The sequence below is a fragment of the Campylobacter concisus genome (assembly GCF_002913945.1).
Classification (GTDB): domain Bacteria; phylum Campylobacterota; class Campylobacteria; order Campylobacterales; family Campylobacteraceae; genus Campylobacter_A; species Campylobacter_A concisus_P.
On sequence record NZ_POZK01000034.1, the window covers coordinates 1 to 49,472 of the forward strand.

The 49,472-nt window shown below is 37.6% G+C and carries 54 protein-coding genes and 1 pseudogene; 28 read left to right on the forward strand and 27 right to left on the reverse strand.

Going from position 1 to position 49,472, the window contains the following annotated elements; all coding sequences use genetic code 11:
• Window positions 1–43: 43 nt before the first annotated feature.
• From CYP64_RS07330 to CYP64_RS07355, 6 genes and pseudogenes are all read left to right on the forward strand, one after another.
• Window positions 44–973: a sugar transferase gene (locus tag CYP64_RS07330; RefSeq protein WP_103649246.1), complete on the forward strand. Its 930-nt coding sequence runs from the start codon at window positions 44–46 to the stop codon at window positions 971–973.
• Window positions 970–1,467 (forward strand): D-glycero-alpha-D-manno-heptose-1,7-bisphosphate 7-phosphatase, encoded by a 498-nt coding sequence (locus tag CYP64_RS07335; RefSeq protein WP_103649247.1) that lies wholly within the window; start codon window positions 970–972, stop codon window positions 1,465–1,467. The genes CYP64_RS07330 and CYP64_RS07335 overlap by 4 nt, the downstream gene beginning before the upstream one ends.
• A pseudogene (rfaD, locus tag CYP64_RS07340) lies at window positions 1,464–2,446 on the forward strand (ADP-glyceromanno-heptose 6-epimerase). The gene CYP64_RS07335 and the pseudogene rfaD overlap by 4 nt, the downstream one beginning before the upstream one ends.
• On the forward strand, window positions 2,439–3,818 hold the full coding sequence (gene rfaE2, locus CYP64_RS07345; RefSeq protein ID WP_103649248.1) for a D-glycero-beta-D-manno-heptose 1-phosphate adenylyltransferase: 1,380 nt from the start codon (window positions 2,439–2,441) through the stop codon (window positions 3,816–3,818). The pseudogene rfaD and the gene rfaE2 overlap by 8 nt, the downstream one beginning before the upstream one ends.
• On the forward strand, window positions 3,811–4,377 hold the full coding sequence (gmhA, locus tag CYP64_RS07350) for a D-sedoheptulose 7-phosphate isomerase (protein ID WP_103649249.1): 567 nt from the start codon (window positions 3,811–3,813) through the stop codon (window positions 4,375–4,377). The genes rfaE2 and gmhA overlap by 8 nt, the downstream gene beginning before the upstream one ends.
• A gap of 12 nt (window positions 4,378–4,389) precedes the next feature.
• Window positions 4,390–5,610: a Wzz/FepE/Etk N-terminal domain-containing protein gene (locus CYP64_RS07355; RefSeq protein ID WP_103649250.1), complete on the forward strand. Its 1,221-nt coding sequence runs from the start codon at window positions 4,390–4,392 to the stop codon at window positions 5,608–5,610.
• 15 nt (window positions 5,611–5,625) lie between these two features.
• Here CYP64_RS07355 and CYP64_RS07360 read toward each other — a convergent pair whose 3' ends face one another.
• From CYP64_RS07360 to CYP64_RS07375, 4 genes are all read right to left on the reverse strand, one after another.
• Window positions 5,626–6,486 (reverse strand): cysteine ABC transporter substrate-binding protein, encoded by an 861-nt coding sequence (locus CYP64_RS07360; protein ID WP_021091264.1) that lies wholly within the window; start codon window positions 6,484–6,486, stop codon window positions 5,626–5,628.
• 92 nt (window positions 6,487–6,578) lie between these two features.
• Window positions 6,579–7,316, reverse strand: coding sequence for an amino acid ABC transporter ATP-binding protein (locus CYP64_RS07365; RefSeq protein ID WP_103649251.1), 738 nt, complete (start codon window positions 7,314–7,316; stop codon window positions 6,579–6,581).
• Between the two features lies 1 nt (window position 7,317).
• Window positions 7,318–7,986 (reverse strand): amino acid ABC transporter permease, encoded by a 669-nt coding sequence (locus CYP64_RS07370; protein ID WP_103619005.1) that lies wholly within the window; start codon window positions 7,984–7,986, stop codon window positions 7,318–7,320.
• Window positions 7,973–8,626 (reverse strand): amino acid ABC transporter permease, encoded by a 654-nt coding sequence (locus CYP64_RS07375; protein ID WP_103649252.1) that lies wholly within the window; start codon window positions 8,624–8,626, stop codon window positions 7,973–7,975. The genes CYP64_RS07370 and CYP64_RS07375 overlap by 14 nt, the downstream gene beginning before the upstream one ends.
• Before the next feature lie 109 nt (window positions 8,627–8,735).
• On the opposite strand from CYP64_RS07375, the gene CYP64_RS07380 reads away from it, so the two are divergent.
• From CYP64_RS07380 to CYP64_RS07395, 4 genes are read left to right on the forward strand one after another with little or no spacing between them, the layout of a single operon-like run.
• A complete protein-coding gene (locus tag CYP64_RS07380; RefSeq protein ID WP_009293649.1) occupies window positions 8,736–8,981 on the forward strand; it encodes a CBU_0592 family membrane protein in 246 nt (81 codons plus the stop codon).
• Window positions 8,978–9,946 carry an agmatine deiminase family protein gene (locus tag CYP64_RS07385; RefSeq protein ID WP_103649253.1) on the forward strand — a complete coding sequence of 323 codons (969 nt, stop codon included), beginning with the start codon at window positions 8,978–8,980 and terminating at the stop codon, window positions 9,944–9,946. The genes CYP64_RS07380 and CYP64_RS07385 overlap by 4 nt, the downstream gene beginning before the upstream one ends.
• A gap of 2 nt (window positions 9,947–9,948) precedes the next feature.
• Window positions 9,949–10,908, forward strand: coding sequence for a cation diffusion facilitator family transporter (locus tag CYP64_RS07390; RefSeq protein WP_103649254.1), 960 nt, complete (start codon window positions 9,949–9,951; stop codon window positions 10,906–10,908).
• Window positions 10,877–11,749 (forward strand): carbon-nitrogen hydrolase, encoded by an 873-nt coding sequence (locus tag CYP64_RS07395; RefSeq protein ID WP_103649255.1) that lies wholly within the window; start codon window positions 10,877–10,879, stop codon window positions 11,747–11,749. Before CYP64_RS07390 ends, CYP64_RS07395 begins: the two co-directional genes overlap by 32 nt.
• 26 nt (window positions 11,750–11,775) lie before the next feature.
• On the opposite strand, the gene CYP64_RS07400 is transcribed toward CYP64_RS07395, so the two are convergent.
• The 4 genes from CYP64_RS07400 to CYP64_RS07415 are packed head-to-tail and all read right to left on the reverse strand — an operon-like array spanning window position 11,776 to window position 14,988.
• A complete protein-coding gene (locus CYP64_RS07400) occupies window positions 11,776–12,441 on the reverse strand; it encodes a phosphate ABC transporter ATP-binding protein (protein ID WP_103649256.1) in 666 nt (221 codons plus the stop codon).
• Window positions 12,410–13,267, reverse strand: a complete 858-nt coding sequence (locus CYP64_RS07405) for a PstA family ABC transporter permease (protein ID WP_103649257.1) — start codon at window positions 13,265–13,267, stop codon at window positions 12,410–12,412. Before CYP64_RS07405 ends, CYP64_RS07400 begins: the two co-directional genes overlap by 32 nt.
• Window positions 13,254–14,111, reverse strand: coding sequence for a PstC family ABC transporter permease (locus CYP64_RS07410; protein ID WP_103649258.1), 858 nt, complete (start codon window positions 14,109–14,111; stop codon window positions 13,254–13,256). Before CYP64_RS07410 ends, CYP64_RS07405 begins: the two co-directional genes overlap by 14 nt.
• Window positions 14,112–14,115: 4 nt before the next feature.
• Window positions 14,116–14,988, reverse strand: coding sequence for a phosphate ABC transporter substrate-binding protein (locus CYP64_RS07415; protein ID WP_103649259.1), 873 nt, complete (start codon window positions 14,986–14,988; stop codon window positions 14,116–14,118).
• A 314-nt stretch (window positions 14,989–15,302) separates the two neighbouring features.
• Here CYP64_RS07415 and CYP64_RS07420 point away from each other — a divergent pair, with 314 nt between their 5' ends.
• Both CYP64_RS07420 and CYP64_RS07425 read left to right on the forward strand, forming a co-directional pair.
• Window positions 15,303–16,244, forward strand: a complete 942-nt coding sequence (locus tag CYP64_RS07420; protein WP_103559235.1) for a TAXI family TRAP transporter solute-binding subunit — start codon at window positions 15,303–15,305, stop codon at window positions 16,242–16,244.
• Window positions 16,245–16,332: 88 nt separating this feature from the next.
• Window positions 16,333–18,399, forward strand: a complete 2,067-nt coding sequence (locus CYP64_RS07425; protein WP_103649260.1) for a TRAP transporter permease — start codon at window positions 16,333–16,335, stop codon at window positions 18,397–18,399.
• Window positions 18,400–18,538: 139 nt separating this feature from the next.
• Here the strand turns inward: CYP64_RS07425 and CYP64_RS07430 are convergent, their stop codons facing one another.
• The 3 genes from CYP64_RS07430 to CYP64_RS07440 all read right to left on the reverse strand — a co-directional run bounded on the left by CYP64_RS07430 (window position 18,539) and on the right by CYP64_RS07440 (window position 21,056).
• Window positions 18,539–19,024 (reverse strand): tetratricopeptide repeat protein, encoded by a 486-nt coding sequence (locus CYP64_RS07430; protein WP_103649261.1) that lies wholly within the window; start codon window positions 19,022–19,024, stop codon window positions 18,539–18,541.
• 74 nt (window positions 19,025–19,098) lie between these two features.
• Window positions 19,099–19,761, reverse strand: a complete 663-nt coding sequence (locus CYP64_RS07435) for a M48 family metallopeptidase (protein WP_258032985.1) — start codon at window positions 19,759–19,761, stop codon at window positions 19,099–19,101.
• On the reverse strand, window positions 19,737–21,056 hold the full coding sequence (locus CYP64_RS07440) for an MATE family efflux transporter (RefSeq protein ID WP_103649263.1): 1,320 nt from the start codon (window positions 21,054–21,056) through the stop codon (window positions 19,737–19,739). Before CYP64_RS07440 ends, CYP64_RS07435 begins: the two co-directional genes overlap by 25 nt.
• A 103-nt stretch (window positions 21,057–21,159) precedes the next feature.
• Here CYP64_RS07440 and abc-f point away from each other — a divergent pair, with 103 nt between their 5' ends.
• From abc-f to CYP64_RS07465, 5 genes are all read left to right on the forward strand, one after another.
• A complete protein-coding gene (gene abc-f, locus CYP64_RS07445) occupies window positions 21,160–23,091 on the forward strand; it encodes a ribosomal protection-like ABC-F family protein (protein WP_103649264.1) in 1,932 nt (643 codons plus the stop codon).
• 1 nt (window position 23,092) lies between these two features.
• Complete coding sequence (locus CYP64_RS10050) at window positions 23,093–23,281, forward strand: hypothetical protein (RefSeq protein ID WP_181001708.1); 189 nt, start codon at window positions 23,093–23,095, stop codon at window positions 23,279–23,281.
• Window positions 23,282–23,607: 326 nt separating this feature from the next.
• On the forward strand, window positions 23,608–25,119 hold the full coding sequence (locus CYP64_RS07455; protein WP_103649265.1) for a DKNYY domain-containing protein: 1,512 nt from the start codon (window positions 23,608–23,610) through the stop codon (window positions 25,117–25,119).
• On the forward strand, window positions 25,119–26,564 hold the full coding sequence (locus CYP64_RS07460) for a DKNYY domain-containing protein (RefSeq protein WP_103649266.1): 1,446 nt from the start codon (window positions 25,119–25,121) through the stop codon (window positions 26,562–26,564). Before CYP64_RS07455 ends, CYP64_RS07460 begins: the two co-directional genes overlap by 1 nt.
• Before the next feature lie 127 nt (window positions 26,565–26,691).
• Window positions 26,692–28,632 (forward strand): BCCT family transporter, encoded by a 1,941-nt coding sequence (locus CYP64_RS07465; protein ID WP_103649267.1) that lies wholly within the window; start codon window positions 26,692–26,694, stop codon window positions 28,630–28,632.
• Window positions 28,633–28,989: 357 nt separating this feature from the next.
• Here the strand turns inward: CYP64_RS07465 and modD are convergent, their stop codons facing one another.
• From modD to CYP64_RS07515, 10 genes are all read right to left on the reverse strand, one after another.
• The gene (modD, locus tag CYP64_RS07470; RefSeq protein ID WP_103649268.1) at window positions 28,990–29,823 is read right to left on the reverse strand and encodes a ModD protein; all 834 of its coding nucleotides are present in this window, start codon (window positions 29,821–29,823) and stop codon (window positions 28,990–28,992) included.
• A gap of 1 nt (window position 29,824) precedes the next feature.
• Window positions 29,825–30,082 (reverse strand): helicase, encoded by a 258-nt coding sequence (locus tag CYP64_RS07475; protein ID WP_103649269.1) that lies wholly within the window; start codon window positions 30,080–30,082, stop codon window positions 29,825–29,827.
• A gap of 12 nt (window positions 30,083–30,094) precedes the next feature.
• A complete protein-coding gene (locus CYP64_RS07480) occupies window positions 30,095–31,558 on the reverse strand; it encodes an alanine/glycine:cation symporter family protein (protein WP_258032986.1) in 1,464 nt (487 codons plus the stop codon).
• A gap of 14 nt (window positions 31,559–31,572) precedes the next feature.
• Window positions 31,573–33,648, reverse strand: a complete 2,076-nt coding sequence (locus CYP64_RS07485; protein ID WP_103649271.1) for a heavy metal translocating P-type ATPase — start codon at window positions 33,646–33,648, stop codon at window positions 31,573–31,575.
• Window positions 33,632–33,955: an oxidoreductase gene (locus CYP64_RS07490; protein ID WP_103649272.1), complete on the reverse strand. Its 324-nt coding sequence runs from the start codon at window positions 33,953–33,955 to the stop codon at window positions 33,632–33,634. Before CYP64_RS07490 ends, CYP64_RS07485 begins: the two co-directional genes overlap by 17 nt.
• On the reverse strand, window positions 33,955–34,269 hold the full coding sequence (locus tag CYP64_RS07495) for a hypothetical protein (protein ID WP_103649273.1): 315 nt from the start codon (window positions 34,267–34,269) through the stop codon (window positions 33,955–33,957). Before CYP64_RS07495 ends, CYP64_RS07490 begins: the two co-directional genes overlap by 1 nt.
• A 9-nt stretch (window positions 34,270–34,278) precedes the next feature.
• Window positions 34,279–34,590, reverse strand: coding sequence for a hypothetical protein (locus CYP64_RS07500; protein ID WP_051288446.1), 312 nt, complete (start codon window positions 34,588–34,590; stop codon window positions 34,279–34,281).
• A 31-nt stretch (window positions 34,591–34,621) separates the two neighbouring features.
• Window positions 34,622–35,272 (reverse strand): ferritin-like domain-containing protein, encoded by a 651-nt coding sequence (locus CYP64_RS07505; RefSeq protein WP_103589311.1) that lies wholly within the window; start codon window positions 35,270–35,272, stop codon window positions 34,622–34,624.
• Window positions 35,265–35,588 carry an HMA2 domain-containing protein gene (locus CYP64_RS07510; protein WP_021091233.1) on the reverse strand — a complete coding sequence of 108 codons (324 nt, stop codon included), beginning with the start codon at window positions 35,586–35,588 and terminating at the stop codon, window positions 35,265–35,267. Before CYP64_RS07510 ends, CYP64_RS07505 begins: the two co-directional genes overlap by 8 nt.
• 101 nt (window positions 35,589–35,689) lie before the next feature.
• On the reverse strand, window positions 35,690–36,136 hold the full coding sequence (locus tag CYP64_RS07515) for a Fur family transcriptional regulator (protein WP_103625170.1): 447 nt from the start codon (window positions 36,134–36,136) through the stop codon (window positions 35,690–35,692).
• Window positions 36,137–36,286: 150 nt separating this feature from the next.
• On the opposite strand from CYP64_RS07515, the gene CYP64_RS07520 reads away from it, so the two are divergent.
• Entirely contained in the window at window positions 36,287–36,496 is a 210-nt protein-coding gene (locus CYP64_RS07520; RefSeq protein ID WP_002942234.1) for a hypothetical protein, read from the forward strand.
• A gap of 91 nt (window positions 36,497–36,587) precedes the next feature.
• On the opposite strand, the gene CYP64_RS07525 is transcribed toward CYP64_RS07520, so the two are convergent.
• Entirely contained in the window at window positions 36,588–37,250 is a 663-nt protein-coding gene (locus CYP64_RS07525) for a lipid-binding SYLF domain-containing protein (protein ID WP_103649274.1), read from the reverse strand.
• Between the two features lie 117 nt (window positions 37,251–37,367).
• Here CYP64_RS07525 and CYP64_RS07530 point away from each other — a divergent pair, with 117 nt between their 5' ends.
• Both CYP64_RS07530 and CYP64_RS07535 read left to right on the forward strand, forming a co-directional pair.
• A complete protein-coding gene (locus tag CYP64_RS07530; protein ID WP_103649275.1) occupies window positions 37,368–37,976 on the forward strand; it encodes a trimeric intracellular cation channel family protein in 609 nt (202 codons plus the stop codon).
• Complete coding sequence (locus CYP64_RS07535; protein WP_103649276.1) at window positions 37,973–38,959, forward strand: SAM-dependent methyltransferase; 987 nt, start codon at window positions 37,973–37,975, stop codon at window positions 38,957–38,959. Before CYP64_RS07530 ends, CYP64_RS07535 begins: the two co-directional genes overlap by 4 nt.
• Here the strand turns inward: CYP64_RS07535 and ybaK are convergent.
• Window positions 38,948–39,430 carry a Cys-tRNA(Pro) deacylase gene (gene ybaK / locus CYP64_RS07540; RefSeq protein ID WP_103649277.1) on the reverse strand — a complete coding sequence of 161 codons (483 nt, stop codon included), beginning with the start codon at window positions 39,428–39,430 and terminating at the stop codon, window positions 38,948–38,950. The genes CYP64_RS07535 and ybaK overlap by 12 nt on opposite strands.
• Window positions 39,431–39,487: 57 nt before the next feature.
• Here ybaK and fliL point away from each other — a divergent pair, with 57 nt between their 5' ends.
• The 3 genes from fliL (at window position 39,488) to CYP64_RS10355 (ending at window position 41,280) form a co-directional block, all read left to right on the forward strand.
• Complete coding sequence (gene fliL, locus CYP64_RS07545) at window positions 39,488–40,024, forward strand: flagellar basal body-associated protein FliL (RefSeq protein ID WP_103559249.1); 537 nt, start codon at window positions 39,488–39,490, stop codon at window positions 40,022–40,024.
• Window positions 40,021–40,365: a holo-ACP synthase gene (gene acpS / locus CYP64_RS07550; protein WP_103649278.1), complete on the forward strand. Its 345-nt coding sequence runs from the start codon at window positions 40,021–40,023 to the stop codon at window positions 40,363–40,365. Before fliL ends, acpS begins: the two co-directional genes overlap by 4 nt.
• Before the next feature lie 144 nt (window positions 40,366–40,509).
• On the forward strand, window positions 40,510–41,280 hold the full coding sequence (locus CYP64_RS10355) for a hypothetical protein (RefSeq protein WP_103649279.1): 771 nt from the start codon (window positions 40,510–40,512) through the stop codon (window positions 41,278–41,280).
• Between the two features lie 139 nt (window positions 41,281–41,419).
• On the opposite strand, the gene radA is transcribed toward CYP64_RS10355, so the two are convergent.
• Genes radA through CYP64_RS07575 form a run of 4 tightly spaced genes read right to left on the reverse strand, consistent with a single transcriptional unit; the run spans window position 41,420 to window position 44,588 of the window.
• Window positions 41,420–42,760 (reverse strand): DNA repair protein RadA, encoded by a 1,341-nt coding sequence (gene radA, locus CYP64_RS07560; RefSeq protein WP_103649280.1) that lies wholly within the window; start codon window positions 42,758–42,760, stop codon window positions 41,420–41,422.
• A complete protein-coding gene (locus CYP64_RS07565; protein WP_103649281.1) occupies window positions 42,735–43,097 on the reverse strand; it encodes a VanZ family protein in 363 nt (120 codons plus the stop codon). Before CYP64_RS07565 ends, radA begins: the two co-directional genes overlap by 26 nt.
• A complete protein-coding gene (gene ftsY, locus CYP64_RS07570; RefSeq protein ID WP_103649282.1) occupies window positions 43,090–43,956 on the reverse strand; it encodes a signal recognition particle-docking protein FtsY in 867 nt (288 codons plus the stop codon). Before ftsY ends, CYP64_RS07565 begins: the two co-directional genes overlap by 8 nt.
• Window positions 43,956–44,588, reverse strand: coding sequence for a TlpA family protein disulfide reductase (locus CYP64_RS07575; RefSeq protein WP_054196779.1), 633 nt, complete (start codon window positions 44,586–44,588; stop codon window positions 43,956–43,958). Before CYP64_RS07575 ends, ftsY begins: the two co-directional genes overlap by 1 nt.
• Before the next feature lie 49 nt (window positions 44,589–44,637).
• Between CYP64_RS07575 and CYP64_RS07580 the strand changes: the two genes are divergently transcribed.
• From CYP64_RS07580 to CYP64_RS07600, 5 genes are read left to right on the forward strand one after another with little or no spacing between them, the layout of a single operon-like run.
• The gene (locus CYP64_RS07580; protein ID WP_103649283.1) at window positions 44,638–45,282 is read left to right on the forward strand and encodes a 5-formyltetrahydrofolate cyclo-ligase; all 645 of its coding nucleotides are present in this window, start codon (window positions 44,638–44,640) and stop codon (window positions 45,280–45,282) included.
• Window positions 45,203–46,756: a ribonuclease Y gene (rny, locus tag CYP64_RS07585; protein ID WP_103649284.1), complete on the forward strand. Its 1,554-nt coding sequence runs from the start codon at window positions 45,203–45,205 to the stop codon at window positions 46,754–46,756. The genes CYP64_RS07580 and rny overlap by 80 nt, the downstream gene beginning before the upstream one ends.
• A gap of 9 nt (window positions 46,757–46,765) precedes the next feature.
• The gene (locus CYP64_RS07590) at window positions 46,766–47,362 is read left to right on the forward strand and encodes a lipid-binding SYLF domain-containing protein (protein ID WP_054196777.1); all 597 of its coding nucleotides are present in this window, start codon (window positions 46,766–46,768) and stop codon (window positions 47,360–47,362) included.
• A complete protein-coding gene (locus CYP64_RS07595; RefSeq protein WP_021091280.1) occupies window positions 47,362–47,928 on the forward strand; it encodes a DedA family protein in 567 nt (188 codons plus the stop codon). Before CYP64_RS07590 ends, CYP64_RS07595 begins: the two co-directional genes overlap by 1 nt.
• Window positions 47,925–49,265: a DUF945 family protein gene (locus CYP64_RS07600; protein WP_103649285.1), complete on the forward strand. Its 1,341-nt coding sequence runs from the start codon at window positions 47,925–47,927 to the stop codon at window positions 49,263–49,265. Before CYP64_RS07595 ends, CYP64_RS07600 begins: the two co-directional genes overlap by 4 nt.
• Window positions 49,266–49,472 lie beyond the last annotated feature (207 nt).

A 49,472-nucleotide genomic window follows, 5' to 3' on the forward strand; every position in this document is an offset into this window, starting at 1 on the left:
CAAAGATGATGTGATAACATATATCTCTATCAAAGGATAGCTTATGCTCGTTATAGGTAAAAAGTATAATTTCATAGATTTAGAATTGAAAGTATTGCAAAGAAAATTTAAGCATATAGATATTATTGATTATAGTGAAGAAAATTCTCGTGATATTCGTTTAGAGTTAGAGTCTCTTATAGAAAAAAATAGCTATAAATACCTAATAATAAATACCAGAGTCTATGTTGACCCTAAAATGATTAAATATCTTACTTTATTGCAGTTTCGTATTCAAAAAAAGCACATCAAGATCATAACAATTGAAAAATTTTTAGAAAAATTTCTATATAAATGCTATATGCCAGACGATGATAGAGATTTAAATTTTTTAAGCAATATTAGATCATATAATAGTCTTGAATATACCATAAAACGTACGATTGACTATATTGGTTGCATAGTTTTAATACTATCTCATTTTTTTATAAAATCGTATGTACAAAAAAAGATTGACAAAGAATCGCCTGGATCGCTGTACTTCACTCAAGACAGAGTTGGAATTAATACAAAAGTTTTTAAATGTTATAAATTCCGCACAATGCATGAGAATTCTTACCATAACCCATATACGAGCGAAAATGATGATAGAGTCTTTAAATTCGGTAATTTTATGCGAAAAACAAGAATAGATGAGATACCTCAATATAAAAATATCCTAAAAGGAGATATGCACCTAATCGGACCTAGGGCAGAATGGGATATACTCGTCAAAAACTATGAGAAAGAGATCCCATACTACAATGAACGGCATTTGGTTAGGCCTGGCATAACCGGCTGGGCACAAGTAAATTATCCTTATGGCTCTAGCACTGAGGATGCAAAGCAGAAATTGATGTATGATCTTTATTATATTAAATACTGGTCGATTTGGTTAGAAATTAGAATTATCTTTAAAACAATAGGTGTAATAATTGGACGAAAGGGAGCATGATTGGAAAAAGCTCTTTTTTAGATAGGAATGGTGCGATAAATATAGACAATGGCTATATTTATCGCATAGAAGATTTTAAATTTTGTGATGGTATATTTGAAGCCTTAAATGGTTTTTCAAAGCTTGGATATATTATTTTGGTTATTACAAATCAATCTGGTATAGCATGCGGGTATTATAATGAAGACGATTTTGCTCTTTTGACACAATATATGGTTGATAAATTTTTAAATTTTAATATGGAAATAAGAAAAGTATATTATTGCCTACATCTTGGGGATGAATGTGGGTGTCGCAAGCCAAAACCAGGAATGATTTTTAAAGCAAAAGAAGAATTTGATATAAATCTAGAAGAGTCAATACTAATAGGAGATAAAGATACAGACATACAAGCAGGTCAAAGAGCTGGTTTAAAATCATGTTTTTTATTGAGCCAGGATAATGGTTTTACAAGCGTACTTGATGTTTATAATAAGGCAAAGGAATATCTATGAGAATTGTTGTAACTGGTGGGGCTGGTTTTATAGGTTCAAATTTAGCAAAATATTTTCATTTAAATCATGATGTTTTGGTTGTTGACTCTTTTAGTGGTGAAAAAACTTTTACTAACGGTAATATTAAAAGCTTTGGTCATTTTAAAAATTTAATAGACTTTAAGGGAGATATTTATTGTGGAGATATTTGCGATAACAAAACAATACAAATTATTCGCGATTTCTCTCCAGATATAATTTTTCATGAGGCTGCGATTTCCGATACAACTGTTTCAGAGCAAAATGAGCTTATGAATGTAAATGTTAATACTTTTTATAGTCTTTTAATATTGCAAAAGATTTAAAGGCTAAACTTATTTATGCTAGCTCTGGTGCAACTTATGGAAATTTAAAATATGGGCAGCAATCAAAGGTTGGCAGTTCTATCTGCGAAAATCCAAAAAATATTTATGGGTTTAGTAAGCTTATGATGGATCGAATAGGTATGAGATTTTCCTTGCAAAATAATGTGCAAGTTGTAGGCTTGCGGTATTTTAATGTATATGGAACAAATGAATTTTTTAAGGGCAAAACTGCATCAATGGTGTTACAATTTGGACTTCAGATCCTTTCTGGAAAAGCTCCATGTTTATTTAATGGTAGTGATACAATTTTAAGAGATTTTGTATATATCAATGATGTGTTGCAGGCTAATGAAAAAGCAATGAATTCTAACGTCAGTGGTGTATTTAACGTTGGCACTGGAAAAGCCAGGAGCTTTCAAGATATTGCAGATATTTTGCAAAATGAACTTGGTGTAGATTTTGGTAATACCTATATACCAAATCCATTTACTTCCCAATATCAATTTTATACAGAAGCAGATATACAAGATACGTGTAGAATATTAAAATATAAGTCTAAATTTACTTTGGAAGATGGCGTACGAGATTATTTGCCAGAAATTAAAAGAATTTTTAAGGATGAGTTAAATGGTTAAAATTTTAGTTATTGGTGATTTGATGATAGATCACTATATATGGGGTAGATGCGACCGTATATCTCCTGAAGCCCCTGTTCAGGTTGTTGGTATAGAAAAAGAAACAAAAAGACTTGGAGGATGTGGCAATGTTATTTCTAACGCTATTGCGCTAGGAGCAAATGTTGGCGTAGTAAGCATTATAGGTAACGATAGTATTGGCGATGAGATCTTGGCTCTTTTAAAAGAAAGAGGTGCTAGTGTCGAGCTTATCGTAAGACAAGATGGACGTAAATCAAGTATAAAAAGTAGGATAATGGCTTCTCATCAGCAAATTTTACGTCTTGATAGCGAAACCGTTGGTGAGGTATATATTGATGAGCAAAATTTAGATAAACTTTCATCCATTATTGCAAAATATGATATTGTCTTACTCAGTGACTATGGGAAAGGTGTTCTTGGCAACACTTTAACGCAAGAAGTTATAAAAATTTCAAGAGAACTTGGCAAAAAGGTGTTGGTTGACCCTAAAGGAAAAGATTACTCTAAATATTCTGGGGCAACTCTTTTAACCCCTAATAAAAAAGAAGCCATTAGTGCCTTGGGATTAGAGATTAACAGTGAAGCTGATGTACAAATTGCTCTTGAGATGTTAAAGGATAATTTTAATTTGGATTACTCGCTTATTACACTTAGTGAAAATGGTATAGCTTTTTTTGATGATTGTATGAAAATTTTTCCTACTCATGCTAGAGATGTATTTGATGTAACGGGCGCCGGGGATTGTGTTTTGGCCACTCTTGGATATTGTCTGGCTTCTAATATGGATATTGAAGAATCTATTGAGAATGCAAATTTTGCTGCAGCTGTTGTTGTTGGAAAAGTTGGAAGCGCAGATGCTACATGGGATGAAATAAATAGCCTAAAAGGAATCAAAAATGGCTTTGAGCGTAAAATTATAACATTAAACCAAATGCTAAAAATAAACAGAGAAAATAAAACTATAGTATTTACAAATGGTTGTTTTGATATTTTACATTTAGGTCATATTAGCTATTTGCAAAAAGCCAAAGAGCTTGGGGATATTTTGATAATTGGATTAAATTCTGATGATAGTATAAATAGGATAAAAGGTAATGGGCGTCCTATAAACAAACAATATGATAGGGCGGCAATGCTTGCTGTGTTGGAATTTAGTGATTACATAGTTATCTTTGACGAAGACACGCCAATAGAACTAATTAAAGCTTTAAGACCTAATATTTTAGTAAAAGGAGCTGATTATACAGACAAAAAAGTTGTAGGAAGCGAGTATGCCAATAAGGTTGTACTTACAGATTTTGTTGATGGAAAAAGTACTACAAATATAATCAAAAGGATAAAAAATGCTTAATATGGTTGTTCGCGAATTTGAATCCCATCTAAATACAATAAAAGATTCTTTTGCTTTAGGCAAAGATCTTGAAATTGTTTGTGAAGAAGCCATAAAAACTTTAAAGGCCGGCGGTAAAATCATGCTTTGTGGTAATGGTGGAAGTGCTGGTGACGCACAGCACATTGCGGCAGAACTAACTGGCCGTTACAAATCTGAGCGACTACCTCTTGCTGGTATTGCATTGACTACAGATACCTCTGCTTTAACAGCTATTGGCAACGATTATGGATATGACGAGGTATTTGCTCGTCAGGTATTTGCTATTGGTAAAAAAGAAGATCTTATTATAGCTATTTCAACCAGCGGAAATAGTGTAAATATTATAAAGGCACTAGAGGCCGCAAAAAAAATTGGTATGAAAAGAATTGGTTTTAGTGGTAAAGGTGGCGGTTTAATGAACGAATCATGTGATTTAAATTTAATTGTTCCATCAAATGATACTGCACGTATTCAAGAGATGCATATACTATTCGGGCATATAATATGCCAAGCAATAGATGATAGTTTTGAAATTTAAAAAAGGAAATAAATGAACCAAGTAGATATTTCTAAGAACGGCGAAGTAGACTTATTTGAGCTGAGTAAAAAAATATGGAATTATAAAAAGCAAATTTGTATGATAACTGGTATTTTTACCTTATTGGCTGTGATATATGCTTTTATAAGTACAACTTTATATAAGGCTACGGCTTTAGTTGAGACGGGTTACTACAAGAATGATAACGGCGAAGAAATATTAATAGCAAATACCGCCGATAATGTACAAAAATTAACGATAAAGTATATCGACCTACTTAAAGATGTCGAAGGGCTTGACTATAAAGTAGAAAAGATATCAGAGGTAAAAAATAATAAAAAGTTTTTTGACATAGAGGTCGTCGCAAAGAGTAACGATACGGCCGTAAAACAGATAAATAAAATGGTAGAAGATTTGGCTAGCGAGCATCAAAATGCTATAAACGCATATATCGAATTAAAAAAGGTTCAGCTTGCAAACATAGAACGTCAGATAAATTTCTTAAAAAACAACGTCATAGTGGAAAAGCAACAGCAGATAGAATATATAAAATCAACGCAGATACCTCGTATGGATAGACAAATAGCATATATGAAAGACGCTACTATACCTGCTGCACGGCGTGAAATATCGGCAATAGACGATATAAGTATTCCGTCGGTGCGAAAGAATATAGAGTTAAATACGCAAAGATTAAAAAAATATGAAGCAGAGCTAGAAAAACTTCGCACCAATAAAAATATGGGTGCGTCTGAAAATATTATACTTCGCCAAATGATGGAACAAGGTCTTTATAATCAAATTTCGAATTTGGAGCAAAGTATAATAGCTTTTGAGCAGCAAAAGCAAGTATTATTAACAAAGTCTAAACCTGATGCGCAGAATAGATTAGATAGGTTAGTTAGCGTAGAGCTAGAAAATATGCAGGCGGAAAAAGATATCTTAGTTAATGATAAATTACCGTCCTTGCAAAGAGAATTAGTAAATTTACAAACCGAGGAATTAAATAAGCTTTTAGATCAAAGATCTCTCGTAGAGCTTGCATTAAAGCCCTATAATCACCAAAACACGCAGATAGTTTCCGATATAGTTATCTCAAATAATCCGGTCAAACCTAAAAAAACGATCATAATTGCGATCGCATTTTTATCTAGTTTGATGCTGTCTGTCTTCGGGGTTTTGGTTTACGATGCAATAAGAGATAGAGTTAATAAAGATAAACGGGAGGGTTAAATACCCTCCAAATTTTTATAGTTTGCCGCCTTCAACGACAAGTGATTCTGGATTTACACTATCGCCGTAGATCGGTTTTAGTGTAGCATCATAGTCTTTGTGGAAGAAATTTTCTTTTCCAAGCTCAATGATCTCATTATTTAGCCAGTCAAGTAAAACTTTGTTACCTTTTTTAACAGCTGGTGCTATCACGTCCACATCACCAAGTGCTTCAACGCCTACAACAAAGCCTGGAGTCTCTTTCGCCCAGGCAAAAAGTAGGGCATTATCATGTGCTAGTGCAGCACCTCTTTTATCAACCAAAGCTGCAAATGTTTCAGTATTTTGGTCGTATTTTGCAAGCTTAATGTCAGGATAATTTTTTGTAAAAAACGCGTCTGCGGTTGTACCCTTATTTACGATTAAGGTTTTGTCTTTTAGCTCATCGATGCTCTTTATCACTGCACCTTCAGGGCTTACGATGCCAAGTGAAACCTTCATGTATGGAAGCGCAAAATCAACAACTTGTGCGCGCTCAGGTGTTTTTGTAAAATTTGCAAGCGTGATATCTACTTTATCAGCTACTAAAACTTCAACTCTACCAGCAGCCTCTACTAGCTCAAATTTTACCTTGCTCTCATCGCCTAGTAGATCTTTTGCGATACGTTTTGCAAAGTAAATATCATAGCCTTGGTTTTTGCCGTCTTTATCGACATAGCCAAATGGTGGTTTGTCGCTGAAAACGCCAATTCTTACATATCCGCGCTCTTTGATCTTTGCGATCGCATCAGCTTCATTTGAAGCAGCTTTTGCCGTGTCGGCACCTTTGTCATTACCACAACCCGTTAGAAAGACGGTAGCGATTAATGCTAATAAGAAAAATTTAAATTTTCTCACTCTTTCTCCTTATAAAAAATTTAAATAAATAAGAGCGGGTTAATTCGCCCTAAACGCATTTTGAAAAAACGGCAAATTATCTCTTATTTTTTCTAAAACGAGAATAAATTTAGAAATTTCTTTGCGCGGTCGCTCTTTGGGTTGGTAAAAAATTCCTCCGGCTCGCTGATCTCCACGATCGCTCCATTGTCCATAAATACGATCTTGTTTGCAACCGCCCTTGCAAAGCTCATTTCATGTGTAACTATTAGCATCGTCATTCCATCTTTGGCTAAATTTAGTATAACATCAAGCACTTCTCTAACGATCTCTGGATCAAGCGCAGCCGTAACCTCGTCAAATAGCATAATTTCAGGGTTTAAACAAAGGCTTCTTACTATTGCTATGCGCTGCTTTTGACCGCCACTTAACTCCTTTGGGTAGGCAAATTTCTTATCAAGCAGTCCAACCTTGCTTAACCACATATCAGCGGTTTTTTCAGCCTCGGCCCTATCTCTTTTTTGCACCTTTAAAGGCCCAAGAAGGACGTTGTCTATTACATTCATATGATCAAAGAGCTCGTAGCTTTGAAAGACCATGCCGACTTTTTGGCGGATCCTTTGCCAATCATTAAATTTAGCATCAATCACTTCACCATCGATTATTATCTCACCGCTAGCGATGCTCTCAAGGCCGTTTATACATCTAAGAGTTGTGCTTTTGCCACAGCCTGATGGGCCAAGAAGCACGACCACTTCACCGCTTTTTACCTCTAAATTTATATCCTTTAAGGCGTGAAGCTCTCCATAAAATTTGTTTATTTTTTTAAGTTCTAATATGTTTTCGCTCATTTTAACTCCATTTTTCTTCTAGTTTTTTTGATAGTTTTGAGACTGGATAGCAGATCACAAAATATAAAAAGAATATGAGCGTGTATATCCAAAATGGTGCCATAGGATTTGTAAATACATTTCGCTCGATGATCTGCTGACCGACTTTGACCACCTCTACAACGCCAATTAGCACGACTATAGAGGTCGTTTTTATCATACGGCTTAGTAAATTTACAGCTCCAGGCACTAGCCTTCTTGTGGCAAGTGGGATGATGACGTGAGAGTAAATTTGAAATTTACTAAGCCCAAGTGAGGCGGCTGATTCAAATTGATGTTTTGGTATCGATGTTATCGCTCCACGCACGATGTCCATCATTTCAAAAATTCCCCACAAGCTAAAGACGATGAGTGAGGCTGTAAATGCTGAAATGTGGATATCAAACGCCTTGCTGACACCAAAATAAAATAAAAATAGCCAAACGATCTGAGGCATTATGCGAACGATTTCTAGGCAAATTTTTAAAATAAAATAGATAAATTTGTTTTTCATGCTCATAAGCACACCAAGCACTAAGCCACCGATTATAGAGATAAAGATAGAGATAAATGAAATTTCTGTGCTAACAACTAGACCATCAAAGAGTCTTAGTAAATTTTGCGTATCAAATAAAATACTAACTCCTTGCATTTCTCACCCTTTTTTCGATATAGCTAAGCACTAGCGAGACTGGCAAGATGATGATGAGATAGCTAATTACTAGCATAAAAAGTGCCTCGTCTGTCTTGTAATAAAGCCCGATGAGATCCTTTGCGACGTAAACTAGATCGGCAAGGGCTACGATACTAACGATGCTTGTCTCTTTTAGCAAAAAGATAATATTTGCACTAATGCTTGGTACCGCTACGCTAAATGCTTGAGGCAAGATAACATATCTTAAGAGCTGATTTTTGCTAAGTGCGATGCTAAGTCCTGCTTCTATCTGCGACTTTCTAACCGCCTCAAAACCAAGCCTAAAGCTCTCACTCATATAGCTACCACCAAGAAAGCTAAGCCCAGCGACCGCACAGGCAAAGCCGCTCATCGACACTCCAAGCTTTGGCAAGCCATAATATAAAAAGAAAAGCTGTATAAGAAGTGGCGTATTTCTTGAGAGCTCGACATAGCAGTCAATCACTTTTGATAGAAATTTTAGCTTGTAAAATTTCACAGCCATGCAAAAAATGCCTATCAAAATAGAAAAAACGATCCCTAAAAAGGCGATCTGGCAGGTGAGAAGCCCAGCTTTTACAAAAAGGGGGTAAAATTTCTCAATAAACTCAAAATCCATAAACTTTAATCCAATCTGAAAAATGGAGTTATTTTATCCCATAATCATAAATTTAAAACTAATTAGATATGATCACGCTTTAAATTTAAGCTTACAAAAAGGATAAAATTTGATCGATCTTTTTCAGATCATCGGCTTTTTAGGGATGATTTGCATCGTGATGGGCTACTTTTTACTCCAGATCGGCCGTCTAAATAGCCGCGATCTAGCCTACCAGATAATAAATTTAGTAGGTGCGGTGCTGCTTATAATCTCGCTTTTTGTGCACTTTAACCTCGGTTCATTTTTGATAGAGGTCTTTTGGATAATCATTACAATTTATGGAATTTATAAAATTTATAAGGAGAGAGCGTGAGAGCTTACGCAGAGTGGGAAGAGCAGGAGCTTTTGTTTTTATCGCTGCCACATAGTAAGAGCGACTGGGAGCCCTATTTAGAGGAGATTTTGGCTAGCTATGAGGAGCTAGTGGCTGCTATTACGCCCTATCAGAAGGTAGTACTCATTTGCCCAGATGAGGCAAATTTTGCTAGATTTAAGAAATTTAAAAATGTAGAGTTTGTTAAGCTTGATACTGATGATACTTGGATCAGAGACTACGGTATGATCGACGTTTGTGCTGGAGATGGTGTGAAGAGCTATGACTTTAAATTTAACGCTTGGGGCGGTAAATTTAAGAGCTCAAAAGATGATGCGATAAATTTGGAGCTAGCTAAAATTTACAAGACCAAGCTTGAGCCAGTTGATATGATACTAGAGGGCGGAAGCATCGAATTTAACGGAGATGGCATGCTTTTAACCACTTCAAAATGCTTGCTAAATGAAAATAGAAACAAATCGCTTAGCAAAGAGCAGATCGAAGAAAAACTAAAAAATTTATTTGGCTTAAAGCGTATCATCTGGCTTGAAAATGGCTTTATAAAAGGCGATGACACAGATAGCCACATCGACACTTTAGCGCGCTTTATCACACCTGATACTATCGCTTATGCGAGCTGCGAAGATGAGAGTGATGAGCACTTTGATGAGCTTAAAAAGATGGAGGACGAGCTTAAAAAAACTGGCTTTAAGCTGCTTGCTCTGCCACTACCAAAACCTAAATTTTATGATGGCAAAAGGCTTGGTTGCACTTATGCAAACTTCATCTTTATAAATGGTGCGCTAATCGTGCCAACATATAATGACGAAAACGATGAAAAGGTACTAAAATTACTTGCCAAGGCACTGCCAGATAGAAAGATCATCGGTGTAAATTCACTAGTTTTTGTCCGTCAAAATGGCTCGCTTCACTGCTCAAGCCAAAATAGATATAAAAGGTCTTAGTCTTGTCAAGTCCGTTTGATTATGAGTTTAACCGTATAAATAAGCAGGAGTGCACGCAGGGCGAAAATAAGGCTGTTATCGCAGCTGGAGCTTGCGCTTTTTTACTCGCACTTGTGAAATTTACAGCTGGGCTTTTTAGCGGCTCGGTCGCTGTGCTTGGCTCAGCGATTGACTCGATGCTTGATTTTATAGTCTCGCTTTTAAATTTATTTGCACTTAGAAAGTCAAGAAAGCAAGCCGATGAGAGATTTAACTTTGGCTATACAAAGCTAGAGGCCTTAGCAGCACTATTTGAGTGTGCCATCATCGTGGCTGCTGCTGGATATATATTTTATGAGAGCGTTAAGAAATTTAGCGAGCCAAATTTAGAGATAGACCTTGGCTTAAGCCTTGGCGTGATGGTATTTTCAGTCGTAGTGACGCTATGTTTGGTGCTATTTTTAAACCAAATTTCTAAAAAAAGTGGAAACCTTATCATAAAAGCAGACGCGCTGCACTATAAGATCGACCTTTTTAGCAACCTTGCTGTCATTATTTCTCTTCTTATCATTAAATTTAGCGGATTTGTGATGATAGATGCGATCTTTGGCATCGTGATAAGCGGCTACATCGCTCAAAGCGCTATAAATTTAGGTAAAGACGCTTTTGGTATCTTGTTAGATCATGCAGCAAGCCCTGAAGTCACAGATGAGATCATCAAGATGATAAAGGCAAAGCAGAGAATTTCTGATTTTCACTACCTAAACACAAGACAGAGCGCAAATACCATATTTTTAACGCTGCATTTAGTTTTTGACAAAGATATCTCGCTTTACGATGCGCACGAGGTGGCCGACTCGCTTGAAGCTGAGATAAGAGAGAAATTTAAAGATTATTCGTGGCAGATAACCACACATTTAGACCCATACAACGACAAAGAAGGAAAAAGAGATGAAAGTAGCATTACTTCAACAAGAATTTAAAGGGACAAAAGAGGCGACCATCGCAAAGACGCTTGAGCTAATAGCTGAGGCAAAAAAAGGCGGTGCCGATCTAGTCGTCTGCCAAGAGCTGCACCAGACGCAGTACTTTTGCCAAAGCGAGGATACAAATTTCTTTGATCATGCAAACGACTGGCAAGAGGACGTCGCTTTTTGGGGTAGGGTTGCAAAAGAAAATGGCGTGGTTTTAGTCACTTCGCTCTTTGAAAAGAGGGCTGACGGCCTTTATCACAACACCGCCTTTGTCTTTGAGCGTGACGGCAGCGTAGCTGGCAAATACCGAAAAATGCACATCCCTGATGACCCTGGATTTTACGAGAAATTTTACTTCACGCCTGGCGATATCGGCTTTGAGCCAGTTGAAACCAGCCTTGGCAAGCTTGGCGTTTTGGTCTGCTGGGATCAGTGGTATCCAGAGGCGGCAAGGCTCATGGCGCTAAAAGGGGCGAAAATTCTCATCTATCCAACTGCTATTGGCTGGTTTGAGGGCGATAGTGATGATGAAAAGTCAAGACAGCTTGAAGCGTGGGTGGCGGTGCAAAGAGGTCACAGTGTGGCAAATGGCCTGCCAGTTGTTGCAGTAAATCGTGTGGGCTTTGAAAAAGATGATAGCGGCGTAATGAATGGGATAAAATTTTGGGGAAATAGCTTTGTTTTTGGGCCACAAGGCGAGCAGCTTTTCCGCGCAAATAGCACAGATGAGCTTTGCAAGATCGTTGAAATAGACATGAAAAGAAGTGAAGAAGTGCGAAGAATTTGGCCATTTTTAAGAGACCGCAGGATAGATGCCTACGCAAATATCACAAAGAGGTTTATCGACTAAAATTAGGGCTAGAATTTTTAGCTCTTTTAAAATGCAAATTTCTTATCCACTATGCGAACTATCCTGCCACCAAGCCTTTTTGCCTGCTCTTCGTTGTGCGTGGTGATGATGATGGTGTATCTTTGCGACAAGCTTTTTAAAAGCTCCTCTATGATCAAGACATTTTTCATATCAAGCAATGAGCAAGGCTCGTCAAGCATGAGCACTTCAGGTTTTGTAGTTAGCATCCTTGCGATGCAAAGTCTTTGCTTTTGACCGCCAGAGAGCTTGTTAGCTGGCATATCTAGGTCGTTTATTTCGCCCAGTAAATTTACGCTTTTTAAGAGCTCCTCTACTCTTTTTTGCTTATCTTTTATGCTACCTTCATAAAATTCCATCGCATAGGTCAAATTTCTCTCGACACTAAAAGGAAAGAGCGTGGCGTCTTGAAAGAGTATGGCTAGCTTTCGTCTGAGCCAAATTTTGCCCTTATTTTTGATATTTTCGCCTTTAAATAGGATCTCTCCGCTATATCTACCGCCCTTTTGCTCCAAAAAGCCATTTAGCGCTGATAGAAATGTCGATTTACCACATCCTGAGCTGCCCATTAAGCAGATGATCTCGTTTTTGGCGACGCTTAAATTTAGATCTTTTAAAATTTCATTGTCTTGGTAAAAGATACTAAGATCTTTTATGTTTAAAATATCTGGCAATTTTCTCTCCTATATCAAATAAAACTACGGCTGAAAGCAGGTGCAAAATGATCAATATAAAAATGAGCACAAGCGCCGTGGCATAGGCATTTTGCGTTGCGACTGACTGGCTTAGGAGCATGTGCAGATGAAAAGGCAGTGCCATGACCGGCGAGAGTAGCCCTTCGGCCTTTGCCATGAAGACAACTCCAGTTAAAAGTAGTGGCGCAGTAGCCCCTATGGCGTAGCTACCAGCTAGTATCAAGATAGATATGATATTTTTTCTAATAGCTGGCAAAACCAGCTTTCTAGCCATGAAATTTTTATCAACGCCAAGTGCGAAGCTATCTCTTAATATCTTCTCATCGATCTGCGAGATCACCTTTTCTGTGCTAACTTCAACAAATGGAAAGACCATCAAAGCAAGCGTAATGCTAGCTGTTAGCAGGCTCTTTGGGATATCAAGACTAACGATAAAAAGCCCATAAACAAACATCCCAAGCAAGATAGAAGGTATTGAGGCCATCGTTTGGATGATAAATTTAAGCCCAAGCTTTATTGTGCTAGAAGTGCAGTAAATTTGCCTATAAATGGCGCAGCTAACGCCAAGGAGCGCAGAAAATATCATAGATAGTATCATCAGCAAAAATGAGCCTATGATAGCGTCTCTTATGCCACCACTCTCACCTAAATTTAAACCTTGCGGATTTTTAGTTAGAAAGTCTAAATTTATCTGAGAGATGCCATTTGCAAAGATGAAATAAAATATCCAAAATATCACCGCAACCACTATAAATACGCAAAGATAGGCGTAAAATTTGACTATAAAATCTTTAAAAGCGTTCATTGTTTTTCTCAAATTTAAAGATAAAAATATTTAGCAAAAATATAAAAACAAGTAGGACAAATCCGCTTGCAATAAGGGCGTGATAGTGTAGGCTACCAGCCTCGCTCATACCCATTTCAAGGGCTATTAGAGATGGTATGGTCTGAGCTTTTGAGAGTAGGTGCGGAAAAAGCGGGGTGTTGCCTATGACCATCATCACAGCCATCGTCTCGCCAGCTGCCCTTGAAAATGCTAGTATAAAGCCTGAAATGCTAGCTTTTATAGATTTCATAAAAATTATTTTTCTTATAAAATATCCTGTGCTTACGCCAAGCGCGTCTGAGTTTGTTTTAAAATTTTGCTTTAGCAGACCCACGCTTTGGAGCAAGTGCGAAGTAAAAAATGGCAGTATCATGACGCTAAGGATGAGGCTAGCTGCCAAGACTGACTCGCCAGCAGACATTTTTAGCCCTAACTCTAAAATTTTTACAACCGTGTAAAGCGCAAAAAATCCATAGATAATAGAGGGTATGCCGGCTAGTATTCGTATCATCCAGTCTAGCACATGCCTAAGCCAGGCGCTCGCAAAAAAGCATATAAATATAGTAACGCCAAGCGAGATAAAAAATGAAAATATGCAAGCTAGAAATGCAACTGCGAAATTTGCGACTAGGATATTAAAAAGTCCAAAACTAAAAGGTTCTGTGCTAACGTCCCAGTCGCCATTTAGTAAGAAGTCAAAGAGACTTACTTCTGCAAAAAAACTCGTGGAATTTAGCAGCAAAAACCCCACGAGTAAAAGCAAAAGCATGGCGGATAAAAGTGTGAAAGTATATACCCCGCCTTTAAAAATTTGTCCTGTCATTAGACTATTTTACTGGTATAAATCCCATTTTTTCTATAGTCTTTTGACCTTCGGCTGAATTTAGCACGTCAACAAAAATTTGCTCACTCCTGCTTAGATCGCCACTTTTTACGATGATGAGCGGACGAGAGATGTAGTATTTGCCATCAACTATATTTTTCACAGTTGGCTCCACGCCGTCAACATTTAGCGGTATTAGCTTGCCTTTGTTTTGGTTTGTGATACCAAAAGAAGCGTAGCCAATAGCGTTTTTATTTTCGATAATCTTTGAGATAAGCGCGCCCATCGAAGGTGATTGGATGACGTTTTTGCTAACTTTGACATCTTTCATGATCTTTTTTTGAAATACCTCGTGAGCACCGCCACCAAGATCTCTTGTAACTACGACTATTTCGTCATTTGGTAGGGATTTATCAAGATCGCTCCACTTTTTATACTCGCCTGAGAAAATTTTGACGATCTCATCTTTACTCAAATTTCCGCCCTTTAGCTTTATCACCTCATTTTCTGGATTTACAGCCACGCAAAGTGCATCTATACCAAGCGTATAGGCTTTCATATCCTTGATCTTTGCTTTTTCGCTATCTTTTATGTCGCGAGCTAGCATGCCAAAGTCAGCGACATGATCAAGCACAGCTTTTACGCCAGCGCCAGAGCCACCAGCTGAGACGAAAATAGTGATGTTTTTGTTTGGTAAAGCACTATCTACTTTATCCCAAGTCTCGTACTTTTCGATAAAGTCGGTTGAAATTTTAGCGATGACCGGAGCTAGAGTAGATGAGCCACTAAAGCTAACTTGCGTTTTTTCATCCGCACCAGAAGCGAAATTTAAAGATAAAAGTAGCATAGAAGCGGCCAACATAAGTGATTTTTTCATAAAAACCTCCAAAATTTGATTGTTATTAACATTTATAAAAGCTATTGATTAGTTGTAAATTTGCAACAGTTTTTCTAAAACTTAGAACTGCGGTGGATTATACAATAAAAAATGATATTTAAATAGCTGGTTTATCAAATTTATTTTGACTGATAAAGAAATATAAATTTAATCTTAAGAAAATATTTTTTTAAGTCTTGATTGTGTAGAATGGTTGCAACTTTGCCAAAACGGCATGAAAATATCATATCAAATAAGGTAAAAAGCTAAATTTATAGAATAAAATAGCCTTAAATTTCTTGAAAGGATCTTAGATGAAAACTACTTCTTTGGCACTTGCTGGCTTGCTTTTAGCAACAACTCTTTCAGCAAAAGAATTTATCAGTATCGGTACTGGTGGCATGACAGGTACTTATTATCCAATAGGTGGAGCGATTTGCCGTTTAGCAAACAAAAATACTAATGTAAAATGCTCAGTCCAATCAACTGGCGGCTCGGTTTACAACGTAAATAACGTCCTCAAAAAAGAGCTTACATTTGGCTTTGTTCAAAGTGATGTTGTTTATGATAAATATAACGGCACTGGAAAATTTGACGGAGCAAAAGATGAAAATTTACGCTCAGTAGTTGCGATCTATCCTGAGCTTCTTGCATTTGTTGTGGCAAAAGATAGTGGTCTAACAAGCGATCTTGCTTCATTTGCAGGTAAAAAATATAACGTCGGAAACCCAGGCAGTGGCAACGAAGTGAGTACACTTGAAGTCTTTAAAGCAAAAGGCTTTGACGTTTCAAAACTAGGATACCGCGGCGTTTTAACAGTTGGCGAATGCCCACACGCACTAAAAGATAAAAAGATAGATGGTTATAGCTTTGTTGTCGGCCACCCAACCGCAAACATCACTGATGCTGCGACATCTTTACCGATTGATATCCTAAATATCGAAGGCAGTGAGATCGATAACCTTCTTAAAGAAAAACCATACTTCGCAAAAGGTGTGATCCCAAAAGGCTCATATGATGGCGTCGATCACGATGTAAATACTATCGGTGTAAAAGCTGTTTTGGTAACCAATAAAGATACAAAGGACGAGGCTGTAAAAGCTGTGATAAAAGCTATTTTAGATAACTTTGATGAGTATAAAACTCTTCACCCAGCGCTAAAATCAGTAAACAAAGAAGATCTTGTTCAAGGTCTTTCAGCTCCGCTTCACCCAGCTGCAGAGGCTGCATTTAAAGAGGCCGGCATCTTAAAATAGTCTAAATTTCCAGAGGCTTTTGCCTCTGGATAAAATTTAAATATACAAATTCTTTTGAATTTATATATTTAAATTTTAAAGGAGAGAGATGAACGAAGTCAAAGACAACGAAGAACAATTTGTCGAAGTAAAAACAAGGGAGATAAATAGCAATTTTTACAACTATTTCATTGCGATCGTATGCTTTTCTTGGTCAGTTTTTCAGCTTTATATAGCTTATTTTCCGCTAAATACTAACATTTCGCGCTCAATTCACCTAGCCTTTGCGGTGGGTCTTGTATTTTTGCTTTATCCAGTCACTTTTCATAAAAAGGCACATTCTAGTTTGCCATTTTACGATCTGGTCTTTTGTGTAGTAGGCGTTGTTGCTGTGCTTTATCCAGCGGTTTATTTTTATGAACTAGCTGATAGGACTGGGGATTATATTACACAAGATATCGTAATATCGTTTCTAGCGATCATTGTCTTGCTTGAGGCTGGTAGGCGCGTAATGGGGCCAGCACTTCCAATTATTTGTATATTATTTTTGATATATGATCACTTTGGCCCTTATATGCCAGACATCATCGCTCATCAGGGTGCCAGCTTTGAAAAGATCGCAGGTCATATGTTTTTAACGACAGAGGGTATATTTGGTGTGCCTATCGGAGTTAGCGTTAGTTTTATCTATCTCTTTGTACTTTTTGGCTCGTTGCTTGAGAGGGCAGGAGCTGGGCAATATTTCATAAATTTAGCTTTCTCTCTTCTTGGCAAATATAGAGGCGGTCCAGCTAAGGCTTCAGTCATCGCAAGTGGCCTAACAGGCATGGTTTCAGGCAGCTCCACAGCAAATGTTGTAACAGTTGGCACATTTACCATACCACTTATGAAAAAAGCCGGTCTTTCACGCACAAAAGCCGGTGCTATCGAGGTTGCTGCTGGCGTAAATGGACAGCTTATGCCTCCTATCATGGGTGCAGCTGCCTTTATCATCGCTGAGTTTTTAGGCATGACATATACAAATGTTATGATGGCAGCGGTAATTCCAGCGTTTGCTTGCTATTTGTCACTATTTTTTATCGTTCATTTAGAGAGCGTCAAGCTTGGCTTAAAAGGTATAAATCAAAGCGAGTTTCACTCAAGATTTAAAATTTTTGTAAGTGGCCTTCACTATATAACTCCGATTTTGATTTTACTTTATACACTATTAATCGCAAAAGAATCAGCCATCGCTGCGGCGTTTAATGCGATTGGATTTTTATTTTTAATAATGATCTTTCAAGAGCCAGTTAAAAAGCTAGCAAGTGGCGAAAAAGTTGGAATAAATGATGTGTTAATAGGCTTTGAAGATATATTTTGGGCGATGGTTGCAGCCGCAAAAAGTATGACAACGATCGCCATTGCAACTGCACTTGCAGGTATTATCGTGGGTTCTATCTCTCTAACTGGACTTGGTCAAGTGCTTTCAGATTTAGTTGAGCTACTTGCTGGTGATAATATAGTTATGATATTGCTTCTTACTGCGATGATGTCACTTATACTAGGAATGGGCCTTCCAACGACGGCAAACTACATCGTAGTTTCAAGTCTTGTGGCACCTGTTATTTTATTTTTAGCGCATAAAAATGGCTTTTTGATCCCAGCCATTGCCGTACATCTTTTTGTCTTTTACTTTGGAATTTTAGCTGATGATACGCCACCAGTTGGCATCGCAGCTTATGCAGCAGCTGGTATCGCTAAAGCAAATCCTATAACTGTTGGCGTTCAAGGATTCTTTTACGACCTAAGAACGGCGATCTTGCCATTTGCCTTTTTCTTTAACAATAAACTTATGCTGATAGAAAGCGTAAACGAGGGCGATCCGCTTGACTCAAAAGGGATCGTTTGGATGAGCAATCCGCTTGAAATTTTACTTGTCTTTGGTATGGCGATCGTGGGAATGTTTGCTTTTTCAAGCTTACTTCAAGGCTACTATGTCACAAAACTTAGAATTTGGGAGCGTATTCTTTTGATCCCTGTTGTGCCACTAGCTCTTGTGCCAAATATATGTGCGAAATTTAATCTTATACCAAACGAATACACTGCTTATATCGTAGCTGCTGTGCTTTATGGATTTGTTTTTATGACTCAATGGGGCATTAAAGATAAACCACTTGATCAAATAAAAATAATCTAATCTTAGGCAAGAGCATTCTTGCCTAAATTTCTAATATAAATTTTTAGACTACCTTTATACTTTGGGTAATTTTTATTTAAAATAAGTATTTTTTGGATTTTTTTGTTTTAAGAAATTTTTAGGCTCGTAAGCCTAAAAATTATAGTTGTTTTGAGCGTCTTAGATCTCCTGCAAATTCGCAAGACATCTTATCGCCTAATTCGCAGCCTTTTACTAAAAATTCATAAGCTTTTTTAAATTCTTTAGCTTCTATCAAGATAGAACCTGCCATCTCGCAAGAATATCCATCATTCTTATCACAAGCTTTATTAAAAAGTTCTCTTGCTTTTTGCGGCTCAGTATTTAGATAAAGCCCACCAGCTGCCGAACAACCCTCTTTTTCACCGCTTTGGCAAGCTTTATTATAATACTCCAAAGCCTTGTCTAGATCCGGTGTTGCTGTTTTGCCTAGCTGATAAATGGCGCCAGTTTTTACGCATGATTTCGCATCATTTTCTGCACACCCTGCCTCAAATTTAGCTAAAGCTTCTTTGAAATTTGAGCTCCCATATGCCTTTAGTCCATCTTCAAAGTTACCTGCAAAAGCACAAGCAGCTAAGATTGAGATAAAAATCATTTTTTTCATTGAAATTCCCTTTTTTTGTGAATTAACATGCAATTTTAGCATATTAATTTTTACACTTACTTGATGAAAATAAATTACGCTCTTAAAATTCTTTCTTGCTCTTTATAATCAGGCATGATACGTTCTATAAATTTATAAAAGCTGCTTTGATGATGCGGATAGAGTAGGTGGGTAAGCTCGTGAAGCACTACATAGCGCACGGCTGAAAGTGGCTTTTCGATAAGCCTTATACTTAAGTTTATATAGCCTTTTTTGTGATTACAGCTGCCCCAGCGAGTTTTGCTGTTTCGTATGACGATGCGGTTAATTGGCCTATCGATGAAAGGCTCAAAATGGCTTACAAGCTCTAAAAATAGCTCTTTTGCTCTTGTTTTTTTAAAACGCTCAAGGCTTTTTAAATTTGGAGTAAAGACAAACTCGCCATCAAAAAATGGCTGTTTTATGCTTTCATCAAATTTGATCTTGTAAATTTCTCCAAGAAATTTTATTTCATCATCTTTTGGTAAATTTGCAAGTGCCTTTTTGTAGGAATTTTCAAGCCAAATTTTATGACTTTCTAAAAATGCCAGAGCCATCTTTTGTGTGCTGTAAAATGGCATAGAAAGCGTGATTTTAGCATCTTTGCCAACTCTTAGGCGCATGGCTCTTACATTTTTTTTAAAATTTATTAAGACGCTTAGCCCATAAAAGTCTAAAATTGCGCTTTTTTGCTTCAAACTAGGCGTTTTTCTTGCCATTTTTTGCTTCTCCAACGCCACGTATTTGCAAGGCCTCTTAGCCATTCATCAGCACAAAACCCTATCCAAACGCCGATAATCCCCCAACCAAGATAGATACCTAAAAAATATCCAAGTGGCAGTGAAAGCCCCCACATGAAGATAAGGCCAGTCGCAAGAGGAAATTTTGCGTCGCCGCTTGCACGAAGGGCATTTACGATGACAATGTTAAAGGTTCTGCCCGCTTCAAGAAATATCGAAAGTGTAAAAAGTGGCAGCATGATCGCACGTAAATTTTCGTTTAAATTTAGTGCGTCCATGATTTGATGCTTTAGTGCATAAGCTATAAGCACGACTACTAGCGTTATAAAAACTCCAAGCCTTAGCGCCCTAAATGTCCTTGTATAGGCCTCGTTAAACTCGCTTGCTCCAACTAAATGTCCTACAATGACCTCGTTTGCCACGCTAATGCTTGCTCCACAAAGCAAGATAAGAAGCGTGATCTGAAAGTAAATGGTCTGCACGCTAAGGCTAGCCTCGCCCATACTTGCCACAAAGCCAAAAGCGACCATGTATTGCGCCATCCAGAGTAAATTTTCGCCTGCGCTTGGAAGGCCGATTGAGAGAATTTTCTTTAAAATTTCAAATGGCACGACAAGTAGCTTTTTAAAATAAATTTTAACTTTTGCCTTTTGACTCAGCATATAAGCTAGCACAAAAATGCCTACTAGTCTACCAATAAGTGTTGAGATGGCAACTCCTTGTAGGCCTAAATTTGGTAGATTAAACCAGCCAAAAAGGGAGATAGCATTGCCTAAAATCGTAATTACGTTCATTAAAACTGAAGTTAGCATAACAGCAGTTGCTAGGTTATAAACACGAAGTACTGCAGCTAGCACCATGCCGATACCGTCAAAAAGTAAGGCAAAGCCAAGGATGTGAAGATATGAGAAGCTATCATTTATAAGCTCTTTTGGCACGTTTAGTAAATTTAAGATGTTGTAGCCAAAGACGTAGATGATGATAGCTGAAAAGATGCCAAAGAGCGTATTTGACGTGATGCTTGCATGTATGACGTTTGAAACAAGATCGTTCTTTTTAGCTCCCAGTGCTTGAGCTACGACGACTGAACAGCCAATACTTAGGAAGTTAAAAATGGTCATAAAAAGATCCATCACTTGATTACCAGCACCCATTGCACCAACTAGATGCACACTCACTTTTGTAACCATGTAGGTGTTGATAATGAGTGTAATGAAGTGTAAAAACATATCCAAAAATATCGGAACTACGAGTTTTCTCATAGATAAGTTCATTAAATTTTCCTTAATTATTTTAAAAATTTTGGCGATTATAGCCAAAATTAGGTTTTAGCTCCCTTTTGATATAATCGCGAGAAATTTAAAAAATGAGAGAAAAATGGCATTAATCGACCTGATAGACGTAAGTAAAAAATTTGGCGCAAATGAGATTTTAAACGCTGTAAATTTTAGTGTAAATGAAAATGAAAAGATAGCGATCATCGGTAAAAATGGCAGCGGTAAAAGCACGCTTATGAAGATCATCTCTGGCGAGGTGGCAGTAGATAGTGGTAGGCGCATAGTACAAAACTCAATAAGCGTCGAGATGTTAGCTCAAACTCCAAATTTTAACGCAACTTTTACCGTAAGGCAGGCACTAAATAACGAGCTAAAAGAGATATTTGACGCGATAAGCGAATATGAAAAGAGCGGCGTTTTACTAGCAAATGATCCTGAAAACAAAGAAATTTTAAAAGAGCAAGAGAGACTTTTAAAATTTATAGAGGCAAAGGACGGCTGGAATATCGAGCACAAGATCGAGCGAATTTTGCAAGAATTTAAGCTAAAAGAGTATGAAAATAGACCCATTTGCTCGCTAAGTGGTGGCGAGATCAGACGCGTGGCACTGGGTGCGCTCATCCTTAAAAAGCCTGATGTGCTGCTGCTTGATGAGCCGACAAACCACCTTGATGTTTACATGGTCAAATTTCTTGAAGATATGCTAAAGGGTTCAAATCAAAGTATAGTTTTTATAAGCCACGATAGGTATTTTATCGATACGCTCGCTACTAGGTGCGTTGAGGTCGAGGATGCAAACTTAAAAAATTTCGAGGGTGGATATGCAAACTATCTAACCAAAAAAGAGGAAATTTTAGCAAGCCTTGCAAAGTCGCATGAGACGCTACTAAAACAGCTAAAGGCTGAAGAGGAGTGGCTAAGGCGCGGCGTAAAAGCTAGGCTAAAGCGAAACGAGGGTAGAAAAGAGCGGGTGCTTGCTATGCGAGAAGAGGCCAAGAAAAATCCAGGCGTGATAAGGCGCGTGAGGCTTGAGCTGGAGCGTGCAAGTAAAAATTTCAACCAAACACAGAGCCAAAACCGCAAAAAAATGCTCTTTGAGTTTAAAAATTTGAGCAAAAGCATAGACGACAAGGTGCTTTTTGAGAAATTTGACGCAAGAGTTTTGCAAGGCGAGAGGATCGCCATAGTCGGACGAAACGGCAGCGGCAAAAGCACGCTACTTAAAATTTTGCTAGGACTTGAAAAGCCAAGTAGCGGCGAGATAAAAAGAGGCGAGGTGAGCATCGGCTACTTTGATCAAGCTAGAAATGTCCTTGATGATGACAAGAGCCTTATAGAAACATTTTGCCCAAATGGCGGCGATCACGTGCTGGTTCGTGGGCGAAATATGCACGTATATGGCTATCTTAAAAATTTCCTCTTTCCAAAGGAATTTCTAGATAAAAAGATAGGCGTTTTAAGTGGTGGCGAGAAAAACCGCGTCGCGCTTGCATTTCTTTTTACTAAAACTTACGATGTACTGGTACTTGACGAGCCGACAAACGACCTTGACATCGCAACTATCAATATCTTAGAAGACTACTTGCAAAGCTTTGAAGGGGCTATCTTGCTAGTTAGCCACGATAGATATTTTGTCGATAAGATGGCAAATAAGCTTTGGGCATTTGAGGGGACAAAGATAAATGTCTTGCACGAGGAGTATAGCGTCTATTTGGAACTTGAAGATGAGATGAAAGAGCTTGATAAATTTGAAAAAGAGCTCTCAAATAGCCAAAATGAAGCCAAACAAAAAAGCAAAACCGGCGTAAAGCTAAGCTACAAACAAACACAAATTTTAAATATATATCCAGATAAAATTTCAACCCTTGAAGCAAAAATTTCTGAGCTAAATGAAGGTTTAAGCGATCCAAAAATTTATCAAGAAGTAGGCCTAGCTAAGCTTTATGAAGAGCTTGAAAAGGCAAAAACTGAGCTTGAGTGCCTAGAAAATGAGTATTTTGAAGTTTTAGAGATCGCCGAGGAGCTAGAGTAGCTTGAAAAAGATCGGTAGGATAAGCGCGCTAAATACGAGAGTTGTTAGACAAAATTTAGCCACAAGCATGAGCCTTTTGATAGGTAAAGAGAGATTTAGTGGGGTGTTTTCACCAGAGATAGAAAAATATGAAGTAGGCGATCTAGTCGAGATAAAATATAAAAGAGTTGGATTTTTAAATAAGATATAGACCATTAGGCTAATCGCGACAAATAGAGAAAATTCGGACTTATATGAAAGGTTGAAAAATTTATTTTATATGATTATGATTATGTTTTTTTGCTTTTCTCTTTTTTTGTTGATGGTGATTTATTATGGGGTTTTGAAGAAATTTAGTATTATTGGAGCTATTTTGGCATTATATGTTGTTTGGCTATTAAATACAGTAGTTAGAGTAGTATATTATCAGTTTTTGATTTTTAGATATTTTATATTTGGATAGGTGTTTTGAAATTTAAATACATGAAAGGTTTGCGGCATGATGAGGTCGCTAAATTTGTTTAAAACGGAGCTAAAATGTTAAAAAAACATCCGCTAATCTCTGTAGTGATCGCCATTGTTGTGATATTTTTTGCTACCTACTTTTTTATCTTTGGGTTAGTTTCTATTTTAGATGACGACATTGGCGATAGTAAAGAGCTAAATAATAGCTTTTTTTACGTCAAAGATGACAAGGTCTATGCCATGGTACCAAGCGGCGGTAAATTTGAGCTAATAGGCGTGAGGGCCAGCAAATTTAGATACATTGACACCGGCAAATACGACAACAGAAACGTTGGCGCTAGCGATGAGGCGGTATATTGCGGTAACCTCGTGATGAGTGGGCTTGATCCAAATGGCGTTAGAGCGCTTGGCAACGGCTATTTTGGCGATGGCAAGATCACATATTTTTGTGATAGCGTAAGCGAGACAAACCTTGAAATATCCGCACTTAAAGAGTTTTGGGACATCTTCTCACATAAAATGTTTGATACGCCTAAAGCGCAAACTCATATCTATAAATTTAGACAGGTTGATAACGTAAATTTAGCAGCGATCTTGGGCTTTGGCTACGCAAGCGACGGAGTAAAGGTCTATCATGAGGGCAAAGAGCTAGATGGCGCAAATGCCAGCAAGATGCGATATATCGAGCAGATATCTGGCAGAAAGAGCATGCATTTCACGACTGACGGAGAAAATGTCTATTATGACAGCACAAAACTAGGGATCAAATTTAGCCCGCAAATGCGTGATATCGGCGAGATATGGCGCATTCACTATCTGTATGAGCCAAATTCTGGCATGGTCTATGCAAACGATCATGAATTTGACCCAAAATTTGCCCCATACGAGCCACTTTTTAACCTAAAAGATGAGCACTCCTATCATGCGCTCTTTCGTGGCAAAGGCGGTATCTATCACTGGGAGCGAAAGTGGCAGTGGTATAACAGCATAGATGAGGGCGAGTTTGTAAGAGACGGAGACGATCCGTTTAAAGGCGAGATAACGCCGCTATATGGCGACGTGGTGATAAGTGATGGCAAGACATATTTTTTAAAAACCTATGAAATTTGGCACAACACAAAAAATGACCACAGCCTAAGCTCACGCCACACGTCTATCGTAAGGCTCGATACAAAAGAGCAGTGGCGAAAGATAGGGCTTGTTAGAAACGATGGCTACGGAGCGGTCTATGCAAACGGCGATAAGACCTATTATTTTGATAACGTCGGCTACGGCTGGCATTTTAACAGCAGCGTTTATGATATAAACGACCTTGGCGTGGTTGAAATCCTCACTCGTCCTTATGACTCAAATGTTGAGAATTTAAAACTAGATGAGATAGTAAAAATGGTAGATCAAGGCGCTATGGTGCCAGCTGAGGGCGAGGTGGTGATCGATGCGATAAGCGACTTTGATGATTACTCACAAAAATATGCCTACTGGATATTTTTAGCCATCGCATTTGTGCTCTCGGTGGTTGGCGCTATTTTTAAAAATAAAAATCAAAAAAGCGAGCTTAAAAAAAGGGTGGATGACTATAGATAATGAGAAAAATTACTATTAGATTTGTTTATTTTTTAGTCATCTTGACGCTATTTTTTGTTTTGGTGATGCTTTATCTCTGGCATGAGGGCGAGTATCAAAGAAGCTTTGCAAACATCGATAGTAGTGAGTTTTACCGCTCACCAGAAGGTAAAATTTATGTTCAAATTTCAGGTAGTGGCAAGTATGAGCTAAAAGGCGTCGATGAGGCTAGTTTTAGGGTCTTGAAGCTAAAACACGCGTATGACTACTCAAACGTAGGGGCTGATAAAAATCATGTCTATTGCGCTAGAGAAATTTTGCCTGGTCTTGATCCAAAAAGTGCCAAAGTGCTTGGTAATGGCTATATAAGTGATAGCAAGATAAGCTATTATTGCGCTACTAGAAGTGAGAAAGAGTCAGGATTTAGCGAATTTGGCGCCATTATGAAAAGCCTTGCTCACACATTTATCAAAAGCTACGATGATAGCCCTTATTTTTACAGGACAAAAAGGGTCGAAAGCACAAATTTAGAGCCTATCTTTGACGCTGGTTTTGCAAGAGACGGCAGCACGCTTTACTACAAGGGCGAAAAGCTTGACGCAGATCCTAGCGAGCTAAGATACATCACGACAGAAAGTGGCGCTGCTAGCGGATATTACACAGATGGCAAAAGCTTATTTATGGGCTTTTATAGGCTTGATGCTGGCTACGGAGATGAGACGCGCCGGATATGCTACGATGCTAAGCACGATATAGAATATCTTTTTGAGCCAAAAAGTGGGGCTGTGTTTGCAAATGAGCATAAATTTAGCGCTCAAAATATGCCTTATATCGCCATTTATAGCGTGGATAACGTGCATTCGTTTTGGCCTCTTTTTGCCAGTAAAGATGGAATTTACTTTTGGGATGGCAGTAAAAACGAGCAGGCTAAAATTTCAGACTATCAGCTAAAAGGCGAGCTAAAAAGGCTCTATGCTGACGTTTTTGTAGATGAGAGCTCAGCCTATTTTTTACAGCAAGGCGAAGAGTGGCAGCGCTCAAAGCACGGCAGGCACTTAGTGGCGCAAACTGTCTCTTTATATAAATTTGCCCCAAGCAGCTCTTGGCGTGAGATAGGGCTGGTAAAAGATGGCGAGTATGGCGCAGTCTATGCAAATGGCGATAAGGTCTATTTTTTTAGCAGTATAAAGCCATTTTATGGCATAAAGCATAGCGTTTATGAGGTGGCTGATCTTAGCGTGATTGAAATTTTAACAAGGCCGTCTAAAGAGCTTAGCGCAAAAGATATCAGCCAGATGATAAAGCGCGGCGAGCTAGTGGAGGCAAGCGGCGAAGAGGTCGCAAGATCTAGGATAGAGTTTGACTCGCCAAAGATCATCTTGTATATCACATTTGGCATCGCTTTTTTCGTCATAGTGCTAACAACTCTTGCAAAACCAAAGAGAGATGAAAGAGACTTGAGATAAATTTCAAAGTGGCTATTTTTGGTGGTTGAAGCTTAAAATTTCATAAAAAATTTAAAGAGAAAATTTGACCTATTTACTCTTTTTTGTTAGTTTGAAAAGAAGCTGAAATTTACAAAAAGGAGGAAAAATGATCAAATTTCAAAGATCAAAATTTAACAATTCAGTATTTATCCCATCGCTTATTGTTATAGTTTTCATAACAGCATTTGCAGCGATATTTCCAAATTTCTCAAATGAATTTTTTAAGGGTATGCAAGATTATATCTCGGCAAAATTTGGCTGGTTTTACATCCTAGCCGTAGCCGTTATACTTCTTAGCGTCATCATCCTTGGCTTTAGCAAGCTTGGCGAGATCAAGCTAGGAGCCGATCACGTAAAGCCAGAACACAAAAATATCTCGTGGTTTTCTATGCTTTTTGCCGCTGGCATGGGCATAGGTCTAGTATTTTTTGGTGTGGCTGAGCCACTCATGCACTATCTAAACCCACCAGTTGGCGACCCGCAAAGCGTCGCTGCAGCAAAGCTTGCGATGAATATCACGTTCTTTCACTGGGGCATGGGCGCTTGGTCAGTTTATGCTATCGTGGCGCTAATACTTGCTTTTTTCTCGTATAGGCACGGCTTGCCACTCACGCTTAGATCAGCGTTTTATCCGATCATCGGAGATAAAATTTATGGCAAGATAGGTAGCGCCATCGATACATTTGCTGTCGTGGCGACCCTTTTTGGTGTGGCGACATCGCTAGGATATGGCGTGCTTCAGGTAAATGCTGGCCTTACGCACGTTTTTGGGCTGCCAACCATGCATATCACGCTTTTAATAGTGCTTTGTCTAGCTGCAACCATCTCAGCGGCAAGTGGCGTGGATAAGGGCATCAAAATCTTATCAAATGCAAATATCGCGCTAGCTATTTGTTTTATGTTTTTGATACTATTTTTGGGCGATACGACGCAGCTTTTAAAGTCGTTTGTGCAAAACAGCGGCGACTACGTCTCTACGCTCATTTCAAACACTTTTAACCTCTACGCCTACGAGAAGCAAAATGATAGCTGGCTTGGCGGCTGGACGCTGCTATACTGGTCTTGGTGGCTCTCATGGTCGCCGTTTGTGGGGCTATTTATCGCTAAAATTTCAAAAGGCAGGACGATAAGAGAATTTGTCATAGGCGTGCTTTTAGTGCCAACTGGCTTTACTTTTGCTTGGATGAGCTTCTTTGGCAACTCAGCGATCTCGCTCGTGCAAAATGGCTTTAGCCAGCTAGCAACGACCGTAAATTCTGACTCAGCCTCAGCACTATTTATGTTTTTAGAAAAATTTAGCTTCTCAGGCGTGCTAAGCGTGATCGCAGTCTTTATGATCGTCATATTTTTCGTTACTTCTGCTGACTCTGCAGCGATCGTTATGAACATGCTTTGCTCAAACGGCAAAGACGATACGCCAGTTTGGCAAAAGGTCTTTTGGGGCGTTGCAGTGGGCATCGTGGCGGCATTTTTGATGCTAGCTGGCGGACTTGCCTCACTTCAAGCGCTTACTATCACCACAGCACTGCCATTTGCGATCGTGCTACTTGGTGCTATTTACGGGCTATTTAAGGCGCTTCGCGTGGATGTAACCAAAAAAGAGACAAATAACTTTAGTAACATGCCTCTTAGCGATCTTTCAAAGCCGTGGCAAGAGCGCCTAAGTGCGATCATCACGCTTCCAGGCAAGAAAGATGGCAAGAAATTTTTAAACGAAGTCGTGATAAAAGCGTTTAACGAGCTAAAAGAGGAATTTGCTAAAAACGGCCTTGAAGCAAGGGTCACAAATGGCGAAAATTTTGTAAATCTAAACGTCGGTCTTGGCGATGAGATGGACTTTAGATATGGCGTCTATCTCACCAAAAGCCAGAGCCCAGACTACACCAGAGAGCTTGACGGCGATGATCTTTACTATAGGGCTGAAGTCTATCTAAAAGAGGGCGGTCAGGACTACGATGTGCTTGGCTGGAGCGAAGCTACGCTGATAAACGACGTCATCGAGCAATACCGCAAACACATGCAGTTTTTACATGTCGTTAGAGAGTAAATTTGAGTGAAATTTGCCTGGAATTTGAAAATTTCTAGGCAAATTCTAAATTTTACTCACTCGTTATCGTTTGTTACTGAATTTAAAAGCGTGATATACTTGTTTGTAAATTTTAAAATTTGATTGAGTTTTATGCACGTGGTATAAAGCAAGATATGAGTGTCCTTATTTTTTAGAGAAAACAAATTAGAAAATTTAACTTTATTAGTTTGTATTTTTGCTTGTAGCTATGAGATAAATTTGAAATAAAAAATGTTAATTTTTTGTTGCGTATCGTTCAAATTCCAGAGCCAAAATGCATTTTCTGTAAATTTTTAACTTTGATAGATGTTTTGCTGTATCGGTCATTGTAAAAATTTATAAAATCTCAAGTCTGGTGCTGATATCAGCAACGCCTTTTGAATACATCGCTGATGTTACTATTGCATCGGCATTTGCGTAATCTTTTACATTTGCTAAATTTATGCCGCCAGCTGCTATGATCATTGTATTTGGCGAAATTTCATCTCTTAAAGAGAGTACGTTTTTGATAAGCTCTTGGCTAAATTTATCACACTGAACAACGTCGCAGTTTGCTTTTAAAAGCTTGCTTGCTTCGTCTAAATTTTCAGCTTCAACGCAGATTTTTTTCTCAACCATTTTGGTTTTAAATTCTGGCAAAATAGATACAAATTCATCAAAATTTGCATAAGCTTTTATATGGTTTTTAAAAAATAAAATGCTATCGCTAAGCCCAAATCTATGCATTTTACCGCCACCTTCAAGTACTGCTTTTACGCAAAATTTCTTAGCAAATGGAAAGCTCTTTCTGGTTGCTAAAATTTCACATTTTTCATTGACGCACTTTGTGGCATTTGCCATTTTGTTTGTATAAGTTGCGATGGCGCTGGCATATTCTAGTGCGACTTGAGCTAACTTCCAAGCCTTATGCACATCTTCGTAGCTGCCATAAATTTTTATGATCACATCGCCAGCTTTGCAAATTTGAGAATTTTGCACAAAAATTTTACTCTCGCACCCAAGTAGCCTTGCAACACTTGCGGCTACATCAACGCAGCTAACACAAATTTCATCGCGTGAATAAATTTCAAGTGAGGCTTTTTTATCGATATTTTGAAGCGACGTAGTAAGATCAAAGTAAGGTATATCTTCGTTTATATAGCTTAGAATTTCTGCGTCGCTAAGTATCATTTTATGCCTTTTTTGCCTCATTTTTTGCTTTTATTATCATTTTTTTAAAGACTCCATTATCATAAAGTCCAGCATGATAAAGAGCAAAGCAAGTAAATGCAATGCCTGAAACTGTGTGTAGTTTTTTCATACCTCTGCCATTCATGCAAAGTGCCGTTAAGCAAACTGTCGCTAAAGTAACGCCCATACCGACCTTTGCTACCTTTCTGTGAGTATTTATGTCAAGTAGTTTGCCACTTATTTTTGTATCGTTTTTCAAATTCTTCTCCATTTAGTTTTTATTCCAGCAACTTGTATTTTTGATGCCAAGACTTTCTGGGTCAAATTCTGGATTTATCCCAGCTTTTCTTTGAGCTTCGTAGTCTTTGACTACTATTATCACTACTTTTGAAAGTAAGAATATAGCGATAATATTAATAGTTGCCATTGCAGCCATTGTGATATCAGCGATATTCCAAGCGAGCTTTAAATTCATCTGAGCACCAATAAATATCATAACGACAGCTGTTATCTTAAATAGCAATGTAAGCTTGTGGTTTTTGGTTAAAAATTTCATATTTGCCTGAGCGTAGTAGTAGTTGCCAATAAGCGAAGTGATGGCAAAAAGTACGACTGCAAGAGTGGTAAAATGAACTCCAAATTCACCAAAATACTCTTTCATAGCGGCTTGAACGAGAGGAAGTGCTGTTAGCACCTCACCACTTGATCCAGTTTGCTTCGTAAGATAGGCCTGTGAAAATAGCACGATCATACCAGAAGCGATACATATAGTCATGTCTATAAAGACTGCCATTGCTTGAACTAGGCCTTGTTTTACTGGGTGGCTAGTATGTGCTGCGGCTGCTGCGTTTGGAGCTGAGCCCATGCCAGCTTCGTTTGAGAAAAGGCCTCTTTTGATGCCTATTACGATCACGCTGCCGGCAAATCCGCCAAATATCGCTTTAAAATCAAAGGCATTTTCTAAAATCATCTTAACAACATCAGGAATTTCTTTGAAATTTAAAACGATAGCAATAAGTGCTAGCGAGATGTAGGCAAGTGCCATGAACGGCACGATGTATGAGCTTACTTTACCGATGATGTGACTTTTGCTAAAAAACATTACCGCCGCAAATGCCGTAAGAATAAGGCCGATGCCAATAGGTAGGCCGCTTTGTGCAAAACTAACGTTGCTGCCAGCTTTGTCGTAGTAAATTTCAAAAGCTGATGTCATGGTATAGCTTTGAAGTCCGTTAAAGCCGTATGCGTAGGTGATGATGAGAATTACCGCAAAAAGCGAAGCCAACCACTTTATGCCAAGGCCATTTTTGATGTAATAAGCTGGACCGCCTTTAAATCCAAAAACGTCTTTTGTCTTATAAATTTGTGCTAGTGTGCTCTCTATAAAAGCTGAAGCTGATCCTAAAAATGCCATCAAACACATCCAAAAAAGAGCACCCGGACCGCCCGCAGCGATAGCAGCTGAAATTCCAGCGATATTGCCTATGCCAACGCGCGAAGCAGTCGAGATCATAAGTGCTTGAAATGGCGTTAAATGGTGCTTATTGTACTTGTCTTTTTTTTCTACTAAGACTCTGCAAGCCTCAAAAAACATCCTAAACTGCACAAAACGAGTCAAATAACTAAAATAAATTCCCGTAGCCACAAGAATAATGACTAAAAAATATCCATATAAAAAGTCGTTGGCTACGTCCATTTTGCCGTTTAAAAAATTTAAAAAACTATCAAGCACCATCTACCCTTTCAAATTTATTTTGATTTGAATTTTACGCCCTTCATTGAATTTAATAAAAGCCAAATCGTTGTGCCATTATGAAGCATGGCAGTTGCTATTGGATTTAACATACCAAGTGTCGCAGCACTTAGTATAGCTGTGTTTACGCCGACGGTTGAGCGGAAATTTGAGCTAATTAAATCCATTGTTTTATTTGCAAGCTCTTTTACGAGAGCTACGCTCATGATATCGTCTTTTAAAAGACTTATATCTGCCGTCGCTTTAGCTATATCAGCACCCTTGTGCATACTTATGCCCACATTTGCCTTAGTTAGACTTGGAGCATCATTTATGCCATCTCCCACAAAGGCTACCTTTTTGCCCTCACTCTTTAGCTCTTCGATGATAGCTGCTTTATCTGTTGGTAAGCACTCCGCATAGACCCTATCAAGCCCAAGCTCACGTGCTACTTCTTCGGCCTTGCTTTTGATATCGCCACTTAGCATGACGACCTCTTTTACGCCAAGACTGCGTAGTTTTGCCACCATGTCTTTTGCGTTTTCTCTCATATCGTCTTTCATAGCAATGACTCCAACTAGCTCTTTATCATATCCTACGTAGAGTAAGGTTAGTCCGCTATTTAATGCTTTGCTTATTAAAGCTTCATGAGCTTTAAAGCTTATCATCTCGTCATCTTCTAAGAAGTGTCTACTACCGATAACTACCTCTTTGCCGTGCATCGCAGTTTTTACGCCGTGAGCTACGATAAATTCGACTTCATCGTGATGAATATGGTGGAAACCACGCTTATTTGCAGCTTCAACTATTGCTTCGGCCACTGGATGAAAGTAGTGTTCCTCAGCACTCGCAGTTAAATTTAATATATCATTTTGAGAAAAGCCCTCTTTAAATGAGTAAATTTCAACTACACTTAGGCGTCCGTGTGTCAGAGTGCCCGTCTTGTCAAATACAAAAGTATCAACTGAGCTTAAAGCCTCGATCGCTTTTGCACCTTTTACAAGAATGCCGTTTCTGCCTGCTTTTGAGATGCTTGATTTAAAAGCAACTGGTGTAGCAAGCTTTAATGCGCAAGAGTAGTCTGCTTGAAGTACGCTAGCAACACTATTCATATTTTTATTTATAATGTATGAAAGTCCAGCAAGCGAGAGCGTAACTGGCACAAGTTTATCGGCTAGTTTTAATGCTTTTACGCCAATGGCTGATTTTTCATTGAGTGAAGTTTGTATGTACTCTTTGATCCTAGCTGTCGCTGTGTCGCTGCCTACATTTTCAGCCCAAATTTTTATCCTACCTTCATCAACCACGGTACCGCTTATAACACGGTCGCCTCTAGCTTTTGGTATAGGCTCAGCCTCTCCGGTCATTGAGACTTGATTTACATCGGCGTTACCTTCAACGATATAACCATCAACGCCTATCGTCTCACCAGCTCCTACTACTACGATGTCGCCTTTTTTCAAATTTTCGGTTTTTACTTTTTCAAGCGTCTTTTCACTATTTAAATTTCTCTCAACCCAGACTTCTTCGATATTTGGTTTTGCTAGCTCTTTGATGAGATCATCACTTCTGTGACTAGCGCTTTCTTCCATATATTCACCGATATTTATCATCAAATTTGTGCTGTTTGCTGCTAAATGATCGCCCATTGCTAGACTAGTGCCAATGGCAGTTGCCTCAAGTACTTTTGATGTGATGCCCTCATGCCTTAGCTCTTTTGCACCTTCTATTAAATTTGGAGCTGTGGCATAAAGAGTCACGGCTGATTTTAGAGTTTTATTACTCATAAATGGCGTTATACCAAGTGCAGCAGCAGCTTTGTAGATATTTGCCTTGCTTGGCAAATTTGGATCTTTTGCCTTTGTTGGAAATTCATAGCTCTTTATAAAGTTTAAAATTTTATCGTAGTTTTTATTGTATTCAACGATAATACTTTTTGCGTATTTATTTACACGAACACTTAGTGCATCAGTTCGCTCCGAGATCGCAGCCTCGATAGCGCTGACGTCGCTTCTAGCGTTTAGGCTCTCGCAAATAAACCTGGCTCTATTTTTACTCTTATGAGCTAGAGTGATCTTATTTTTGTGAGTCAAGTTCTGCTTTGACATCTTCAAAACGCTCTTTTAGTTCTTCTATGCCAGCATTTATAAGCTCGCCACCTTTGATAATCGCTTTAAATACGCACTCTTGTGCTTTTGGATTAGTTAGTACATAAGCTGCGATACCACCTAAAATTAGACCTTTTACAAAGCCAGCAGCATTAAAATTTTCAGGTACAAATGGTAAATTTTGAGCTGCATTGTTTATTGCATTATCGATTGCGCTTGGCTGAGTAGCTGCTGCATTGTTAGCCGCAGTTTCACTTGTTACGTTTTCTTCATTGATGTAAGGGTTATTCATTATTTACTCTCCAATTTTATTAGTTTTTCTGCTATCAAAAGACCGCCGATACCAGCTGCTGTAAAAGCTGCTGCATTTAGATATTTTTTTTGTGCTATTAAATTTGAAGCATGAATGCCAACAGCACCTACAAAACCACCTGTTACAGCGTATTTTGCTATTTTTTTAGTAATATCTTTTTTAGTTGCTCTATTATTTAGATAGTCGCTAAAGCCAAGTGCAGCTGCGCCCATACCAGCGATTAAAGCTCCGCTGATGAAGTGATCAAATGGAAGTCTTGTGCTTGAAAGTGTAAAAAGACTATTTTCTTGCATTCTCTATCCTTAAGCTATATCGTTTGGTGTGATAGCTTTTGGAGCAGCTGGCTTTTTAGCGCGTGGTTTTCTTGTTTTCTTTACCACTTTTTCAGCCTCTTTTTCTACTTTTTTAGCACCGCGTTTTGCCTTTTTCTCTTCTTTTACTATAAAGTCTTTTGCATCTTTTGCAACGCTTTTACCTTTTTTGTAAAGATCTTTTGCGGCCTCTTTGCCTTTATCAAAGCCATCTTGGGCGTACTCTTTGATCTTATCTCTTTTATTCCAAGCAGCTATTGCTAAACCGCCTACTGCTAAACCTGCTAAAAATGGTAATGCCATTTTAAATCCTTTCTTTGTTTGATTTTGTAAATTATTCATTTTCTTCATCCTTATTAAAATTTTTGCTAACTACTGAAATGCCTAATGCCCCAAGCGCAAGTCCGCTAAAAAACGAGAAATTTGGATTATTGGTTATCTTTGCTAACTCGCTTTTATCAGCCTTGCCACTTGCGATATTTTGCAAGCTTTTAGTTATCTCATTAAAGTCATTTTGATAGTTTTCTAAAATATTTGTTATGCCATTTTGCTCAAAATTTTGTGAAATTTCGTTTAAATTTAGCTCATTTTTTATTTCACAGCCACTATAAATTTCTTTTAAGCGTTGTTTTAAAGAGGTGACATATTCATTATTTGAAGTAGCCCAAAGTCTAAAAAATAGATCTTTTAGCTCTTCATCATCTAAGCTTTCACAAAATTTTTCATACATTTTATTTAGCTCTAACTCATAGTTTAAAGCTTGTATCAGCGCATCTTCTTTATTTTTTGCTGGCAAAAATATAGCTTCATTTTCGCAAGCAAGCTCATAATCATGTGTGCTCGCAAATTTTTCTATCAAGATGATTGCATTTTTTCTGATATTTGCGATCTCGTTAAAAACATCACCAAATGAAGCTAAATTTTCATATAAGCTAAGTGCGTTCTTTTCGCTAGTATATGATGCATTTAAAAGTTCATTAAGCATATTTCACTTCTTTTGCAACTTCATTTACTCTAGTTGAAATCTCTTCTAAATTTTGTCCTTTTAAGAGATCTTCCCAAAGGTTTTTTGGAAAAATTTCATGATCATATTCGATCGTTACAGAGCCGATTAGCTTGTTAAATTTTACATTTTTTATACCATTTATCTGAGCTATCACATCATCTAGGCTAGCTAAATTTACGCTGCTGCTTAGCTCTTTTATCTTTGGACTAACTCTTACTCTTAATCTACCGTTTGTGTGAGCTATCATTGAAAAATAGCTTGCAACTTGTGCTAAAGTTTGTGTTTTTATATCCATTTTCATCCTTTTTTTAATTGCGTATTATCTATTTCATAGCTTAAATAAATCTGAAATTTTTTTGTCTTTCATTATCAAAAAGTAAAATGAAATGATAAAATTTAATTTTCATTTTTCTCTTGGCAATCACTGCAAATACCATAAAGTATCATTGTATGCGACTGCTCACTAAAATTTTTTTCTTTGCAAATTTGCTCTTGCCTTTGCTCTATCATCTCATCTTCAAAATCAACTATCTTTTCACAAATTTCACATATCAAATGATCGTGCGATGATTTTAAATTTAGTTCAAATTTCTTTACTCCATTTTCTTCAAAGCAGTTTGCAAGATGATGCATTTCGAGAAAATTTAAAAACGAGTAAATTGATGTCATTGAAATTTCATTCTTGTGGATTTTGTAAATTTCTGAAGAAATTTCTTGAGCACTTAGATGAGAGTTACTAATGAAAAGTACATGCAAAATTTGTTCTTTTAACTCTGAGCTTTTTTGTCCAAAGGCTTCCAAAAACTCTTTAAAATGCTTATAAAATAGTTCAAAATTATCCACAAAAACCTAACTAAAATGATAATGAATATAAGGATTTTACAACTTTACTTATAAAAAAAGCATAAAATTTCTTACGAATTTCAAGTAAAGTATTTTATAAGATTGTTTTGGTATAGTGTCGCATTTTTTAAATCAAAATTAAGGAATAAAATGACTTACGACGAGCTTGAATTAGACGCCGTTTTGTTAGAGGTTTTAGAAAATAGAGGCAGTTTTGATTCTATGGACGATGAGGAGCTTTACGAGCTTATCGAACAAGTTGCACAATATACAGATGGCGATTACGAAGAAGCGTTTGAGTATATGACTCAATTTTCTCCAATCCCTAAAAAACGCTTTGTTTCACTATTTATGGTTTAGCAAAAAGCTAAGCCATAACTTCTATAAAATTAATCAAAAAAGTAAAAATAAAAAGAGCTCTTGACCCACTTAATGAGCCAAGAAATTTGAGCTATAAGAAGTATTTTGAGATTATTTCTTTAAATTTCAGAGTGTATTTGCTAGCTTTTGGGCTATTGTTGTAGATATTTTCAAAATCATACATTCGCTCATAGTAATCATTTGTATCTTGTATATTTATTTTAAGCCTTGCCACATCTAGGCTAACGCCTACAAAAGCACCACTTGTCTTGCCACGCTCCTCAGCAAATGCTGAAATTTCAGGCAAATCACTTGTGATCGCTACTTCATTACCAACGCCACCAGTTGCTTCTGCTTTTAGGCTGATCGTATCTTTTGCATTAAATAAATTTGCATAAGCTTCTGAATTTTTAAATAAGATAATCATATCAGCTGAGCTGTAACCAAGCTGTAAGCCTATGCTACCAGATGTGTAATTTGCAAAAAATGGGCTTGACCATTCACCATCATCGTTTTTAGCGATAAATACGCCTTTACCTGTAGAGCCAGTTACAACAGCGCCTACTTTTGTCACATCAGGGATTATGGCGATCGCTTTTATGCCTTCAAATTTAGTGTTTGGCTTTAAATTTCTTGTACCAAAAGCGTTTAAAATATTTATTGCATTTTTTAGCTTTTGATTTTGGATCACATCAGCATTTAGGTATGGCGTGAAAAATAAACCAGCAAGAAATATGATTAATAGTCTTTTCATTAAAATTCCTTCCTTAAAATTTTCGTTATTATAGCCTAAAATAAACTAATGGTAAAAATATTATTAATGATTTTTTATGAGAGTTCATTATAGAATGCGACCTTTTAAGGAAAAAATATGAGTTTAATACTTTTTGTCGAATACGTCGGTATCGCATCAGCTGCACTTAGCGGGTTTTTATTTGCAGTAAAAAAGGAGTGTGATTGGCTTGGAGTCTTTTTGTCTGCATTTTTGACTGCACTTGGTGGCGGTATCATGCGTGATATGCTCGTTGGTAGGGCAGTTTATTCATTTACGCACTATATGCCAGTAAGCGTTGTTATTTTTATGTTGATTGTTTCAAGAGCGGCAAATTTACACATAAAAAGAGAAGGTTTGGAGCGAAAATTTGTATTCATCTTTGCCGATGCGATCGATGTTATCTGTTTTTCGATCGTTGGAGCAATGGTTGCTATTGAGTACAACTACAACATCTTTGGCGTGATGATGATCGCCTTTTTTAACGGCGTTGGCGGCGGTATCTTAAGAGATATATTGCTAAATGAAATTCCATGGTTTTTACGCACCGGACTTTACGGCACGATAAGCCTTGGTGTGGGGCTTGCTTACTTTGTGCTATATCATCTAGGCCTAACCAATATATTTTTTACTATGCTCTTGCTCGCTGCTGGCATTACAGTTAGGATGTTTGCATTTTATAGAGGCTGGAAGCTACCTGATCTATGAAATTTAGCGAGTTTTTTGATATCTGGGTCAATGAAAACTACTATAAATTTGGCGTAGATATCGGCAAAAAGGGCGATTTTTACACAAATGTAAGCGTTGGCTATCTTTTTGGTGCTTGCCTTGCAAACTACTTTTTAAAACTACTTAAAAACAGCGAAATTTCTAGCTCTTGTAAGATTGTGGAGATTGGTGCAAACTCTGGCGATATGCTAGCTGATTTTGCACAAGGGATTTTTACGCTTAACCCAGAAATTTTGCCAAATTTGGAGTTTATCATCATCGAACCTCATGAAATTTTACGTAAAAAACAGCTTGAGACTTTTGCAAAACGCTTTGGCGATGATATCAAAATAAAACACTATAAAAATTTAGACGAGTGTGCATTTGATGAAATTTTTGTCATCTCAAATGAGCTACTTGACGCATTTAGCTGCGAGGTGATAGATGGACAAAATATGCTTTTTGTGGATAGCGATCTAAAATTTCACTGGCAAAAGGCGGATCAAAATTTACTAGCTCTTGCAAAAAAATTTGGCATAAAAAAGGGCGAGATATCAACTAGCTACGCTAAATTTGCGCTCCAACTTGCAAGTGCAGCAAAAAAGGTGAGATTTTTAAGCTTTGACTACGGAGAATTTGAGCCAAAAAATGAATTTAGCCTAAGAGTTTTTAAGGATCATCAAGTTTTTTCTTTGTTTGAAATTTCAAACCTCGAGCCATATTTTAAAAGCTCGGATCTAACATATAGCCTTTGCTTTAAGCAAGTAAAAGAGGCTTTTAGTGAGACTGGCTTTGAGATGCTTAAATTTAAAAAACAAAACGAAGCTTTAGTTTGTGATCTTGGCGTGGATAAAATTTTATCTTTGGTGCTTGAAAAAGGTAGCAAGCAAGCCTATGAAAATGCAGCTAAACAGGCGAAATTTCTACTTTCACCCGAGTTTTTAGGCGAGAAGTTTAAATTTATAGAGTTTTTAAAGAGCTAGCCTAGCGATATTGGCAAAACTTGCCTCGCAAGCCTTTAAAAGATCATTTGGTGCTATTTTTATCTGTTTGCCTCTCACTCCAGCGCTTACTAGCACGTACTCTTGCTCTTTTGCACGTTCATCGATAAATGTGACAAAGTGTTTTTTCATAGCAAGCGGTGAGCAGCCGCCCCTAATGTAGCCAGTGATCTTTTCTAGATCTTTTAAATTTATAAGCTCGCAGCGTTTGGCGCCACACGCGTGAGCAAGTGCTTTTAGATCAAGCTCCAAATCGCCCTGCAAGCAAGCAACAACGAAATTTTTAGGCTCACACTCACAAACGATAGTTTTGTAAATTTGCTTTATATCTTGCTTAGTGCTAGCTGCTACGTGGATGGCTGAAAGATCGTTTAAATCAACTTCATACTCTAAAATTTCATAATTAATTTTTAGCTTGTCTAAAGCTCTAGCAGCATTTGTTTTATGTATCATTTTTCTCATTTTTGCGAATTTTTTGTATAATTATAGCCAAAACTTAAAGGAGGAAAGATGGCTGAAGAAGTTGAAGAGAAAAAAGCAAAAAAAGGTGGCAATGGTGCATTAATGATAATTATCATTGCGATATTTGTTTTGCTGCTAGTTATTGGAGGGCTAGTCGCGTTTTTGATGCTTAGTTCTGACGAGCCAAAAGAGGCAAACATGATGCAAGCACCAGCTCAGACTCAAACGCAGTCCATGCCAGCTCAAAATAAAGCAAAGCACGGTAGCAACGACTATTCAAATATGGGGCCGATATATCCGCTTGATCAGTTTATTGTAAATTTGCTTAGCGAAAATGGCTCAAGATTTCTTAAAACAAAGATCGATATGGAGCAAAGCGATGAGTTGCTAACTCCTGAGCTTGATAAGAAAAAAGCACTTTTAAGAGATATTATTATAAGAACACTTTCATCAAAAACCTACGAAGAAGTAAGCACTACAAAGGGCAAAGATAGGCTAAAAGATGAGATCGTGGGTAAGTTAAATGAAGTGCTAAATGATGGCTACATCAAAAACATATTTTTTACTGATTTTGTGGTGCAATGATAGGCATTGATATCATTCAAATAGATAGAATTTCTAGACTTAAAGCTCGTTATGGCGAGCTTTTTTTAAAAAAATTTCTTAGTGATGACGAGATCGTGCTAGCAAAAAACGATGCGACTTTGGCTGGATTTTGGGCGGCCAAAGAAGCAGCTAGCAAAGCCCTTGGTGTGGGTATTAGCAAAGAGTGTGGTTTTTTAGACATTGAGCTTAGCAAAGACGCAAAAAACGCACCAAAGATAAAATTTAGCACAAAAATTTATACAAATTTTAATATCAAAGAAGCAAGCCTTAGTATAACTCACGATGGCGGATTTGCCGTAGCTGCAGTGATGATTGTCTAAAATTTATGCATTTTTACAAAGCTTTTTAATATCTTTTAGCTACTTCTGATAAATTTAAAAAACGTATTTTTATAAAATTTTTTAAAGAAAAGACGATATCTTTAATTAAGATTTAATGGAGCCAAAGAAACTAAGGATAGTAAAATGCAAATTTCTAATAATCTCCCAACTACTAACTACCTCTCAAGAGAGAACATAGCAAGAGAGATGGGCTTTAAATTTAACGATATCAACGAGATACTTAGTAACGATATGGGTCATGGTATGACATTTCCTAAGTATATGAGCCTAGACGATAAAGCTAAAGCAAGAGAATACGACAGATATGAGCACTCACTCACCGGCTTCGTAAAAGGTGAAGGAGAGGCAAGGATTAGCATACTTGGCAAGCTTATGGGCTATGACGACACTTTTTCAAAAGATAAGATAGATGAGCTACAGAAATTTATAGATGATAGCGGTGCTTTGGGGCTTGAGAGAGCTTTTGGTGACTCAGAGACTTTATCTGTTAACGAATTTATAAAAAGATATACCAGAAAGCATGGTTTCTCTGACTTTACCTTTGGCGGAACAAAAACAGCTAAGTTACTTGATAGCGATATGAGCGTTGATGAGTTTAAAGCTAATTGGACTAAATTTGCACTAAAAAAGCGCTTTGGTTTAGAGCTTGATGAGGAGCTAGCAAAAGAGACTATAAATTCCATTAATGATCTTGAAGCACAAAACGAAGAAGATAAAAAAGAGAAGAAATTTACACCTATACAGGTTACTAAAAAGTCTCAAACCTATAAGTTTGAAGCCGATGAGAGATTTAAAGAGCTTTATAAATTTATAAAGAGTGAATTTGATAGTGGTAAGAGTATGTTTGAAATTTTAGAAAAAGTGGCAAAGCTTAAAGTGGATAAGAGGGCATAGGTATTTTATAAGCAAAGAATGGAATTTTTATAATTTAAATTTCAAAGAAAAAAGCATAGATATCCTAAGACTTATGCAAAAGATAAAAAATATGGTTTAGCCAGCAAAGTATTGATATTAAGTCGCTAGCAAGATAAATTTACATCCACTCAAGCACTTGCGTGATATCTTTGGCGTAAAAGCACTTTAGACCCTGCGTGTCAAGCGGCTTGTTTGGGATGATCGCATTTTTAAATTTCTGCGTTTTTGCCTCTTTTAGTCGCTGATCGAGGTTGAAAATTTCTCTTATCTCGCCGTTTAGACTTAGCTCACCGATGAATACGCTATCCTTGCTAATAGGGCGGTTTTTGAAGCTACTGATTATCGCTGCAATGACGGCTAGATCGGCCGCAGTTTCACTTATCTTAACTCCACCTGAAACGTTTATGAAGACGTCGTAGTGCCCAAGTGGAATTTCTAGCTTTCGCTCAAGAAGTGCTAGCAGCATATCTAGGCGGTTTCTCTCAAAGCCAGTCGAGCTTCTTTTTGGATAGGCGCTTTCGCAAACAAGCGCCTGAATTTCGATGCTAAGCGCCCTTGAGCCTTCCATTATGATGGTTATCGCGCTACCACTCATAGCCCCGCCACGTGTGAAAAATTTACTTGAGACCTCGTTTGCACTCACCAGTCCATGCTGACTCATCTCAAATATACCAACTTCGCTTGTCGAGCCAAAGCGGTTTTTAAACCCACGCAAAATTCTAAGCTCTCTGCTCGCGTCACCCTCGAAATAAAGCACCACATCGACCATGTGCTCAAGCACTCTAGGCCCTGCGATCGAGCCCTCTTTGGTGATATGTCCGATGATGAAAACGCAGATATTTTGGCTCTTTGCAAGCCTCATCAGCTCAAATGTGATCTCACGAACCTGCGTGATTGAGCCCGGGGCAGAGCTTATATTTTGGCTATAAAGCGTTTGTATGGAGTCGATTACTAGCACTTTGTAGTCGCTCTTTTGCACTTCTAGCAGGATATCTTCTAGGCAAATTTCAGTTAATAGGTATAAATTTTTATCCACAGCATTTAGTCTATCAGCTCTCATTTTTATCTGGCTTTGACTCTCTTCGCCGCTTACATAGAGCGTTTTTTTGCCGTCTTTTGCTAAATTTGAGCCAATTTTTAGAAGCAGAGTTGATTTGCCTATGCCTGGACTACCGCCTATTAAAACGAGTGAGCCCTCCACAACACCGCCACCAAGAACAAGGTCTAGCTCGCTATCTTTGGTGCTAAATCTCGTGAAATTTTGAATTTCAACTTCGTCGATGCTTATGGCTTTGCTAGGTGCTCCGGTGCTTTTTGCTATCTCTTTACTTATCTTTATCTCTTGCTGACTAAGCTCGACAAAGCTATCCCAAGCCCCACATTGTGGGCATTTACCCAGCCACTTCGCCTGTTGATTACCGCAGGCTTGACACTCAAAAACTGGCTTTGCTTTTGCCATAAATTATCCTTTTTAAAATTTCAACTATCGTTAGTCCAAAAGCCGCTCCGATCATGTCAGCTACGACGTCAAGTAGGCTAAAGCCCCTGTTTGGTAAAAATGCCTGAACGAGCTCTATTTGCACACCAAAGGCTAAAAGTAGGGCTAAATTTTTAAAAATTTTAAACTCATAGCCAAAGTAGAGCAGTATATAAAGGACGAAAAAAGCTAAAAAATGGTTTGCTTTGTCCCACGAATTTTCGATGATAGTAGGACTTTTTTGAGTAAATGCAAGAAAATCGATCGCCAAAAGAGCAGCGAAAAAGCAAATTTTGCTAAGAAATTTTACTCTACTCAAAAATGGCGTCCATTAGCTCGTCTAAAAACTCGTCTGGGTTAAATTTGATGATATCATCCATGCTCTCACCAACACCTATATAAAATATAGGTAGCTCAAGCTCTCTTGCCACGCCAAATAGCGCTCCACCCTTTGCGGTACCATCAAGCTTTGTGATGATGACACCATCAAGCGAGACAATATCGTTAAACGCTTTCGCTTGCGCAACTCCGGCGTTACCTTGCGTGCCATCAAGAATCAAAATTTTTCGGTGAGGTGCTTTTTCGTAAGCTTTTTTGCTAATACGAACGATCTTTTCTAGCTCGTTTGCTAAATTTGTCTGGTTTTGAAGTCTACCGGCTGTGTCAAGGATGACTCGGTCGATACCTTTTGCAAGGGCTGAGCTAATCGTATCGTAAGCAACAGCCGAAGGATCATGCCCTTGCTGTGTGGCGACTATTGGCACATTTAGCCTAATTGACCATTGGTGTAGCTGCTCGATCGCCCCAGCTCTAAATGTATCACAAGCGCCTAAAATAACGCTTTTACCGTTATTTTTATATAAATTTGTAAGCTTTGCGATTGTGGTCGTCTTGCCAGCACCGTTTACGCCAAGGATGAGATCGACAAATGGCTTATCAGGCTCGATCACACGCTCATTTTCGTAGATAAAATAGCTGCTCATAACGCGCCTTAGATCGGCTCTGTTCACTTCATCTTGTGGTGGCAAGTAGTATAAAATTTCTTCCACGATCTCATAGGCTACGTCAGCTTCAAGCAAAATTTCTTCTAAGCTCTCTTTGTCTATCTTTTTCGACTTCTTCGCTGAGCTTATCGCTCCAAAAGTCTTCTCAAGGCCTTTTTTTAGAAAATCAAGCATTATTTTGTAGCCCTATTTATGTCATTTTCAAGCATCTCTTCAGGCACAAGACCGATGTAGCCTTGAACGTAGTCACCATTTGCTTTAAAAAGTGCTGACGCAGGCAAACCTTTTATGCCGCCCATCGCTTTTTCAAATAAAAAATTCCCCTCGCCAACCGCTACTTCGTATTTTATTTTATATTTTTGAGCAAAATCTTTTACTTCATCTTCACTTTTGTCTTCAAGTAGCACACCAACGATATCTAGTTCGTTTTTAAATTTCTCGCTTAGGTTGTTTAAGTGTGGGATCTCAGCCTTGCACGGAGGGCACCAAGTGGCGAAAAATACGTAAAGAGTTGCTTTTTTGCCATCTTTTACATCAAAGCCATTGCTTCTTTTTGTAATCTGCATAGTTGCTCCACTTAGCAGCTTTAGATTTATCTCTTTTATCTCGCTATCTTGGGCATTTTCACTCATTTTTGGAGTGAGTGAGTCTTTGCTTAAATTTTCATCTTTGCTAGCATTTTTATCTAAAATTTTGCCTTGCGTTTGTTCGCTTGTATTTTGCTCTTTTTTTTGCTTGTTCTCGTCGCCGCATCCAAAAAATGCAAAAATGCAAAGTGATGTTATAATTGCTCGTTTTAATGTCATAAATTTCCTTTTGAATAAGATTTCAGGATTATACAAGAAAGAGCATAAAATGAGCGTTAATTTAGAAAAAAATGAATTTAGAAAAAATGCAAGAGCAAATTTGATGAAACTTACTAAATTTAAGGCCAAATGCTCGCACTATAAAGCTACAAAAACGCTTTTAAAATTGATAAATTTTACAAATTCTAAGAAAGTATTGTTTTATTTGCCACTTAACTACGAAGTTGATGTGCTTAAAATAAGGCGAAATTTATCACGTAAATGTGAAATTTTTGCCCCTTTTATGGTAGGTCTTAGCTTAAAGATGGTAAGATTGCGACTGCCATTTATAACTTATAAATTTAACGTCAGACAGCCATCTGGCAAAAAAATGGATAATGTTAGACTTGATATGGCAGTAGTTCCAGCGATTGGGGTTGATGGAGCTATGGCTAGGATAGGGCACGGAAAAGGATTTTATGATAGATTTTTTGACTCTTTGCCCATTAAGCCAAAACGGATAGTTTTTCTTGAGATAAAAGACTTTTATACCAAAGATGTGCTTTCAAATGCACAAGACGCGGTAGCAGACTTTTATATAACCCCAAATAAAAATTATATAAAAAGAGGAATAAATGATAGAGGTTTTAATAGGCTTAGGAGCCGGTGTGGCGGGCGTTGGAGCAGGGTATCTCTACGCCAAAAAGATAAATGATGCAAACTACAACATCTTCTTAGAACAAGCAAAAGCAAAGGCAAAAGCTATCGAGTATGAGGCTGAGCTAACGCTTAAAAATTCTAAAATTTCAGTACAAGAGGCTGAATTTGAGGCTAAAAAAAAATACGATGACAAGACGACAAAGCTTCAAAAAGAGTATGCAAGTAAATTTGATGAGCTAACCAAAAAAGAGAAAATTTTGCTAAATGAGCAAGAGCTTTTAAACGAAAGTAAAGAGCTTTTTGAAAAGGATAAGCAAGACGCAAAGATAACTTACGAAGAGGGCTTAAATTTAAAAGCGACTTATCAAAACAAGGTAGAAGAAGCGATAAGAGTGCTTGAGCACGCTGCTGGCTTAACAGAAGAAGAGGCAAAAGAGGTCGTACTTAAAAAGGTCGAGGAGAAGTCTCGTGCGGATATCGCTCACATCGTTAGAAAGTATGAAGAAGAGGCTAAAAGAGAGGCTAAAAAGAGGGTTAATTACATCTTGGCGCAAGCTACGTCAAGATTTGCTGGAGAATTTGCGGCTGAGCGTCTAATAAATGTCGTAAATATCAAAAACGATGAGCTAAAAGGTAGGATCATTGGCAAAGAGGGACGTAACATCAAGACCCTTGAAATGGTGCTTGGCGTTGATATTATCATCGACGATACTCCTCATGCGATTATATTAAGTAGCTTCAATCTTTACAGACGTGCGATCGCTACGAGAGTGATCGAGCTTTTGGTGGAAGACGGTAGAATCCAGCCTGCAAGGATAGAAGACCTTCACAAAAAAGTGACTGAAGAATTTGAGCAAAGTATACAAGAAGAGGGCGAAAACATCGTCATGGATCTTGGTCTAAACAAAATTCACCCAGAGATAGTAAAACTAATAGGCAAGCTTAAATTTAGAGCAAGCTATGGTCAAAATGCCCTTGCGCATAGCCTTGAAGTAGCTCACCTTGCTGGCATTATTGCGGCTGAGTGCGGCGGAGATGAGAAGCTAGCTAAAAGAGCTGGCATACTTCATGATATCGGTAAAGCACTAACTCATGAGTATGAGGGCAGTCACGTCGATCTTGGAGCAGAAATTTGCAAACGTTACAAAGAACACGCAGTGGTTATTAATGCTATTTATGCTCACCATGGACATGAAGAAGCTACCAGTATAGAAAGTGCAGCCGTTTGCGCGGCTGACGCGTTAAGCGCTGCCCGTCCAGGGGCAAGACGCGAAGTGCTTGAGAGCTTCCTAAAACGTGTTGAAGAGATCGAGAACATCGCAAAAAGCAAAGAGGGAATCAAACAAGCATATGCAATCAATGCTGGTCGTGAAATTCGTGTCATCGCAAATGCAAAACTTATAAATGACGATGAGGCTGTACTTGTGGCAAAGGAAATTGCACAAGAGATCGAGAGTAAAGTGCAATATCCAGGCGAGATAAAAGTAAGCGTCATCAGAGAGACTCGCGCTGTTGATTTTGCGAAATAACGGCAAGATATGAAATTTCTTTTTTCAATTTTATTATTTTTCTCACTTGGCTTTGCCAGCGAGGAGCTCGTGCTAGATTCGGCAAACTCGTTTATAACAACTATGAGAGGCGCTAGAAACGCTCCTATAAAAGAGCTAATCGAGCAGTCAAAAGCGACGATCATCTTTCCAAGTGTTAAAAAGGTCGGTTTTGTAGTTGGTGGCATGGGCGGAGATGGCATCATGGTTGTTGGCAACATTAACTCGCCAAGTGAAATTTTACCAGTTAGCATAAGTGGCGGCAGTATCGGTATACAGCTTGGTTATGAAGATAGTTCACTTGTACTTTTTATATTTAAAGATAGCATTATCCACGATATTAAAGATGCCAAGATCACGCTTGATACAAAGCTTTCAGTAGCTTTTGGTGACATTGGACGCAATTACAGTAAAGTAAGCGATTTTAAATTTTCAAGTGATATTTACGCATATGCCGCAAATGATGGTTTCTTTGCGGGAGCTAGCTTTGGTGGAGCAGTCATCAGTGCAAGGGAAGAAATTTTAAAGCAAAGTGGCTATGCCTATGAACAGCTAATAGCCTCTGCATCTAAACTTTTAGGAGATTAATGCAAGATATCATAAACTCAGTTTCAACATACGGCTATATTGTATTGTTTTTTTATAGTCTTGGTGGTGGCATGGTTGCATTAATCGCCGCTGGAATTTTAAGTTTTGCTGGCAAGATGGATATCACTCTTAGTATAATTGTCGCTGCTGTGGCAAATACAATCGGTGACACACTAATTTTTTATGTCGCAAGATTTAATAAAAACTCACTTATGCCTTATATCAAAAATCATAAAAGAAAGCTTGCTTATGCAGGAATTTTGGCTAAAAAACACGGCGATAAGATAATATTTATCAAGAAATTTATCTACGGCGTCAAAACTTTGGTTCCTATCGCGCTTGGACTTACGAAATATTCATTTTATAAATTTAGCATTATAAATTTGATCTCGTCAGTGCTTTGGGCGGTCATTATCGGATTTGCCAGCTTTAAAGCGGGTGATTATTTTGTAGGTGCAAGCGACTACCTTGGCGAGCATGGATATATTATGCCTCTTGCTATGGTTTGTTTGTTGCTTGGAATTTGGTTTTTTTTACAACATATTACAAAAAGGAGAAAAGCATGAAAAAGGTGATATCTGCTTTAATCGTAGTTATCGTGGTAGCCATTGGAGCGGTTTATTTTGCTTCAAATGAGGTGGAGAAAAACTATCAAAGGATAGTGAATGATCTAAACAATATTAAGGGCTTTAAAATTTCTAATAACAATTACAAAAAAGGTTTTTTTGGCTCAAAAGGATCATTTGATTTTAGTGTTTCAAAAGATCTTTTGGAAAATATATTTGGTAAAAATGTAAATGAGGATTTGGTTTTTAAAGTAGAAAATGAAATTTCTCACTCAGTGCTTGCATTTATAGATGGCTTTGAAATAGACTCAAAAATTTCTATCCAGAATGATATGATTAAAAACATTATCGCAACATTTATGGGCTCAAATGTCATTGCAACAACTAAAACAAAAGTCAGCCTAACTGGCGATAAAGATGTGGATATTAAATTTAGCAATATTGAATTTAATGATAAGCAAAAAACCGCCGTTAATACAAAAGATATAAAGATTGGTATGACGCTTGATTCAAAAGATAGTATAAACAGCTTAAAGGTTGAAGCAGATAAGATTGTTTTGAAAGATTTTAGTGAGTACAACAAAGTTGATCTAAATATCGAAGGATTTTATATTGACTCAAGTTATAAAGAGCCAGTTAAGATTTCAAAAATTTTAGAAAGCCAGCTTGTACCTTATTTAGCAAAAGTTAAATTTAAAAGGGTGTCTTTCGCATCTAATGATATAAGTAATATTTTGATAGATGACTTTAAGTATGACTCAAAATTTGAAATCTCAAATGATCTTGGAAGATCAGACGATGTTATAAAAATAGGTATAGTAGCAGTTGATAAAGTAAAATATACAGATTTTGTCTTTGATAGCAAAATCGCAAATATCAATGTGGCTGCATTAAATAATGTATTAGACAAGCTTAATAATTTAAATAATGAAGAAAATTATAATGTTTTAGCTGGATTAAATCTTGATGAGATAATAGATCAAATCTTAGAAAAGAATCCAAGTATAAAAATAGATACATTAAGCTTTAAAAAAGGAGATAAGACTTTAAAGCTAAATTTGGATGCAGCAGTAAATGGCTTTAAAAAGGGGACAAATCAGTCAGAAATTTTTGATAAATTATCTCTTAGCGGAAAAATAAGTGTCGATGAAAGTCTGGCGAATTTTTTTGATACATTAGTGCCAGAAGTAGCTTTTGTTGAGCCTACTTTGATATCTGCTGGATATTTTAAAGAAGAGGACAAAAAAGTAATAAGTGAATTTAAATATGATCCAAACAAAAAAGATATTATATTTAATGGAAAAGTTGGACTTCAAAATTTCTTTATGGGTTTTTAAAAATTAGCCTGATTTTTATCTGTATTTAAGCATCACTTCTATATACTTCACTTTCTGTTTTGCAAAACGCAGAGCAGAAAGTTCTTTTAACTTACAATTGTTAAACTATTAGTCAATCTTTGAAATCTAAACAAGTGATCGATTGAGCCAGTCTATTATGATTAAATAATAGATTAGACAAACTAATATAAAAACTAAAAGTTTTTT

Bases quoted from the DNA above. Each gene is read 5' to 3' on its own strand.
- rfaE2 (WP_103649248.1), top strand. From the start codon at position 2,439: ATGGTTAAAATTTTAGTTATTGGTGATTTGATGATAGATCACTATATA.
- fliL (WP_103559249.1), top strand. From the start codon at position 39,488: ATGGCTGAAGAAGTTGAAGAGAAAAAAGCAAAAAAAGGTGGCAATGGT.
- abc-f (WP_103649264.1), top strand. From the start codon at position 21,160: ATGGCATTAATCGACCTGATAGACGTAAGTAAAAAATTTGGCGCAAAT.
- CYP64_RS07435 (WP_258032985.1), bottom strand. From the start codon at position 19,761: ATGGCAAGAAAAACGCCTAGTTTGAAGCAAAAAAGCGCAATTTTAGAC.
- CYP64_RS07580 (WP_103649283.1), top strand. From the start codon at position 44,638: ATGAGCGTTAATTTAGAAAAAAATGAATTTAGAAAAAATGCAAGAGCA.
- CYP64_RS07460 (WP_103649266.1), top strand. From the start codon at position 25,119: ATGAGAAAAATTACTATTAGATTTGTTTATTTTTTAGTCATCTTGACG.
- CYP64_RS07600 (WP_103649285.1), top strand. From the start codon at position 47,925: ATGAAAAAGGTGATATCTGCTTTAATCGTAGTTATCGTGGTAGCCATT.
- CYP64_RS07330 (WP_103649246.1), top strand. From the start codon at position 44: ATGCTCGTTATAGGTAAAAAGTATAATTTCATAGATTTAGAATTGAAA.
- CYP64_RS07490 (WP_103649272.1), bottom strand. From the start codon at position 33,955: ATGAATAACCCTTACATCAATGAAGAAAACGTAACAAGTGAAACTGCG.
- CYP64_RS07575 (WP_054196779.1), bottom strand. From the start codon at position 44,588: ATGACATTAAAACGAGCAATTATAACATCACTTTGCATTTTTGCATTT.
- CYP64_RS07595 (WP_021091280.1), top strand. From the start codon at position 47,362: ATGCAAGATATCATAAACTCAGTTTCAACATACGGCTATATTGTATTG.
- CYP64_RS07480 (WP_258032986.1), bottom strand. From the start codon at position 31,558: ATGGTGCTTGATAGTTTTTTAAATTTTTTAAACGGCAAAATGGACGTA.
- CYP64_RS07395 (WP_103649255.1), top strand. From the start codon at position 10,877: ATGAAAGTAGCATTACTTCAACAAGAATTTAAAGGGACAAAAGAGGCG.
- CYP64_RS07455 (WP_103649265.1), top strand. From the start codon at position 23,608: ATGTTAAAAAAACATCCGCTAATCTCTGTAGTGATCGCCATTGTTGTG.
- gmhA (WP_103649249.1), top strand. From the start codon at position 3,811: ATGCTTAATATGGTTGTTCGCGAATTTGAATCCCATCTAAATACAATA.
- CYP64_RS07505 (WP_103589311.1), bottom strand. From the start codon at position 35,272: ATGCTTAATGAACTTTTAAATGCATCATATACTAGCGAAAAGAACGCA.
- modD (WP_103649268.1), bottom strand. From the start codon at position 29,823: ATGATACTTAGCGACGCAGAAATTCTAAGCTATATAAACGAAGATATA.
- CYP64_RS07465 (WP_103649267.1), top strand. From the start codon at position 26,692: ATGATCAAATTTCAAAGATCAAAATTTAACAATTCAGTATTTATCCCA.
- CYP64_RS07405 (WP_103649257.1), bottom strand. From the start codon at position 13,267: ATGAACGCTTTTAAAGATTTTATAGTCAAATTTTACGCCTATCTTTGC.
- CYP64_RS07415 (WP_103649259.1), bottom strand. From the start codon at position 14,988: ATGAAAAAATCACTTATGTTGGCCGCTTCTATGCTACTTTTATCTTTA.
- CYP64_RS10355 (WP_103649279.1), top strand. From the start codon at position 40,510: ATGCAAATTTCTAATAATCTCCCAACTACTAACTACCTCTCAAGAGAG.
- CYP64_RS07510 (WP_021091233.1), bottom strand. From the start codon at position 35,588: ATGGATATAAAAACACAAACTTTAGCACAAGTTGCAAGCTATTTTTCA.
- acpS (WP_103649278.1), top strand. From the start codon at position 40,021: ATGATAGGCATTGATATCATTCAAATAGATAGAATTTCTAGACTTAAA.
- rny (WP_103649284.1), top strand. From the start codon at position 45,203: ATGATAGAGGTTTTAATAGGCTTAGGAGCCGGTGTGGCGGGCGTTGGA.
- CYP64_RS07500 (WP_051288446.1), bottom strand. From the start codon at position 34,590: ATGGCATTACCATTTTTAGCAGGTTTAGCAGTAGGCGGTTTAGCAATA.
- CYP64_RS07520 (WP_002942234.1), top strand. From the start codon at position 36,287: ATGACTTACGACGAGCTTGAATTAGACGCCGTTTTGTTAGAGGTTTTA.
- CYP64_RS07425 (WP_103649260.1), top strand. From the start codon at position 16,333: ATGAACGAAGTCAAAGACAACGAAGAACAATTTGTCGAAGTAAAAACA.
- CYP64_RS07440 (WP_103649263.1), bottom strand. From the start codon at position 21,056: ATGAACTTATCTATGAGAAAACTCGTAGTTCCGATATTTTTGGATATG.
- CYP64_RS07420 (WP_103559235.1), top strand. From the start codon at position 15,303: ATGAAAACTACTTCTTTGGCACTTGCTGGCTTGCTTTTAGCAACAACT.
- radA (WP_103649280.1), bottom strand. From the start codon at position 42,760: ATGGCAAAAGCAAAGCCAGTTTTTGAGTGTCAAGCCTGCGGTAATCAA.
- CYP64_RS07375 (WP_103649252.1), bottom strand. From the start codon at position 8,626: ATGGATTTTGAGTTTATTGAGAAATTTTACCCCCTTTTTGTAAAAGCT.
- CYP64_RS07535 (WP_103649276.1), top strand. From the start codon at position 37,973: ATGAAATTTAGCGAGTTTTTTGATATCTGGGTCAATGAAAACTACTAT.
- CYP64_RS07410 (WP_103649258.1), bottom strand. From the start codon at position 14,111: ATGACAGGACAAATTTTTAAAGGCGGGGTATATACTTTCACACTTTTA.
- ftsY (WP_103649282.1), bottom strand. From the start codon at position 43,956: ATGCTTGATTTTCTAAAAAAAGGCCTTGAGAAGACTTTTGGAGCGATA.
- CYP64_RS07430 (WP_103649261.1), bottom strand. From the start codon at position 19,024: ATGAAAAAAATGATTTTTATCTCAATCTTAGCTGCTTGTGCTTTTGCA.
- CYP64_RS07525 (WP_103649274.1), bottom strand. From the start codon at position 37,250: ATGAAAAGACTATTAATCATATTTCTTGCTGGTTTATTTTTCACGCCA.
- CYP64_RS07355 (WP_103649250.1), top strand. From the start codon at position 4,390: ATGAACCAAGTAGATATTTCTAAGAACGGCGAAGTAGACTTATTTGAG.
- CYP64_RS07590 (WP_054196777.1), top strand. From the start codon at position 46,766: ATGAAATTTCTTTTTTCAATTTTATTATTTTTCTCACTTGGCTTTGCC.
- CYP64_RS07335 (WP_103649247.1), top strand. From the start codon at position 970: ATGATTGGAAAAAGCTCTTTTTTAGATAGGAATGGTGCGATAAATATA.
- ybaK (WP_103649277.1), bottom strand. From the start codon at position 39,430: ATGATACATAAAACAAATGCTGCTAGAGCTTTAGACAAGCTAAAAATT.
- CYP64_RS07530 (WP_103649275.1), top strand. From the start codon at position 37,368: ATGAGTTTAATACTTTTTGTCGAATACGTCGGTATCGCATCAGCTGCA.
- CYP64_RS07365 (WP_103649251.1), bottom strand. From the start codon at position 7,316: ATGAGCGAAAACATATTAGAACTTAAAAAAATAAACAAATTTTATGGA.
- CYP64_RS07370 (WP_103619005.1), bottom strand. From the start codon at position 7,986: ATGCAAGGAGTTAGTATTTTATTTGATACGCAAAATTTACTAAGACTC.
- CYP64_RS07495 (WP_103649273.1), bottom strand. From the start codon at position 34,269: ATGCAAGAAAATAGTCTTTTTACACTTTCAAGCACAAGACTTCCATTT.